This window comes from Synergistaceae bacterium DZ-S4 (assembly GCA_025943965.1).
Classification (GTDB): Bacteria; Synergistota; Synergistia; order Synergistales; family Synergistaceae; genus Caenicola; species Caenicola nitritireducens.
The window spans coordinates 57,672-115,342 of record JAPCWD010000001.1 but is presented as its reverse complement, the minus strand read 5'-3'; the positions used below and the strand labels follow the sequence as shown (position 1 = coordinate 115,342).

Here is a 57,671-nt window from a genome sequence, read left to right as displayed (position 1 = left end):
TGCGCCGTCTATGATCGCGTTAAGCACCATATTTTTTGTTACGCCTGTCTCCGCGCAGACGGTATATCCGGCAGGAGCGTCCCTCCAAAATTTTTCGAGCTTATCCATCATTTATCCCCTTTCAATTTTCAGTCTCATTAATGGATCAGAATTCGTCTGAAGCTGAAAAGACCGGTACCTCCAGCAGCTTCCTGAAACCATATCTTTTATACATTTTGGCTCCCATTTCAGTCGCAAGAAGGACCATCTCCTCAGAATAACGTGAAGCGTACTCTCTCAATGAACCCATAAACCTTGCCGCCAGGCCCTGTCTCCTTGCCTTGGGCCTTGTGGCAAAATAGTAAAGGCCGCAGCTCTTTTCCGTCGAATGGAGCAGGGCGGAGCAAAGCGGAATGCCCTCCTTTTCAAGGACGAAGAGGCTGTTGTCGGGACAGCGAAGCAAATATTGCGAAAATTCCACATAGGCCCGTGGCACCGGAAGCTCTCCTTCGAATCCCGTCCATGCCGCTTCAGCCCACTTTTCCGCCTCATTGTTGACGTAAATTTTCTTTACCAGGGGATCCCCGTCCATTTTTGCTGGAAGATTTCCGATCGACATCGCAAGATATGTCGCCCTATGAAAGATCCTTCTTCTTTCCAGTTCCAATGCCAGCTTCCCTTGGAGTTTCGGCAGCTGCAGCGCGATGAAGGGCAAGTTTCTCTCTTCATAGAAATCCAGTACCCCGCATAGTTCTTCAGCAGAAGAGGAAGGATCGAAGAGGGCGTAATTCTCACCTGCGAAGGGCAGTCCCGTTGAAAAAACACCGGCACCTGAACGCAGCTCAAGCGCACCTCCCCCGGGATTTCTCCCGAGCATCCTCAGTGCCGAATTAAAATTATCCAAAAAAACCGCGGTCTCCGACTTTGACATTCAGCGGACCTCCAAAGTATATAATCATAACAGGTGAAGCAGGATATCTTTTCCTATTTTAAGCCAAAAAAGAAGGAGCAGAAAATGTCGTCAGGAAAAAAGAATAAAAAACTTAACTCCGGAGAAGGCTTTACCCTTGGCGGCGACGAAAGCCTGAGCCTCTCGCTGGGATCCATACTCGGAAAAGAAGGAGCCGAGCGGAAAGAACATATACCCCAACCTGAAGAAGAAAAATGCCCTCAGCAAAAAATTTTGGTCAAAAACAACGGAGAGAGCGGTATTTCAGGCCTTTCAAGGGTCTCGCTCCAAAGGCAGACTGCAGGCAGGAAGGGAAAGACCGTCACTGCTGTGATCATACCAGGAAAATCCACAGTCGACAGGGAAAAACTTGCCAAAGAGATGAGAAAAGGGCTGGGCTGCGGGTCTTTTGTGGAAGAGGGCAATGTGATCCTTCAGGGAGATATATGCGACAGGGCAGCCGAATGGCTTCTAAAAAATGGTGTGAAAGATGTAGTGTCCGGCAACTGAGAGTCAGAGGCCCGTCTGCTCTTATCAGCGGGCGGGTGATATTATAATGTGGGCGCTATGGAACAGTCGGAAAGAGATAGAAAACGATGACTTTAGCTGACCTTGAGATGAAATGACTGTGGGCTTATCATTAATACCTGAAAAGGATCAGTTATTTTCTGTTAACGAGCCAGACTCCGCTGAGTATCATTGCCCCTCCTGCAAAAAGCCATGGAGTGAACCTTTCCCCGACAAGAAAATATGCTATAACGACTCCTGCCATCGGCTGAAGGAACTGGAACACGGCTACCTTGGCCACTGTAAATATCGCGAGGGCCCTGAACCAGAAGATGTATGCAAGAGCGGAGGAAAATGCCCCCAGAAAGATCAGTGCGCCCCAGGTACCGGATGTGAAAGAGGGGATCACCGAAAAATCGCTCCCTATGATGTATGTGAAGGGGATCGCTGACAGAAGGGCGAAGAGCATCTCCCAGAATATGACAAATGCCGGAGGGAGATCTTTTTTGAGGATTCGCCTCGAGAGAACGAGGAAGATTGCCCAGTTGAGAACTGACAGAAGCATTATCACATCGCCTAGGCTTCCGAAACTGCCGGAATTCGACGTGACGACCGTACCGCGTCCTATGACCAGACCCACACCGACCGCTGCAAGTATCATCCCGCATACCCCCTTTGAGGATATCCTCTCTTTCAGGAATACCCTGCCAAGTATGGCAACAAGTGCGGGCGTCGCTATCATCATCCAGTTCGCATTCGCCGCCCCCGCCGTTTTCATTGCATAGCTCTGGATGGTCTGATGGAAGAATATTCCCTGGAACCCCATCAGGAATAGTGCTGGGGCCTCTCCTTTTGTGGGGAGCCTCAGAGACCCCTCCATGAGAGAGCCTGCAAGGAGCACCGGCATGCCGATAAGGAGCCTGAGGCACATTATGACCAGGGGTTCGGCCTGTGCAAGGGCGTATTTTGTCGAGGCGAAGCTGCCGCCCCATATCGTAACTGTCGCAAGTATCATTGCGTAATGGTAAAATGATGCTTCTTTCGTCTGTATATCTTCCATTACTGTATCAGGCATTGCTACGGTTTGCTCCTCCTGTTGTTGCCGGTCGTCCTGTCATTTTCTGTTAACCAGGTATACGCCGTACATTATCGTTATCCCTCCGGCGAAAAGCCATAGAGTGAACCGTTCTCCGAGCAGAAGAAATGCGATCATCGCCCCGGCGAACGGCTGCAGGAACTGGAAAGCCACGATCCTTGAAACAGGCAGAACGGAGAGGCCGTGGAACCAGCAGAAGTAAGCAGCCGCCGAAGCGCCTGCTCCCAGGAAAGCTACAGCAGTCCAGGTCCTGTGGGTGAATGACCAGATCACGGAAATATCGCATCCGAGAAGAGGCAGCGCTAAGGTCGCATAAATGAAGGAGAAAAACATCTCCCAGAAGAGGACGAAGCTGTAGTGAAGGTCCTCCCTCAGTACTTTCCTTGAAAATACAAGAAATATGGACCAGTTTAGAGAAGAAAACAGGATCAACAGGTCACCGACGGTGCCGAAAGATCCCGATCCCTTTGGCCCCGAAGCCGTTCCAAGGCGTAAAACTACCATTACCCCTATCGCTGAGATGACCAGACCTGCAAAACCCATGAGAGATATCTTTTCCTTCAGGAACAGCCATCCCAAAAGGGCCACAAAAGCGGGAGAACAAATTATTATCCAGTTCGCGGTCGATGCACTTGCTGTCTTCATAGCGAAGTTTTGCAGGCCGAGGACCAGGAAGATGCCCTGGAAGCTCATTATCAGGAGCGGCAGGAGCTCCTGCCGTGAAGGGAGACGGAACGTATTCTGTATATACGAACCCGCGAAGAGGAAGGGGATAGAAATGCCAAGCCTCATCCAAAGCACGATCAATGGATGGGCCTGTTCCACAGCTACCTTCATTCCCGCGAAACTTGCGCTCCATATCGTAATTGCGGCGAGGATAACGATGTAATCCCGGGGCCTCGCTGTATTGACGGGGAGTTCGCTCTTTTCGGGCATCAGAATATCTCTTCTTTCTCCAGATCCTTGTTTGGGACGGACGGATCGTTGACAGATAAGTTTGAAACAAGAAGTAGTATAGTCTAAAACATAGACCATGTGTGGGGAAATTTACAGCTCAGGTGTAGTAAAATGTAAGCGGCAGTATTTATCCGTACAAAGATTGAAAGAGGTGGGTCAGCGATGGACCATCGAACAGAGAAAAGAGAGATTCTAAGGATGTTCAGTGACGGGACCATAAAAGCGGTCAATGATGACATGATAGTCGAAAAACGGATGATCCTGGAGGTAGATGGTTCACGTGAAGCAGTGGTGATCTTCACGCCTGGCGAGGAAGAGCTTTGGGCGCTTGGCAACCTTTACTGCCGACGTATGATAGAAAGCATGGAGGATATCGCATCTGTCAGAACAGAGAACGGCAGAATAGTTGTTGAAAGAGCAAGGAGGCGTGAAGGCTGGAAACTTGAAGCAAGATTTCTCCATACAGCTTCCGGAGCCTTTCTCGAAGAAAAAAGGGACGCCGGCATTCAGCCTGATCCACTTCCCGTAGAATGGCAGATATCCTTCGAAACGATCATGTCGGGGATAGACTGGATAGGAGAAGCCCCGCTCTTCAAAACAGCGGGAAGTGTGCACGTCGCTGCTCTTGTATCACCCGACGAGAAACTGCTTTTCAGAACGGAGGACGTTGGCAGGCATAACGCGGTGGACAAGGCCGTAGGATGGATCCTGAAAAAAAATATGAAAACAAGCGAGGTCGGACTCATCACATCAGGCCGCCTTCCGGAAGACATGGTCCTCAAGGGAGCGGGGGCCAAAATTCCCCTGATGGCAAGTATTTCAGCTGCGACAGCAGACGGTGCGGATGCTGCGAGGCGCTGCAACATGACGCTTATAGGCTTTGCAAGGAACGGAAGGTTCAACGTATACAGTGCTCCGGAACGGATAAAATTCAACGGTCGGGAAAGAACAGATATCGGAGGTTGAGTAGATTTGCTTGAAGATCTTTCGGCACATGTGCTTGATATAGCAGAAAACAGCGTAATGGCAGAGGGCACGGAAGTCAGGGTCGAGGTCCTTGAGGAGAAGGCGGCAGACAGGCTGTCTTTTTCGGTAGAAGATAACGGAAGGGGCATGAGCAAAGAATTTATATCAAAAGTGACCGATCCCTTCACAACAACGAGGACTACAAGAAGGGTGGGCATGGGACTGCCCTTTCTCAAACAATCCGCTGAACTGTGCGGAGGAAGACTTGATATCGTTTCGGAACCCGGGAAGGGAACAAAAACTACCGCTTCCTTCATGATGAGCAGTATAGACAGGCCCCCTCTCGGAGACATCCCCGCCACGCTGATGGCCCTTATAATGGGTTCTCCCGAGATCCACTGGGTATACCGCCACAAAACTGACCATGGGGAATTCCTTCTGGACACTGATGAGATAATCGAAGCCCTGGACGGTGACAGGGAGATGCTCCGTTCCCCTGAGGTGGGACTCTGGCTGAGAAAACATATCAAAGAAAACCTTGATGAGATAAAATGGGAAGGAGCCCCCGGAATCTCGTCTGATAAGTAGATAAATACCAATAAAAATATATTCTTAGATAAGAATAGGCCATCATACTTAAAATTCATAGTAAAAAAACATCACAAAAGAGGCTAAACAGTCTTATTTTGTAAAGCTTGTTATTTTTTGCGCAAAACTGTAAAATTAATATGGTCATATCAAAACAAAAAATACAAAGAGAGTATCTATAGGAGGATGTCAAAAAAATGAATTTAAAAGAATTGGCTGGGATCATCAACGCGGAGGTAATTTCTGACGTAGACCTGGGCGAGATAAACGTACCCTATGCATATGCCTGTGACCTCATGAGCGATGTGCTCGCCTTCTGCTCGCCAGGATCGCTCCTTCTAACGGGACTCACAAACATTCAGATAGTAAGGACAGCGCAGATGCTTGACCTGCCTGCGGTAGTCTTCGTAAGGGGCAAGATACCCCTTGAAGAGACCGTGAGCCTTGCCAGGGAGAGCGGCATACCTGTGCTTTTGACCAAATACAGCCTTTATGAGGTCTGCGGAAGACTTTACGCAGCAGGTGTAAAACCCAGTTACGTGCCACAGCCGCGGGAGGCATAGCAATATGGCTGCTCCTGTATGTATGGAATACAGGATCGAGGGTAACAATTTTATGACGGCGGGAACTGCCTCAAACAATATAAAAAATACCCTCAAGATGCTCGGCATACAGTCCGATGTATGCCGAAGAGCTGCTGTGATCGCATACGAAGCAGAGATAAACTTGGTCATCCACGCAGATGGCGGTACACTTAAAGCCGTAATTTCAGAGGACAGGCTCGAAATAACAGCCAAGGACGAGGGGCCCGGCATCCCCGACATAGAACAGGCCATGACAGAGGGATATACGACTGCCTCCAACCAGGCTCGGGAGATGGGTTTCGGTGCAGGCATGGGCCTTCCGAACATTAAGCGGAACTCCGATCTGTTTGAGATAGAGTCGGTCCCCGGAGCAGGGACCGTACTCAGATCAACGGTATTTTTCAACAAATAGAAAATTTAAGGGTCCCCTGCCCAAAGACCTGGCCTGACGCATACAAGATGCCCATCGCATCAGATCCGCGAAATGGCCATCGGCCGGACCCGGGGATCTGTGAAATGCAGCTATTGAATCCAGCCGTTACCAGATATCCAGCTAAACGCCGGCTGTTACGGAGGAGCGAACCGCATGGAACATAGTATAAAAGTATCAAAAGACGCATGTCAGGGATGCGTAAACTGCATAAGAGTCTGTCCTACGGAAGCGATACGTGTCGTAGACGGAGAGATAGACATTATCGAGGAGCTCTGCATCGACTGCGGAGAATGTCTGCGCTCATGCTGCCGTTCGGCTTTGGGCATTTACGAAGACGACTGGAACAGGATCAAGGAATCGTCAAGAGCAATGATAGTCCCTGACCCGGTCTTCTTTTCACAGTTCAGCCATTACGGAAAACCGGACGACCTTGAAGAAGTTCTTATTTCACTTGATTTTAAAACCCTGATAGATGAGGCTGAGGATGCTTTTGACCTCTCAGCCTATGCCGTCGCCCAGCTTATAAACAGATCATCAAAGACGGCACTGCCGATAATATCGGTCTACTGCCCGTCGGTCCTCAGGCTTATCCAGACAAAATTTCCGGAGCTGCTTTCAAGGGTCGTTCCCGTACTCTCTCCGCTTGAGATCGCTGCAACACTGTGGAGAATGAGGACGAACAGCGATGCGCCCCTTACTCTTCTTGCACCCTGCCCTGCCAAGATAACGATGGTAAGGGAGCCGTTCGGCAAGGGGGCTTCCCCTCTTACCAGCGCAGTAACTGTCAGGAAAGTGGCAAGAAGCATAATGGCAGAGGGAGACATAAACGTCGAGAAGGGATCTGCGCCCAGAAAAAGGAACAACAGGTGGATACAGTGGGCAAGGCGGGGAGGAGAGTCAAGGCATGTCCAGGCATTCTCTGACAGGAAACTTACGATCCTTGCGGTCTCGGGGATGAGGAACACCCTTGACACCCTTCAGGAACTTGAGCTTGGAAGACTGCGGGGTGTTGACTTTATCGAGTGCCGTGTTTGTGATACGGGATGTGTCGGGGGCGTAGGCACTGCCGATTCCCGTTTTCTGGCAAATCTTCGCATGGGAAGCATTGAGACGGACTGGAACATTTCGCCCAGGGAACTATCAAGGGCCGAGGAACTTTTCACTATGGGAATCTGGCCTGTCAAGAATGAATATCAGCCGCGTCCGAGGCTGCCGCTCTCAGACAACCTTGCAGATGCGATGGTCAAGCTTCAGCAGATGAAGGAGATCTACAACGGACTTCCCCATATCGACTGCGGTTCATGTGGAAGACCCTCATGCCAGGCCATGGCGGAAGAGATCGTAAGAGGACACGGATCCGTAACGGACTGCATATTTAAACTCAGAGAGGGTATCTCCGCACTTGCAAATCAGATAGTAAAGCTCTCGGAATCTCAGCCGCACACGCTGAAAAGAAAGGGAGGAAAGTGTTGAAGATAAAGGAAATTTGTGAAAAGCTCAATGCTGAAGTACAGGTGACGGGCGACCCGGAAAGAGAAGTAACTCAGGCTGCCGCAGGGGACCTGCTCAGTTTCATAATGGGGACCACCGCAGAGGGATCTGCCTGGGTAACGATACAGGCGCATCTCAACGTTGCCGCTGTGGCCGTACTGAAGGAAATACCGCTGATCATTCTTGCCTCGGGCAGAAAAGCGCCCCGGGACCTTGAAGAAAGGTGTGCCGCGGAAAATATCTGCGTAGCCTGCGTTGCCGAGTCGATCTTCGGGACCTGCAGGAGACTCTCTGAGCTGGGTATAGAGGGTTAACATAAAATGCTTAAGCCTTTCTGGGTCGATCTCCATATACATACGGCCCTCTCTCCATGCGGAAGCCTGGAAATGGGCGCCCCTGAGATAGTCTCGGCCGCCAGGAAGGCCGGAATTGATGTGATCGGCATTGCCGACCACAACACCTGCGACAATTGCCAGGCAGTCTATGAAGCCGCGGAGGGAGATCCTGTCGTCCTTCCCTGCATCGAGACCCAAAGCGCGGAGGATATCCACATACTCTCTGTTTTTCCGGACCTCAAAACAGCAATGGATTACAAGGAATGGCTGTGGCAGAAAATCATGCCGATAAAAAACGACGTTGATTATTTTGGTTATCAGGTGGTACTGGACCATTGCAACAACATCCTGAGAGAGGAAGAGACCCTTCTGATTCAGGGTTCGGGGTATGAAGTCGACCAGATAGTATCCAAAGTTCAGGAACTAGGCGGAATCGCAATACTTGCCCACGTCGACAGGCCCTCTTTTTCCTATCCTGTCGCCCTTGGTCCCATGCCGCAGGACTACCCTGCCGACGCCTTTGAGCTCTCGCGGAGGACAGATTCGGAACAGGCAGCAAAGTGGAGGGAAGATTACCCCGGAAGGATCTTCATAAGGTCTTCCGATTCCCACACACTTGATACCCTCTCACGGGCTAACTGCACAAAGATGATGCTTGAAACTCCGACCTTCGATGAGATCAAAAAGGCCATTAAAGGAGAAGACGGGAGAAGGATCTCCTGGCCCTGGGGCTGATGATTGTAAAAGGAAGTACTATGTATATTGAGAAAAGGGTTACACGACCTCGCCATTTGGCTAATACGCCATCATTGATCACTGCCCACACTAAGCAAAACCTATCTTAAAATCTTCTATCCACCCGCTGCAACATATCTTGTGTGCAAAGAGGGTGTTTATCATAATTGACTTGTAATCGACAGTAAAATTTTATCCCTGATTAGTGATATAATAACTCTAATATGTGATTAAAATCACCCAGGAGGACAAGTTATGGCTGTACAATACAATCGGCTTTGGAAATTACTGATTGACATGAAAATGAAAAAGACCGCATTGAAAAGTGCAGCGGGTGTAAGTGCCAATGTCATGGCTCGCCTTGGCAAGGATGAGTACATATCGCTTGAGAGCATTGAAAAAATATGCGTAGCTTTGAATTGTAGCGTCGACGATATTTTAGAGTTCATCTCTGATGACAATAAGAAAAATGCCTTAGCTGAAAAGTTCGTTCATGGGAGGTGAAAAATTGCAGCCCATCAACGATATTGATGTTCTAGAGCAGGATATTGCTAACTACAGCTATCCAATTCTGAAGATCCTCTTGCTCGACAGAACGGCCGGAAGAAATATTATCTGGGCATCCGATGACTACTCTCATTTGGGAGAATTGTATCAAGCTCGAAAACAGATAATGCCTGACTTGATAATAGGCAACAATACGCGGTTGATTCAGCCGCGCACGGCAAAGACACAGACCAGTCAAATAAACAGGACGCGGGATAAAGCAGAAGTGTTCACTCCGTCCTGGGTCTGCAATGCACAGAACAACTTAATAGACGAAGCCTGGTTTGGCAGAAAGAACGTGTTCAATGTTCCGGATGGAGTTGTATGGAGAACGACCGCCGATCCAATAGTGTTCCCGGATCAAAAGGACCGGACTTGGCAGAAATATATCGACTCTAACCGTATGGAAATATCTTGTGGTGAAGCTCCGTACTTGGTGAGCCGCTATGATGCCGCCACCGGGAGTTTGATCCCTCTGCAAGACAGAATTGGTCTGTTAGACCGCAAGCTGCGTATTGTCAATGAAAATGCTGTTGATGAAACTGAATGGTTTAAATGGACAAAGAGAGCCTTTCAAAGCATATATGCCTACGAGTTCCAAGGGGACAATCTTTTGTTGGCGCGTGAAAACATGCTTTATGCATTTATTGACAACATTAGTTTTAAGCTGCAAAGGGAGCCGACCTTGCATGAATTAAAAACAATTGCTACGATCATTTCGTGGAATCTGTGGCAAATGGACGGGATGACCTATACGATCCCCTATGGTAAAGCAAGAGAAAAGTCAAATCAGGCTAGCCTATTTGATGGCATTGATGATTTTGATGATCGACCCGAATCACAGGACAAAGCGTTTTCAAAGCTATGCCGTATAAAGGACTGGCGCTCTAAAGTGATCCTGGAATACAAATCTTTGGTTAGGGAGGCAAAGCGATGAAGGGAAAATTTGGCGCGTCTTTCTGTTATAAAGTGATCTATGTTTTTGAAATCAACGCAGAAACGCACAAAGGGCTTTTAAAAGTGGGTGATGCCTCACTCTACACTGAGAGTCCCATCGACAGCCTTCCCCCTAACAGTAAAGAGTTAAATCAGGCGGCCATGCAAAGAATCAAGCAATATACAAATACGGTTGGCCTGACTCCGAAGTTACTGCACACTGAACTTGCCGTTCGCACCATGAAGGATCCCGACAATTTATTTGAAGTTAAGCCGTTCCGCGATCATGATGTTCACCGAGTGCTTGTAAATTCAGGTGTACCAAAGAAACAGATGAAAAACTCAACCGGCAAAGAGTGGTTTGACGTTGATTTGGATACCGTAAAGAAAGCTATAGAAGCTGTGAAAAAGGGACAACATAATTTCATAAACGCGACAGGTGAGCGATTTGTCCCTATAGTATTCAGACCCGAACAGGAAGACGCGATCGCCAAAACGCTCAAACAGTTCAAGACCGGTGACCGTATGCTTTGGAACGCAAAAATGCGTTTTGGAAAAACATTGTCGGCCTTGCAGGTAGTCAAAGAGGCCGGATATTCGAAGACTGTCATCATCACGCATCGCCCTGTTGTTGACAAGGGTTGGTATGAAGATTTCGGGAAAATTTTTTATGAGAGCAACGAATATATTTTTGGTTCCAAAAGCACCGGTACAGACATCGGCTATCTGATTTCCAGCGGCAAGAAATTTGTCTATTTCGCATCCATACAGGACTTGCGAGGCTCTGCAACTATAGGGGGCAAATTTGAAAAGAACGATGCCGTGTTCTCGCTGGATTGGGATCTGGTGATCGTGGATGAGGCTCACGAGGGTACGACCACAGTATTGGGCGACGATGTCATTAAGACGATCGTAAAGGGCGGAAGCAAACGCGATGCGAGGTTACTCGCCCTGTCCGGCACACCGTTCAATATTCTCAAGGACTATGAGGACAATGTTTACACCTGGGATTACGTAATGGAACAGCGCAGCAAGCGCAATTGGGACGCTGAACATTTCGGTGATTCAAACCCTTATGACGAGCTGCCGGAACTTAGAATTTATACTTATGACTTAGGAAAGATCATCTCCGAACCCGGCTATGTAGAGCTTGAGGACAAAGCCTTCAACTTCCGCGAGTTTTTCCGCACATGGACCGGCAGCCTGCACGTTGACCGGGCTGGAATTCCCGAAGGACAGTGCGTTGGTGACTTTTATCATGAAGCAGATGTATGGAGCTTCCTGAATCTAATTACCAAAGACGATGACAACAGCAGTTACCCATATTCCAACGACGCTTACCGCAGCTTGTTTCGTCATTCTCTCTGGATGGTCCCCGGCGTCCGTGAAGCGCTGGCGCTAAGCAAACTCTTGAAAAGGCATCCTGTTTTCGGCAGCGGGGCTTTTAAAATTGTCAATGTTGCCGGAGACGGCGATGAGGAAGAAAAATCTGAAGACGCATTGAAAAAGGTTAAGGACTCCATCGCAGCCGCCGGTGATGACGGGTATACAATAACTCTCTCCTGCGGCAAACTGACAACAGGCGTGACTGTGCCGGAATGGACTGCTGTCTTTATGCTGTCCGGCTCCTTCTCGACCTCTGCTTCAAGTTATCTGCAAACGATCTTCCGTGTCCAGTCTCCATGCAAAAAGAACGGGCAGGTAAAGCAAAGCTGTTTTGTGTTCGATTTTGCGCCCGACCGCACACTCAAAATGATTGCGGAGGCAGCTGCACTTTCCACAAAAGCCGGAAAAGCTACGGAATCCGACAAGGTGATCATGGGCGAGTTCCTCAATTATTGCCCTGTTATTTCTGTCAGCGGTACTGAGATGAAGCAGTACGACACCAACAACCTTTTACAGCAGCTTAAACGTGCTTATGCCGAAAGAGTTGTCCAAAACGGTTTTGATGATGTCAACCTTTACAATGATGAACTTCTCAAACTTAACGAACTCGACCTTGAGAAATTCAAGAAACTGAAAGCTATAGTTGGATCTTCTAAGGCTGCTCCAAAAACCAACGAGATCGATATCAACCGTCAGGGCTTTACAGATGAGGAATATGAAGAAATAGAGCGCATCGAAAAGAAGAAAAAAAAGGAACGTTCCCCAGAGGAGGAGGCCCGGCTGGAGGAGCTGAAAAAAAGGAACAAGCTGAAAAACGATGCGATCTCCATTCTGCGGGCTATCTCCATACGTATGCCTCTGCTCATATACGGTGCAGATGTAAACATCACGGAGGACATTACAATTGATCAGTTGCCGTCACTTGTTGATGATAAATCATGGGTCGAGTTCATGCCCAAAGACGTGACAAAGGCTCTTTTCGAAGAATTTATCAAGTTTTATGATCCAGAGGTTTTCATCGCCGCCGGGCGAAAAATTCGAGCTGAAGCGTTTAATGCCGACTCGCTTCCCCCGCTTGAGCGGGTGAGGAAAATCACGGCATTGTTCTCCTGCTTTAAAAATCCGGATAAGGAAACCGTCCTTACACCTTGGCGTGTCGTTAATATGCACATGAGCGACTGTCTGGGCGGTTATGATTTCTTTAACGAAGCCCACAGCGAGCTTGTTGAAGCGCCACGGTTCGTTGACCGGGGAGATGTCACAGCGGAGACCTTTGGAAATCCGAATGCCGTGGTATTAGAGATAAATTCAAAGACAGGATTGTATCCCCTGTATGTGACCTACAGCATTTTCCGCGCCAAGTGCGCAGCATACTCAGAGAAAGAGCTTGACGCAGAGCTTCAAGAAAAGCTGTGGGATGATACTGTGAATAATAATGTTTTTGTCATCTGCAAAACGCCCATGGCTAAGTCAATAACGAAACGGACCTTGGTTGGCTACAGAGATGCAGCGGTCAAAGCCCATTACTTTGACGACCTGATCAATATGCTTAAAAACAAACCGGAGAACTTTAAAAAGAGTGTTCTAAAAGGCTCATACTGGAATAAGAACGGTGGTGGAAAGATGAAGTTTGACGCAGTAGTGGGAAACCCTCCCTATCAATTGACAGATGGTTCCGGCGGAACAAATGACGCGCCGATATATCAGCATTTTGTAGAATCCTCACAAAAGGTAACGTCAAAATATGTCTCTCTCATAATTCCATCCCGCTGGTTTACGACAGGACGCGAGAATCTGCTCGGCGATTTCAGAACAAAAATGTTGAACAATCCCGGAATAAGGATGCTGTTTACTTTTACAAACTCCAGGGATGTATTCCCATCAGTCGAGATCAAGGGTGGGCTTTGTTACTATCTCTATGACACAACTTACTCAGGCGATTGTCTCTACACACTTGTTCAGGATGGGCAGAGAAATGCATTAAAGAGGCGTTTGGGCGATTTCGATATTTTGATAAGAGAGCCAAAACTTGCTGCAATCGTCAAAAAGATCTCAGAACAAATCGGACCGAATGAAGAAACCGTCTCATCCCTTATTTCGACCGATACGCCATTTGGTATTCCCACAAACCCTCAATCAAGTAAAAAGAACCCTACGAAGGTGTTTCCATCGGAAGGAAAGGGTCACGACACAAAACTGCTCTACCTTGAAAAAATGGAACGAAAAATCGCTTATATTGACGGAAGCAGGATTACGAAAAATTCAGCCGATATTTATAAAGACAAAGTGTTCGTGCCAAAAGCTGGCGGCTCCGGAACTGACCCGTATGTGATCGGCAAGCCGGAGTACAGCTCCCCAAAATCAGTCTGTTCGCAGACATTCCTTTATGCCGCCTTTGACAGCCAAAGCGAGGCAAAAAACTTTATCACCTACATGAAGACGAAGTTTTTCCGTGCCCTTGTCTCCGCTTGCAAAATATCACAGGACGCGCCAAGCAAAGCCTATCGTTTTGTTCCAAAGCAGGATTTCTCAAAGCCGTGGACAGACATGGAGCTATATGCCAAGTATGATTTGACCGATGATGAGATCAGCTTTATCGAGTCGATGATAAAGCCGATGGAATAATCAAGAAATAAATCTTGAACATCGTAATCATAGCGGCGATCCGTATCATATCAAAGTTCAAAGTCAAACAAAAGCACTCTGCCCGGATATCAGGCAGAGCGCTTTTCTTCTATATAAATGCTTTTTGCGGAGAGGGGTATCTTACCAGACTTCGGTAAACGCTATGTCGGTGTAGATACCTTCGAGGCGTACCTTGTGTCCCTTTTCCATCTTCGCGAGTTCAAGGAAGGTCTCCTTCTGTTTGGCTCCTTCGCTGGCATCTGCGAATTGCTGGTACATCTCCATAGCTTCCTGTTCCTTTTTCATTGCAAGGGCGATAGCATCCTTAAATGCCATATCGGTGGAAAGTGCCTGGGGGGCTTCGACAGTCTCAGCGACTTTGTAATCCTTCTCTTCGCTGAACTTCATATCTTTCATTTCATTGCTGAGGTAACCCTCAAGAAGGACCTTGTGGCCGGATTCCTCGTCCGCAAGCTCCTGAAAGGTTTTTTTCATTGCGGGATCTTTCATTTTTGCCGCGGCATCCCGGTAGAACTCGTATGCCTCGACTTCGTTTCCAACTGCCATTTTCAATATTTCTTTGTAATTTTTCATTTTTGCTCTCCTCTCTTTTTACCCTGTCGGTACAGGGAGGACAGGGATAGTCAATACATATTAAAATTGCAGAAGGGGCAGGGATTTTCAGATCAGATGAGATGCCATTCTCCGTCCCGGTATGTTTCCATCGAGATAGGTTCGAGATGGAAGTAGAATGCGCAAAGTTCAAGCCTGCCTGCCTCCGTCGCTTCCCTGACGGTCGGGTACTCTCTTAACTTTGCAAGCTGACGAACTGCCTGTGCCTTCTCGGCTTCCTCAAGGTCAGATCCGGTATATTCTTCCTGTTCAAGCCATTTTCTCAGTCCCTCTGTGTCCAGATGTTCTTTGTCTTCCGTCGCCTTTACTGCTCCGCACTGGTTGTGGGCAAGAACGGCGATCCTTTCTACCTTGAGGTGTTTTACAGCGTAATCAATGCATGCCCGTACGGAAGATTCCTCTGTTCTGGCAAGGTTTCCGACGTTCCTGAGGACGAAGATCTCACCTGGTTTTGCATCGAATATATGTTCCGGAATTATCCTGCTGTCGCTGCAGGAGATCATCATGGTATGCGGATGCTGTCCTGCAATGAGGCTGCTGTAAAATTTTGAGTCTGCTTTTGCCGCGAAACGCCTGAAACCGTCTGCAAGTTCTTTCATTGTTATCTCACTTCCTGGCTGAGTATCATTTTTTCCACATCGTGCGGTGTGTTGAGGTTGAAAAATGAGCTTCCGTCATCTCCAAACTCTTTCAGTTTATTTTCGTTTATCACGGTAAGCCTTATGTCTCTGTAAAAGTGCTTGATCTTTCTGTCTCCTCGGCTTATTGCATCAGAGACCGGTCCGATACAGCTTTTGCGGTAGAATGCGTGCAGGGGCTCCAGGAATCCAAGCCTCTCTGCAACGACAGCGTCATTGTTTATGCTGCAGAAGCAGCTCATTCCAATTATTACCTCCGGATCCGGGGTGGGCATATCACATCCCAGAAGGAACCCCCACTCCTCTTTCATCCCTGAAAGGCCGTTATAAAGGCCTTCCAGCGGCCCCCTTGAGGGTACCCTGTCCTCAACTACGGAAATTTCCCATCTTTTGATAAGGGGTGAAAGTGCCTCGTTTACCACCGATGATTCTCCCGGAGCAACTAGCATGATGACCTCTCTGAAGAGGGGTGCAACTATCTCGAGGGTTCCCTCTATAAGGAGGGAACCCTCGAGCTCAAGGTAAAGCTTATTTCTGCCACCCATTCTTGAGCCCCGTCCGCCGGCCAGCAGAAGCAGCGAAGCGTGGAGGCGCTCCTTGTGTGCTGTGCTGCCGGCCGGGGTAAATTCCGGGGTCTTGTTATGAAGGAGTGGTTTCATGATCAGCTGCTCTATGCTTTGGGTTCGTCAAGAGCTCCTGAGAACACCATGTAGTAAAGAACTGCCACAAACAGGATGCCGCCGACCATATTTCCTATGGTCACAGGGATGATGTTCCCCCAGTAGCCGCCCATTGTGAGGGCCGCAAGCTTGTCCGGCGCGACCGCTGCAAGTTCGACTGTTGCGGCATCCCCGCCCTTTATGAACATGCCAAGTGCTATGAAGTACATGTTTGCAACGCTGTGTTCAAATCCCATCGTAACGAATCCTGAGATCGGGATGAGGCAGCAGATGTATTTGCTTATTACATCCATTGCTGAGAAGGACATCCAGACAGCCATGACGACCAGCCAGTTGCAGAGGACTCCCCTGAACAACATCTGGCTCATTGGAAGATTTACCTTCGCAACAGCGATCTTGAGAGCGTTGGCACCCGTTGCTCCTGTGGCAAGTCCTGTGTTGTAGATCATCCACGCAAGGAAGATAGATCCGAGGAGGTTTGCGATGTAGACTACGGTCCAGTTTTTAAGCACACCCTGGAAAGATGCGCATCCGTTCAGCATACCAAGCGGCATAAGACAGTTTCCCGTAAAGAGTTCTGCTCCGCCAACGATGACGAGCATAAGTCCAAGGGCAAACACCATCCCACCCAGCATCTTTGAGATCCCTACGCCGGCATACTGGGCTACGTCCTGAGTAACAGTCGTCATCAAAAAGCCGCCGAAAGCTATATAAGCTCCGGCAAGGAAGCCCATTACCAGCATCGCTTTTACTGACATGCTTGTCTTAGCTTTAGCTACTGTACAGGCAGTCTTTGCTATTTCTACAGGTGGTTTGAAATTCATTTCTTAAAACGCCTCCGTTATTATTGTTATGGGGCGGAATATATTACCCGCCCCTATGTTTTATTGCTAAGGCTTTTTATGCCTTTGATACTTTTACTGCACTGACCTTAAATGCGGGGGTCTCAGAAGTGGGATCCCATACCGATGCTGTCAGCAGGTTGGCTGAAGCTTCTCCGAAGTGGAAGGGAAGGAATACCATCTTCTCCGGTACTCTGTCGGTTATTTTCGCTGCTCCTGTTACTTCACCGCGGCGCGATGCCACTGTCACTTTTTCACCCTCGCTTACACCCATTGCAGCCGCATCAACTGGATTGACCTCGATGTAGAGTTCTTTGACATATTTGCCCGATGCCCCTCTGCGGCTCATTGAGCCTGAATGGTAGTGGAAGAGGTTGCGCCCCGTTGTTGCGATGAAGGGATATTCCTCATCCGGCCATTCGTGCGGTGCCGCCCACTCGCAGGGAGAGAATGTCGCCATTCCGTTGGGTCTTGCGAATTTAGCCGTGTGAAGGTTGGGCGTTCCGGGATGCTCCGGTGTCGGGCAGGGCCACTGCAGATATCCCTTGTCAAGACGCTCGTGGCTCATGCCTGCGTAAGCCGGGTTGAACTTCGCAATGTCGTCAAAGACGTCAGATGCTGTTTCGAAGCCCCATTCGTGTCCGAAGCGCTTTGCAAGTTCCACGAATACAGTCCAGTCTTCCCTTGCCTCGCCCGGTGCTTCCACCGCTTTGCGGAGAAGCTGTACCGCGCGGGTCGTATTGGTGCATGTGCCGGGTTTTTCGGGCCAGCAGGCTGCAGGGAGAACTACATCCGCCTTCTGAGCGGTCTCCGTAAGGAATATATCCTGTACTACGAGGAAATCCAGCTTGTCAAGGGCGTGAGAGACGTGGTTCGTGTCCGCGTCAGTTACCATTGGGTTTTCACCCATGATGTATAGTGCCTTAAGTTCGCCCTTCGATGCAGCTTCCATCATTGTTGCGACAGAGAGTCCGACTTTTCCCTCTTCAGGTATCTTGCATCCCCAGAGAGCTTCGATCTTTTCCGCAGCGGCGGGCAGACCCACCTTCAGGTAGCCCGGGAGCGTCGCGGGGAGGCATCCCATGTCGCATGCGCCCTGGACGTTGTTCTGTCCGCGGAGCGGGTTCACTCCTGTCCCGGGACGGCCCAGCATTCCGCAGAGAAGCGCCAGGTTACAGCAGCTGCGGACGTTGTTGGTGCCGGTCGTATGCTGTGTGATGCCCATAGTGTAGTAAAGCGCTGAGTTTGGTCCCGAAGCATAGAGGCGGGCGGCTTCACGGATCGTCCCTGCAGGGACGCCTGTAATGCCCTCTACATACTCAGGTGTATACTTCTGGACCATGGCCTTAAGTTCCTCAAATTTCTCCACTCTCTCTTCGATAAACTTGGGGTCGTGGAGGTTTTCGGCAAGGATGACGTTCATCATGCCGTTGAGGAGCGCTACGTCAGATCCGCTTCTCTGCTGGATCTTGACTGCAGCGAGATCGTGAAGTTCGATCCTGCGCGGGTCACAGACGATGAGCTTTGCGCCCTTTCGGACCTGCTCTTTTAGCATCATGCCAACGACAGGGTGCGCTTCAGTCGTGTTGGAACCGATCACCATTATGGTATCGGCATGTTTGATGGATTCAAAATCGTTTGTCATTGCTCCGCTTCCGAAGGTCTCACCGAGACCTGCAACTGTTGCGGAGTGTCAGAGATGGGCACAGTGGTCTACGTTATTGGTGCCCATCACCTCCCTTGCGAATCTCTGCATGAGATAGTTGTCTTCATTGGTGCAGCGGGCTGAGGAGAAGAATCCGGTCTTGCCCATGTTTGCCTTGAGACCTTCGGCTATCTTGTCGAGAGCCTCATCCCAGGTTGCCTTGCGGAACTCTCCGTTTTCTTTGATGAGAGGTGTTGTAAGCCTGTCAGGATGGTTAACGAACTCCCACGAGAAGCGGCCCTTTACACAGGTACGGCCCTTGTTGAGGGAATCCATATCGGTATGGTCTGACGTAACGTTAGCGATCTTGCCTGTCCTTTCGTTTACCTGGACGAGAAGCTCACATCCGACGCCGCAGTATGTGCAGATCGTCTTGGTGGTCTTGAGCTCCCAGGGGCGTCCCTTGCCGACGGCAGGTTTTTCATAAAGGGCTCCGACCGGGCAAACGGCGACGCACTGGCCGCAGAAGGTGCAGTCGGATTCTTCCAGACCCCTGCCGACAGGCGGCTGAACAGCAGTCTTGATACCGCGGTTCTGGAAGTCTATCGCATGATACTGGGAGTGCTTGTCACAGACCCTGATGCAGCGTCCGCAAAGGATGCACTTGTTAAGGTCCCGGATGTAGAAGGGATTGCTGTCGTCGAGCTTATGGTCCTTGCAGGTGTCGCCCTCATCCCAGAAGGGTGATCTCTCTATTCCGAGATCATATGCTATCGCCTGGAGCTCACACTTTCCGTTGCTGCTGCAGCTGAAGCAGTCCAGGGGGTGACGGATGAGCAGAAGCTCAATTACTGCCTTGCGGGCGGCACGGACTTTTTCGGTATTGGAATCTATAACCATTCCGTCCATTATTGGAGTCGAGCATGCCGTCTGAAGCTTCGGGTTGTTTTCGACCTCCACCAGACAGACTCTGCATGCACCCGCTATTTCAAGAGCGGGATGCTCGCAGAGGACCGGAATGTAAATATTCGCCGCCCTGGCAGCCTGAAGGATGGTCATGCCGGGCTGGAACTCTACTTTTTTCCCATTTATTATTGCGTTGGCCATATTATCTCACCTCATTCCTATTTCTTGTCTATAGCCTTGAAGGGGCAGACTTCGACGCATGCTCCGCACTTGATGCACTTGTCCTGGTCGATGACATGCGGCTGCTTCACGGTCCCTGCTATCGCGTTTACCGGGCAGGCCTTTGTGCACTTTGTGCAGCCGACGCACTTGGCAGGATCGATCTTAATGGTAATAAGCGCCTTGCATGCTCCTGCAGGGCATCTCTTCTCCCTTATGTGCGCCTCATATTCGTGCCTGAAGTAGCGCAGGGTCGTAAGCACCGGGTTGGGAGCTGTCTGGCCAAGGCCGCAGAGGGAAGCAGTCTTGATCTGCGTCCCAAGGTAAATGAGGTTTTCGATGTCTTCTTCGCGTCCCTTGCCTTCGGTGATTCGGATGAGGATGTCGAGCATCTTTTTGGTGCCTTCGCGGCAGGGGATGCATTTTCCGCAGGATTCGCGCTGTGTGAATTCAAGGAAGAACCTGGCCATGTCGACCATGCATGTATCTTCGTCGACAACGACCAGTCCGCCCGAACCCATGATCGCTCCCGCAGCTGTAAGTGATTCATAGCTGATCGGGAGGTCGAGGTGCTGTTCTGTGAGGCATCCGCCGGAAGGTCCGCCAATCTGTACCGCCTTAAACTTCTTGCCTCCGATTATGCCGCCGCCTATGTCGAAGACGACTTCACGGATCGTGGTTCCCATAGGGACTTCCACAAGTCCGGTGTTGTTGACCTTGCCTGTAAGGGCGAAGACCTTTGTGCCGCGGGATTTATCGTAACCGTAGTTTGCGTACCATTCCGGGCCGTGGAACATTATCTGTGCCACGTTTGCCCAGGTTTCAACGTTATTTATATTGGAGGGCTTTTCCCAGAGACCCTTTATTGCCGGGAATGGGGGGCGTGGACGCGGCATGCCGCGTTTGCCTTCGATGGAGTTCATCAGAGCGGTTTCTTCTCCGCATACGAATGCTCCCGCGCCTTCCTTTACGTGGAGGGTGAAGTTGAAGCCTGTGCCGAGGATGTTTTCACCAAGGAGTCCGGCCTCTTCGGCATCGGTTATCGACTTTAGGAGCCTCTTTATCGCGAGCGGGTACTCGGCGCGGCAGTAAATGTAGCCTTCGTCAGCGCCCATTGCGTAAGCTCCGATCGCCATACCCTCAAGGATCGCGTGGGGGTCGCCCTCAAGGAGGGAACGGTCCATGAATGCACCGGGGTCGCCTTCGTCGGCGTTGCATATTACATATTTTTTGGGTCCGGGTGATTTGGCGCAGAACATCCACTTCATCCCTGTGGAAAATCCGCCGCCGCCGCGCCCGCGAAGGCCGGAAGCCTTCATGTCTTCGACTACCTGTTCAGGCGTTTTTTCGGTAAGCACCTTCGCAAGGGCCTGGTATCCGTCGCGTGCCACATATTCTTCAAGTGAATCGGGATCGATGTATCCGCAGTTGCGCAGCGTCAGCCTTACCTGCTTGCTGTAGAACGGGAGTTCTTTGTAATGGGGGACTGCCTCTGAGTGCATAGCTTCCTTATAGAGCAGGCGTTCAACGACCCTTCCCTTGAGGAGGTGTTCAGCTACAATCTCTTTCGCATCCTGTGGCTTTATGTGGGTGTAGAAAGTTCCTTCCGGGTATACGATCACGATGGGGCCGGCCTCGCACATCCCATGACAGCCCGTCTGTACGACAGTGATCTCCTTGTCGAGTCCGTTGGCCTTGATCCCTTCGCGAAGGGTCTCAAGGACCTTGTCGGATCCTCCTGAGGTGCATCCTGTTCCTCCGCAGACGAGCACGTGGCTTCTGAAAGTTGCCATATCCTTACGCCTCCTATTCAGGTCTTCCGATGACTTTTTCCTCGACTACGTTTCCGTTTACGAGGTGGTCAGCGATTATGCGGGGAACATCTTCGGGTTTCAGGTTGCCGTACGTGACTCTCGGTTCGCCCGGACGGACTATATCCATAAGCGGCTCATTCTGGCACATGCCGATGCAGCCGGTCGTTTCAACAGAAACATCTTTGAGGCCGCGCTTTGCGATCTCTTCCATGGCGGCTTCCATTATCTTTCTTCCGCCTGCGGCGATCCCGCACGTCCCAAGCCCTATTATCACCCTGAATCTGCCTTCCTTTCGGGCGGCAGTTTCAGCGATAGATTTATCTCTAAGTTTTTTTAGTTCTTCCAGATTGCTGATCTTAGGCATATTCTGTCACCTCCCGCCCTATTCGTATTTTGAAAGCATGTCGGGTACCTTGTCCTTGGTAAGACGGCCGTGAGTTTCATCGTCCACCATTACGCAAGGCGCAAGTCCGCATGCTCCTATGCATGCAACAGGCTCTATCGTGAACCTGAGGTCGGGAGTCGTTACCTCGCCTTCGTGGAGCTTCAGCTCGGAAATTACCCTTTCGAGGATCCCGAGGCTTCCTCTTACATGGCATGCCGTTCCGCGGCAGACCCTGATGATGTGCCGTCCGCGCGGTTTAAGGTGGAACTGCGCGTAAAACGTTGCTACTCCGTACAGCTCTGCAAGAGCGACTTTGGTTTCCTCGGAAATGGTAACCATTGCTTCATCAGGCAGGTAGCCGAATTCATGCTGCACCTTCTGAAGGATAGGAATGATCCCGCCCCTCTTACCCTTCCATGGAGCGACGATATCTTTCGTCACCTGTGCAACATCTTTTGTTGCTGTGGACATCTCGTTTCCCCCTTTAAACGTATACTGTAAGCGCATAGATCATAAAAGTCTTTCCTGAAAGATAAGATACGATCCTATGCGCGCACAAACATCCCTGCGGACAAATCCACAGGGAGAAAAACCAGAAAATGAATTTAAGTTCCGGAATCAGCGAGCCTGCCCATGTTCCCCAAAAACAATTATCGGACAAGTTTGCGAAATGAAACACAATCTATGCGGAGAAGTTTATCAGTAATTAATGCAAATTACAAGCCGAACAGAAGAGCTATAAGATACGGAAAACCGGGAAACAGCCAAGAAAAGAGACTTGCTCTTAACAAACTAAAGCTTTCAAAAAAAATAATGATTAGAAATAGGCAAAAATGAGCATTTATACGTAAAATCAAGGATTTGTAAAGTGAACTATAATCAAGGATAAATATTAGAAAATATTTTCAGGAAGTTTATCGGATGGATATTGTTCGGTTTAGTTTTGTTTAGGCTGTGATTTAATGCAAGTAAAATTACTTAAATTAAACCAAAATATACTTTGCGTATCGATAGAACTTGCCATATTTTCCCGGCGGAGTATATAATTATTATGCTTTGTGTTTTTTTTCTCAAAGTGTTTCTCACAAGATATCCAAATGACAAAGCAGTTACAACGCTGCTGTGTGATTTGTCTTGCGCTCAGATCCCCGAAAGGTTTCGGGGGTAAATATAAAGGAGAAACAGACTTCCTGGGCTGGAGGGCCCAGAAAGATCATAAGGAGGGTGCGTTTATGGTAGAGAAAACGTCAGAGAAGTCCTGGGAGCAGCTGGACCAGCTTCTGAACAGGTACCGGGGCACTAAGGGCAGCGTTATACCAGTGCTGCAGCAGGCTCAGGAGATTTTCGGGTACCTCCCGAAAGATGTCCTGATCAAGATCAGCAAGGAGATCAACGTTCCCATCAGCCAGATATTTGGCGTAGTGACATTCTACGCCCAGTTCCACCTGGAGCCCCGAGGAAAGAACATAATCAGGTCCTGTCAGGGAACGGCATGCCACGTCCGAGGAGCAAAGGCAGTCCTCAATGCGATCAGGGAAAAGCTCGGCCTTAATGACGGCCAGGTAACTACCCCCGACCTTGAATTCACGCTTGAGACTGTCGCATGCATCGGGGCATGCGGGCTTGCGCCGTGCCTCATGATCAATGACGACACGCACGGACGGCTGACCGCCGAAGCGGTAGGGCCGATGATCGATAAGTACCACAATAAGTAAGGAAGGCAGGGAATATCGATGTCAATAAAAAGCCTTGAAGATCTCAGGAAAATAAAAGCGGAATCACAGCTTCAGACAAAAGCCCGCAAAAGCAACGACACCCAGGTCATCATAGGGATGGGGACCTGCGGCATTGCCGCGGGCGCGCGCGAAGTTATGACCGCGGTCCTTGAAGAACTTGCGAAGCGCAATCTTAACAATGTCTCTGTCCTTCAGACCGGATGCATCGGGATGTGCCAGAAGGAACCCCTGATGGATATAGTCCGGCCCGGTGAAGACAGAGTCACATACGGGCCCGTATATCCTACAGACGTTCCCCGCATCATCGCTGAGCACCTTGTAAACGGAAATATCGTTGAGGATCTTGTCGTGGCTAAGATCCCTAATAAAGAATAGGATCTGGGGGAGGAGTTTACGATGGCTCTTGTCAGAGCTCATATATTGATCTGTACCGGTACAGGCTGCACCGCATCCGGAGCTAAGGATGTGCTTGCCAAATTTGATGAAGAACTTAAGGCAAAAAAACTGCGCGAAGAAGTAAGTCTCGTTGAAACAGGGTGTCACGGATTCTGTGAGGGCGGTCCCCTTGTGATCATTTATCCGGAAGGCACCTTCTATACAAGAGTAAAGCCCGAAGATGTTGCCGAGATAGTTGAAGAACACATTCTCAAGGGAAGGATCGTCTCGCGTCTCCTCTTCAAGGAACCGCTCACGGCTGAGAAGGTCCCGAGCTACGACGAAATCGCATTCTACAAAAAACAGCACCGTCTCGTCCTCAGAAACTGCGGACACATCAACCCCGATTCGATCGAAGAATACATCGGAGCCGACGGATATGAAGGCCTTGCAAAAGCGATCCTCACCATGACACCGGAACAGGTCGTCGAAGAGATGAAAAAGACCGGCCTTCGCGGACGCGGCGGCGGCGGATTCCCCACAGGAATGAAGTGGATGTTCTGCTCAAAGTCTCCGGGTCCCAAAAAGTATGTCATATGCAACGCCGACGAAGGCGACCCCGGCGCATTCATGGACCGTTCCCTTCTGGAGGGCGACCCCCACGCGATCCTTGAGGGTATGGCGATCTGCGCCTATGCGATAGGGGCTGACGAGGGCTACATCTATTGCCGCGCGGAGTACCCGCTTGCGATCAAACGCCTGAAGAAGGCCATCGCACAGGCTGAAGAGGCGGGACTCCTCGGCGAAAAGATACTCGGCACCGATTTCAGCTTCACGCTGCATATCAAGGAAGGAGCAGGAGCATTTGTCTGCGGTGAAGAGACAGCTCTCATGGCTTCGATCGAGGGCAGACGCGGAATGCCGCGCCCCCGTCCTCCCTTCCCTGCTGTAAAGGGACTCTGGGAGAAGCCTTCAAACATCAACAACGTAGAGACATTTGCAAATGTTCCCTACATCTTCAGGGTCGGAGCCGAGGAGTACGCGAAGCTTGGGACCGAGAAATCAAAGGGAACGAAGGTATTCGCCCTTACAGGAAAGATCAACAACACAGGACTTGCCGAAGTGCCGATGGGTATCACGATGCGCGAGATCATCTTTGAAATCGGCGGCGGCATCATGGGCGGCAAGAAATTCAAGGCCGTACAGATAGGCGGCCCCTCCGGCGGATGCATACCGGAGAAACTGCTTGACACGCCGATCGACTATGACTCACTGATCGCTGCAGGAGCGATGATGGGCTCCGGCGGACTCGTCGTTATGGACGAGGACACCTGCATGGTGGACGTCGCCAAGTTCTTCCTCAACTTCACACAGTCCGAATCCTGCGGCAAATGCACCCCCTGCCGCGAAGGCACCAAACGCATGCTCGAAATGCTTACCGCCATTACAGAAGGTAAGGGAAAAGACGGCGACATAGAGAAGCTGGAGAGACTTGCCAAATCTATCAAGGCAGGAGCCCTCTGCGCCCTCGGACAGACCGCGCCGAACCCGATCCTTTCGACGCTGCGCTACTTCAGGGACGAGTACGAGGCCCACATTTACGATAAGAAATGTCCGGCGGGAGTCTGCACAGCCCTTATCGGATACAAGATCACCGATAAGTGTGTCGGCTGCGGCCTTTGCAAAAAGGTATGCCCCGTAGACGCGATATCCGGAGAACCCAAAGGCAAGCACACGATCGATCCTGATAAGTGCATCAAGTGCGGAGCCTGTATGGAAAAATGCCCGTTCAAGGCGATCATCCGCGGTTGATTCTGGTTGAGAGGAGAGAGAACAGATGGAACTGGTAAAGGTAACTATAGATAATAAGACGGTATCCGTACCGAGCAGCTATACAGTGATCGAGGCTGCCCAGGTCGCCGGCATACACATCCCGCAGCTCTGCTACCACTCGGAACTGACTAAGGAAGGCGCATGCAGGGTCTGTATTGTAGAAATAGAAGGGGCCCGCGGTCTTGGAGCGGCATGCGTATACCCTGTCTCTGACGGCATGGTCGTGCATACGAACACGCCTTTGGTAAGAGAGACGAGGAAGACTGTTGTAGAACTGCTTCTGGCAAATCACCCCCAGGAATGCCTTATCTGCCAAAAGAACAACAACTGCGAGCTCCAGACGATAGCGGCAGACCTCGGCATCCGCGAAATACCCTATACAGGCGAAAAGCGCGATGCGGTGAAGGACGAGTCCAACCCCAGTATAGTACGCGAACCTAACAAGTGCATACTTTGCGGCAGATGCATCAGGGCATGCCATGAGCATCAGGGGCTGGATGTCTACGCATTTGTCAACCGCGGATTCAAGACTCTTGTCGAGCCCGCATTCAGCTACGGCCTTGACCAGGTCACATGCACATACTGCGGCCAGTGTGTCGCGGTGTGCCCGACAGCCGCGATCTGCGAAAAGGATGATACGGAGAAGGTCTTTGACGCCCTTGGGGATCCCGGCAAATATGTCATCGTACAGACTGCTCCCGCAACGCGCGTTGCCCTCGGAGAGGCGCTTGGCCTCCCTGCGGGGGAGATAGTCACCGGCAAGATGGTAGCCGCGCTCCGCAGGCTGGGCTTCAACAAAATATTCGACACGGACTTCAGTGCAGACCTCACGATAATGGAAGAAGGACATGAGTTCCTTGACAGAGTGGTCAACGGCGGTACGCTCCCGATGATCACGTCCTGCTCCCCGGGTTGGATCAACTTCATTGAGATGAAGTATCCCGATCTCCTTCCGCACCTTTCCTCAGCCAAATCGCCCCAGGGAATGTTCGGGGCACTTACAAAGACATACTGGCCGGAAACACAGGGCATCCCTGTCGAAAAGATATTCAGCGTATCGGTAATGCCCTGTACAGCTAAAAAGGCAGAGCGCGTCAGGCCGCAGCTACAGAGCAACCCCGGGATCCCGGATGTTGACGCGGTCCTCACGACCAGGGAACTTGCAAGGATGATCAAGAATGCGGGGATCGATTTCAAGAACCTTCCTGAAGAAGAGTATGACAGCCCTCTTGGCATGTCGACCGGAGCAGCTGTTATCTTCGGAGTCACGGGCGGCGTCATGGAAGCGGCTCTGCGCACGGTCTACGCTGTTCTGAACGATGGCAAGGACCTTCCGGGAGTCAGCTTTATGCCTGTGCGCGGGATGGAAGGCATCAAGGAAGCCACTGTCGATGTTCCCGTAAACGGCCAGAACGTAACAGTCAAGCTTGCGGTCGCTCACACCCTTAAAAATGCAAGGATCCTCATGGACAAGGTTCGTGCCGGAGAAGCCGACTACCACTTCATTGAAGTCATGGCGTGCCCAGGCGGCTGCATAGGCGGAGGCGGACAGCCCCAGCCTGTAAACGCCGATGTAAGGGCGGCGAGGACTGCGGCAGTCTACAAGGTCGACGAAGTGATGACCATCCGCCAGTCGCACAAAAACCCCGATATCGTCGCACTATACGAGAACTGGCTCGGCAAGCCCCTCGGAGAGAAGTCGCACCACCTTCTCCACACACACTACAAGGCACAGCCAAGAGAAGTATAGTTTTTCGGACAAGGACAAAAGCAGCAAAGGGGGAGCCTTCCGGCTCCCCCTTTTTTGGGGCGGCGTCAGGGAGAGACAGATCGATCAGATTTTGTGGAACGATATTGTTTTCGTGCAATAATATGATAAATTATATGTATTACTAAAGCGTTCCGGAACTACCGGCAAACAAATTACTACATACGGGAGGAATCTTTAATGGCTAGGAAAAACACTTTTTTTAAGAGTCTCGGCTTTATTGCAGCAGCTGCCGCCTTTTCCCTTATCGGTACGTTGTCGGCCGAAGCGGCCTACAGACCTGGTGAAAGGGCTATGAAAATATGGCATGATGATCTGAACCCTTCAAAGCATGCGATATTCCTTAAATTCAAAGCGTCAGTCGAGACCGGCGACGGGCGTGAGGAGAATACTACCACCATGGCTGTCAAAGGCCACTTTATGTACGTAGATGTATTGAGCGACATGAGTCACATGAGCACCATCACGGACAACGCGGCAAAGACCACCACGATCCTGATGCATGAAGAGAAGATGTACATGAAAATGCCTCATCAGTCATTTGATGGCCCTACGCTGAATGACGACAAGGACCTGTCTGAAGCTGAAAAAACCAAGCTGGTCGTATCCTCCGGAAAAGACAAGATCGCTGGCAGGACATACGATTATGACAAGATCAAAGTCAGCGAAGGAGAAGAGCAGATATACTATTTTGATGAGGGGACCAACAAGTGGAGATATTGGAAAACTTCAGAGGCGCTTATGGAGATAATCGAGTACGGAAGCAAGGTTGACGAGAATCTCTTCAAGATCCCCAAGGGATATACGAAAATGGAAATTTAACCGTCATGTACAGCAAGACACCTCAAAAGGCAGGGCCCGAGCGGCTCTGCCTTTTGATTTCCCGGGCTGTGCCAAGGTGCAGACCCAAAATTACGGCATAAAAATCCGAATTCTCTGTATAATGTAACATACAAAACTTTCTCCATGTTTTTATAAAGAAGGCCGCCATTCATCGCAAGAGGTACATAAGAAATCAACATAATGCCTGATACGAAAACGAGGAACTAAAAAGTTCACGGTGAAAATATAAACAGAATGTAAGTTCGGCGACATATATAAGGGGGGATACGAATGGATGGTACCTTCATTTTAAAAGACGCGGACACCGCAGAACACTTCACTGCCGGTGACCTATGTTCCCTTGCGGAGATATTCCATCCGGGAAATGAAAGGCTGCCATTCTGCGGTTTTTCCCTCTCCCATGCGGTGGTCCTTCCGAAGGGACGTACGGTTCCCCACCGTTTGGTCAAGTCTTCAGAAGTTTACTGGATAATAGCAGGGAGAGGGATTCTTTTTATTGACGAAAGACCGATAGAGCTGAAAAAGGGGAGAGCCGTCCTTGTTCCGCCCTCTGCAGTACAGTATGTGGTGAACGAATGTGATCACAAGCTGGAGTTCCTTTGCATCGTCTCTCCGCCATGGGAAAGTTCCGACGAAGAGACCATCTGAGCCTGGGTTTATGCCGAGGCAGGGTCAAGACTATGCGGATAAAATAAAAATATAATGTAAGTCTTTGACAGTTTCACCATTTTACCTTGATCATTTATGTCAGGAGCTGCAGCCATTTGAATAACGGAGAAAAGCAGAAAATATATCTGATCCGCCATGCCAAGCCTGATCTTCCCCACGGAGGGAAACTATATTACGGATCCACCGACTATCCTCTTTCCGAGGAGGGTGTAATGATGGCAAAGAGGCTGGCCGAAGTGCTGAGGGGCGTTGAGGCGAACATGGTCTTCTCAAGTGACCTAAGGAGAGCGAGGGAGACTGCGGAGATAGCCCTTGCCGGCCGGACATGCGAGATACGCCCCGTGAGAGGGCTCCGTGAGATACATCTGGGAGACTGGGAGGGCAGGAGTTTCGACGAGGTAAGATTGACCTGGAACGAGATATACGAAAAGAGGGGCGTCTCTTTTGATTCGGTGGGGCCTCCCGGAGGGGAGAGCTTTAAGGATCTTCAGAAACGTACCGTTCCTGTATTTGATGAAATACTCAGGGATAATCCGTGCGGGAACATAATGCTTTTTGCCCATGGAGGAGTCATATGGACGCTGATGTGTAATTATTTCGGATTTAAGCTGAACGACATTTTTTTCTATCCGATGGATTTTTGCGGCATACATCTGATCGAACGGTCCGACGGCCTGATGAAACTGATAAAATATAACTGGAGCAGGAATCTCTCCTGAGAACGTTCATGGCAGCGGCATGGTCCTGCTGCGAACCGGTGCGGAATATATCTGGATCGATTGGAGGAATATGATATGAGTAGACAAAGAGGAGGTTTATTTTCCGGTTTCGTTGTTATGCTGGTCATAATACTGCTTTTTGCCACGGCACTCCTTGCCGTTGCGGCAATGAGGGAGAGGAATATAACAAAGGCGGAGTCCCTTCTGCGTTCCGGTGATCACTACGGGGCTTCAGAGCTCTTCATGAAGGCCGAAAAATTCAGTCTCAGGCCTGAATCCAGGGTCGTAAAGGGCATTGCGGAAAGCAGCCTTGGGATGGAGGATTACGAGACGGCTGCACTCTATTATGAAAAGCTCGTCAAGCTGGAGCCGGACAATGTGGAGGCAAGATACAAGCTGGGTCTTCTCTACATCAGGGCAAAGGATTACGGGGCCGCTGAGAAAGAAGTCGAAGCATTGAGAGAGATAGGCAGCGAAAGCGCCATACAGGGAGCTGAAGCACTTGCCGAAAATCTCTCTTCAGGCAAGGTCAAGGGGTTTTTCAGGGATCTGCTGAAAAAGGTCGCCCCTGGTCTGCCGGAGATCCCGGGCATCACCGAGGACGGACCGATCATGCCCGATACCGGAGAGCAGGAGGGCGAGCCTCTTTCCGGGGATGAAGACGGATCAGCGGAGATCTTCCGTGGTCTGCCGGATTCGGGCGATGCTGTAACTGAGTGATGAAGCTTCTTCTAAAAAATGCGAAGCTCCTGCCCGTCCTTTTGCTTTTCTTCTTTATCGCGGGCAATGCCGCTGCCGACGGTCCCAAAGAAATCAATACGGAAAAGAGTCCCCTGCACAAATCTGTATTTGCCATGCCGGTCTATGTTATTTTGCCTGAAGGCTGCACTTTTGTAGAATCACAGGCAGGATGTGTGGACAAAACAAAAAAAGTTTCACTGGAGTCATCTGTCATACGCCTTCCATACGCTGCCCTTTTGGAAGAGTTCACCGAGGATAATCTGAAAAAGGCAAATATGGAACTTAAGATGAAAAATGAGTTTGTCTGGAATGGCTCATCTGCGATGCTGATGAAGATATTTCAGAAAAAAGGATCCGGCATGGTCGGCAAATGGACTCTGGTCGTCGACAGGGGCAAAGAGTGCTGGATGATAAACGGCCTTTACCCTGCAAAAGACCAGCTGCGTGGAGAGGCTGTACTTAAAACGATCAGGAGCGCATACTGGGAAAGTGTAAAAAGTTCTCCCCCTGCAGAGATCCCGCAGGGCAATATCGATGTGCACGGGACGCCCCTTAAACTTGCCGGCCTGCTTGACGGTGCGGTCGTATATACAAAGGATGGTTTCCTCCCCACAAAAAAAGAGGACGGTTCTTTATTTGTCGTATCACGCATCTCAAACACCTTTGTAACTCCGGATAAACAGCCGGGTTTTGCAAAGGAAAAACTGCAGATGATAGAAAAGGGAGAAAAGGTCGACATCATATCTGAAAAAGAGGTAATGATCGACGGACTGAACGGGATAGAGATAGTTGGATATACTTCAGGTGAAGAAAAGAAGCTTATATACCAGACGATGCTTTTTGACGGCAAAAACAGCCATGTTATGGTCGGCATAGCAAGATCCGCTATCCCCGAAAACCTCGATTTGTTCCATAATACAGCGGAAACGTTCAAAACAGCGAGATAAGACAAAAGAGATCGGGAGGAAAAGATGCAGATGAAAAAATACGTCAGGTCCACAGCTTTTTTTCTGATTTTATTGATCGCCCCTGTCCGAACTGCATTTGCCTATTCGGAACATCACAGTTACAGCTCGAGCCATACCGAGGTCTGGGTGGACGCGACTGGTCTGGCAGTCCTCCTGGGCACTCTCGCTGCGGGAAACACCAACAACCAGGCGGAGGCAGCCAAACAGCAGGCCGCATACGAGCAGAAGGTCAGGGAAATAAGGGAGCACGCGAAGGAAAGTTCGAGAAAAGAGATGGAACACGCGGCAGATCTTATTTTTGAAAGAGGGGTCCCCGGCACAGTTGAGCTGCTGGTAAAGTCATGGGAGGGAGAGGGCAAAAAGACGTTCCTCGATGACAGAAGCGGGGTCACCGTCATTAAGGTCAGCGGTTTCGAAGAGAATATAAGGCTTGAATACACGATCCGGCAGGAGAGCAAAAAGATATCTGTAAGGGTGACCGCTCCCGACTATTCGGTCTCCGAGGAGTCAGGAGCATACTATAAGGAACCCCAGCCCCTCCCCCCTTCCAAAAGTTATCTCGGTCTTGAGCTTGAGGAGCTTTTCAGGGATCCAGGCGGCAGGCTTCTCATTAAAGATGTTGTAAAAGGTACCGCGGCATTCTATGCCGGGATCCTGCCGGGAGATTCTCTGGTCATGATCGATACATACGACACCAAAAATTTTGACATTGCCCGCGTTGATTCTTACCTTGAAAGCAGGGCTGCCGCAAAGGCGAAAGTAAGGGTGACGGTTTCCCAAAAAGGGGAGCAGAAAAGCATAGATATCCAGCTTTGAGAATAGAGTTCAAAGATGCCTTACTGCTTTGCATCGGAATGTCTCTTAAACGCAAAAGGAGGAAAGAGCTGTGCCTATCAAAGATTTTAAAGTTGAAAAATGGCTGAATCCCCGTGACGCTCAATGCAGGTACAACCTTGGGGCAAGCTGCGTAAAGGCTATCTCCCTGGATGAACTCGCGGAACTGAGCGGAGAGAACAAGGATGAACTTACAAAATTCTTCTTCGAGACCCACCTACATTACGGAGCCTTCTTTGGCCTGCCCCGCTTTCTTGATGCGGCCGCTTCGACCTATAAAATGGCGGAGCCGGGTATGGTGCTTACCTTCCATGGAGGTACCGGGGCAAACTCGGCCGTGCTTACCGGGATGCTTGAAAAGGGAGATAATGTGGTAGCGGTGATGCCCAACTACCAGCAGCACTACTCCATCCCTGAAGCCCTAGGGATAGAAGTCCGTCCCCTTCGCCTGAAAAAGGAGGAGGGCTATAAGGTCGATCCAAAAAAAATGGACTCGCTTACAGACAGCAGAACGAAAATGATAACACTGACCAACCCCAATAACCCTACCGGTGCCTATATGGATGCCGATGAACTGGGAGAAATTATTACAGTTGCCGAAAAGAACGGATCATACATCCTCTGTGATGAAATATACAGAGGACTTGCGGACGCATACATGCCATCGATAGTTGATCTTTACGAGAAGGGGATCGCCACAAGCAGCATGTCCAAGATCTACTCGATGGCAGGGACAAGGGTCGGCTGGGCTGTCACACGCGACAAAAAGGCCTATGACATCCTTGAGAACAGACGGTCATACGATTCGATCTGCAACGGGGTCTTCGATGAGCTGATATCCGCCATAGCCCTTGAGAACAGCGATAAAATGCTTGAAAGGGCCCGTGCCATAGTCAGGCCCAACAAAAAGATCGCGGAGGACTGGATCATGAACCAGCCCCGCCTCTCAGTTTATGGTGAGAGTTTCACTACGACTATGCTTGTCCACTACGACTATGATATCGATGAAGTGGAGCTTTGTACGGACATATACGAAAAGACCGGGGTCCTTCTCTGCCACGGAGACTGTTTCGAAGAGAAAAAGTGCTTCAGGCTTGGTTATGGATTCGGTGACACGAAGCTTTTGCAGGACGGGCTCCACGAGCTAGGCGGATATCTCAGCTCCCTGAGTTTGTAGATCAGGGACCGATTTTTCATTGATCTCGGGATCATCTTAGGATCATTTGAGCGAAAAAGCTGAATTCGCTCTGTTTTTGTCTCTGAGATAGTTGCATTAACCTGATGTTCCATGATAGACTACCTTTTGCGGTGCGGACTCGTAGCTCAGTAGGATAGAGCGACGGCCTCCTAAGCCGTAGGTCGCCGGTTCGACTCCGGCCGAGCCCGCCATTAATTTGGTCATCCCAACGGATCACAGGCCCCTGAGGTTGCTCAGGGGCCTGTCTCGTTGTCCGGACCTCTCACTAACGCAGGGTCATTGAAGCCTGCAAGCGGACCGTGATTTGTCGGACCTGTCAAAATAATTCATCAGATAAGAAAGAATTAATATTATTGATTTATACATATGACTATGTGATATTATTGTTTGGTATCTAGTAAGTATAAATAATTAAGGTATTTAAAACTCCTTAATTATTGCAGATAATGTTTTCTCCCTCCTTTTTTAAGCCATGTTGCAAGCAGGAGAATGAAGAACGGCAAAGCGGACAGATATGGTCTTTTGTTCACCGGATCAAAATATCAGAAAAAAAGAAAGCGACTTAAACAAAAACATATCCATATGTGTTTTGTACTGATGCAAAGAATTTGATGATTTGTTAATTTTAGTTGGTATGGCAGTTATATGATGGTACGTTATTCCTTTTCCATAATGACAGAAAGGTGTGATGACGGTTGAAAAAGCTGTTAAAAAACAACGTTTCATGGGTAGGCAAGGTCGACTGGGAGCTCCTCAAATTCCATGGGGACGATTATTCCACACATAAGGGTTCGACTTACAATTCCTATCTAATAGAGGAAGAGAAGACGGTACTTATTGATACCGTCTGGATGCCCTTCGCGGAAGAATTTGTCGCGAACCTGCAGAAGGAGATCGACCTGAACAAGATCGACTATATCGTTGTGAACCATGGTGAAGTAGACCACAGTGGATCGCTTCCCGCACTTATGAAGCTGATCCCCGGCAAACCGATATACTGCACAGCAAATGCGGTCAAGTCACTTAAGGGGCAATACCATCAGGACTGGGACTTCCATGTGGTCAAGACGGGCGATAAACTGGATGTCGGAAACGGCAAGGAGCTTATCTTCGTCGAGATGTCGATGCTCCACTGGCCGGACAGCATGGCTGCATACCTTACCAAGGACAATATACTTTTCAGCAACGACGCATTCGGCCAGCACTACGCGACAGAGAAGCTTTTCAACGACCTGGTGGACCAGTGCGAGCTATTCAACGAATGCATAAAATACTACGCCAACATAATCACGCCGTTCAGCGCGATACTGAGAAAGAAGCTTGCCGAGGTGCTCTCCCTCAATCTTCAGATCGATATTATCGCAACGAGCCACGGAGTGATCTGGCGTGATAACCCGATGCAGATAGTCGAAAAATATGCCAAATGGGCGGACGACTATCAGGAGAACCAGATATCGGTCATCTACGACACTATGTGGAACGGGACAAAAGAGCTCGCCGAGAGGATCGCAGAGGGGATCGGACTGGCAGACAAGGATGTCACCGTCAAACTGTTTAACCTTGCTAAGAACGACGACAACGATGTGATCACGGAAGTCTTCAAGTCAAAAACAGTAGTTGTCGGGTCACCCACAGTAGGAAACAGCGTCCTTCATTCAGTTGCCGGCTTCATGCACCTGATGAAGGGACTTAAGTTCAAAAACAAAAAGGCTGCGGCATTCGGGTGTTACGGATGGAGCGGAGAGGGCACCAAAGTCATCCTGGACTCGATGAAGAACGCGGGCTTTGAGTTGATAGACGAAGAGGGACTCCGCAATCAGTGGAACCCTTCGGAAAGCATCAAAGAAGAAGCCGTCAGATTCGGGATGAAGATAGCAAAGGCATAATGACCTCGGCAGGAATAAATAACAAAAGGGGGAAGGATATATGAGCATGTTCTGTTTTCAGTGTCAGGAAACTGCAATGAACAAAGGATGTACGGTTAAGGGAGTATGCGGCAAGGAAGAACACGTCGCAAAACTCCAGGATCTTCTTATTTACACAGTCAAAGGCATCTCCGATGTTGTCGTAAAGGGCAAAATTGACGCAGCAGGCATTCCCGAAGTGAACCACGAAGTGCTGAGAAGCCTCTTCATGACGATCACGAACGCAAATTTCGATGCCGATGCCATCCAGAAGCAGATCACGAAGATGATCTCCGTCAGGGAGGGCCTCAAAGCCAAAATCCAGGCAGCCGGACTTCACGATGCGGCCCTTTTCAATGCCGATGGCAGGGATGCGATGCTTGAAAAAGCAGCTTCAGTCGGAGTTCTTGCTACAGAAAACGAGGATGTCCGCTCCCTCAGGGAAATGATAACTTATGGTCTGAAAGGCATGGCTGCTTATGCGGAACATGCGCTCAACCTTGGGAAGGAAGATACTGACATTTACAAGTTCATCTATGAAGCACTGGCCGCACTCCTGGACAACAGCCTCGGGGCTGATGACCTTGTAGCCCTTACTCTCAGAACCGGAGAGAACGGGGTCACGGCAATGGCGCTTCTTGATACAGGCAATACATCCAAGTACGGCGACCCTGAGATAACGATGGTGAATATCGGAGTAAGAAAAAATCCTGCTATCCTCATTTCGGGACATGACCTTACCGATCTTGAGCAGTTGCTTGAACAGACTAAGGGAACGGGAGTCGATGTCTATACTCACGGTGAAATGCTCCCTGCCCATTATTACCCCGCATTCAAGAAGTATGACAACTTTGCAGGCAACTATGGCGGTTCGTGGTGGAAACAGGCCGGCGAGTTCGAGACCTTCAAAGGCCCCATTCTCTTTACTACAAACTGCATTGTCCCGCCGAAGAGCGAAGAAGTCAGACAGCGCATATTCACTACCGGTTCAGCCGGATTCCCGGGGTGTGCCCACATTGTGCCTGACACAGCAGGTAAGAAGGATTTCTCCGCAGTCATCGAAATGGCGAAGAAACTTCCGGCGCCGGAAGAGATAGAAACGGGATCGATAGTGGGAGGTTTTGCCCATAACCAGGTCCTTGCCCTTGCCGACAAGGTTGTCGATGCAGTCAAATCCGGAGCAGTCAGAAAATTCTTTGTAATGGCCGGCTGTGACGGACGCATGAAGTCAAGAGAATACTACACCGAGTTTGCCAATAAACTTCCTAAGGACACGATCATCCTTACAGCGGGATGCGCTAAGTACCGCTACAATAAACTCGATCTGGGAGACATCGGAGGAATACCAAGAGTCCTTGACGCAGGCCAGTGCAACGATTCTTATTCGCTTGCGGTCATAGCCCTCAAGCTCAAGGAAGTTTTTGGTCTTGACGATGTCAACAAGCTCCCTATCGCCTACAATATCGCATGGTATGAGCAAAAAGCAGTCATCGTTCTCCTTGCCTTGCTCTATCTTGGAGTCAAGAACATCCACCTTGGCCCGACACTGCCAGGTTTCCTTTCACCAAACGTGGCCAAGGTCCTTGTGGAGAAGTTCGGTATCGCAGGAGTAGGCAATGTCGATGATGACATAGCCATGTTTATGGCATAAGCAAAAGAAAATATTTATATAAAAAACGTGTGGTACGTCGTTCGTACCACACGTTTTTTATATGCGCCATTGTTCAGATATCAGGAATTATCAGAAAAACCTTATATATTCGCAAAATTCTGCAATTTGGCTGCAGTTGTACGCTGCTTGAATAAACATGTATAATAATTCACGAGTTTATGTAAAATGCAGGCGACAAGCCTGTGACAATACATCCCAGGGAGGTCATTTCTCAAATGGAACAGATCCGTACACTAGGTGCGCTGCTTGAGTATGCAAAGGAAGTAGGCCCCAAGAAGATAAGCGTTGCATGTGCAGAAGACGAAGAGGTAATGGAAGCGGTAGAGAACGCGCGCAAAGCCGGCGTTGCTGAAGCATTCCTGGTAGGCAACGCGGACAAGATCAAAGAAGTTGCAGATAAGCTCGGCATTGACCTTGCCAACTACGAAGTAATCGACGAAAAGGGCGGCGAAGCTGCCGCGGCACTCAAAGCCGTTGAACTTGTATCGGGCGGACAAGCCCAGATAGTCATGAAGGGGATGGTGGCGACAGCCAACTTCCTTAGAGGCATACTAAACAAGGAAAAGGGCCTCCGTACAGGCAAGACTCTCTCTCACGTATACATCCACGAAATAATGGGATATGACAGGATCTTCTTTATCTCAGACCCCGCATTCAACATGTATCCGGATCTCAAGATCAAGATCGATATAATTAAGAACGTCGTAGAACTTGCACATGCGTTCGGTGTAAGCTGCCCCAAGGTAGCCGCCCTCGCAGCCGTTGAAGTGGTGAATCCCGATATGCCTCCTACGATGGATGCGGCCCTTCTTACGCAGATGAGCCGCCGCGGCCAGATCAAAGGATGCATCATTGACGGGCCCCTCGCCCTCGACAATGCAGTATCCCCGGAATCTGCACATCACAAGGGCATCAAGAGCGACGTTGCCGGATATGCAGATATCCTTCACGTTCCCAACATTGAGTCGGGAAATATGCTTGCAAAGGCGATAGTCTACTTCTCAGAGAACAAGACGGCAGGTATAGTGCTGGGAGCGGCCGCACCGGTAGTTTTGACAAGCCGCGCGGACTCAGCTGAAACAAAGCTCCTCTCCATAGCTTCAGCTGTTGCCCTTGCAGCTCATCAGGGAAAGTAAGGCTCTGTACCGGAAAACAAACATAACAGAGAGGGCGGGATCCCGCCCTCTTTTTAGTTTATGTCGGGTATGAAAAAAATGAAAATGATCCGCGAGCATTCAAATATCCGTGAGTACGTGGTCCCGGGGACCTTTGGGGATAATGAGGTAAGGGTGACATCGTTCCCCCCCAAAGAACCGAACGAGGTCCAGGTGGTCCTGCTCCACGGAGTCCACAGCAGCGCCAACATGGGCGAAAACAACAAGTTTCGTTTTCTTTCAGAGCTTCTCTCCGGACGGGGGTATGCTCCATGGCTGGTGGAGACGAGCAGAAAAGTCAGGAACCGGAATGATTTCTCAAATGATGTGCCTCTGTGGATAAGGGAAGCCTTTTCCGGAAAAACCTTCGCACAGGAGCAGCAGGACGTCTTTAACGCAATATCCGAAATCAGCGGGGAGATGCCTGACAGACCCATCTGGATATGGGGCTTTTCACTTGGAGGGATCATTGCCCTTTCAGCGGCAGCTGACAATATAAAACGTAATGCAGGCGAAGGATCTCCGCTCCCCGAAAGGATCATCCTTAGCGGGACCGGACTTGTGGCCTACAAGGAAGTGGAGGAACGGATGATGTCTCTTCCGGTCCTTTCCACCCTTCGTTCAGAAATAGACACCGACATGCTCGCACATGTAAAAGCCAAAGGGCTGATATCCTTCAGAGGGAGCTGCGATGAGATCTTTTCTGAAGAGAGCTGCCTTGGAGTACTGCGAGAAGCAAGCATTCCGGAGAGCGAAAAACACTATTTCGTGATCGAGGGTGCGGACCACTCTTTCCGCAGCAGATACGGGAAAGCTGATCCAGGGGTAATGGAGGAGATGGTCGGACTTTTGGCAAGAACCTGGTCATAGCTCTGTGGTAAAATTATCTGACCGTTCCTCCAACAACGGGGAGGTCTCTGATGGGTCGCATCACCAAGGTTAATGAAAGCTGTTCAGGTAACAGTTTGATTATATACAGCCCCATAAAAAACTTTTTTGGTCTTTGGGCCGGGAGAGTTTATCTTTTTTGTCTGATGCTTCTTTTGACTCTTTTTACTCCTGATCACCTTCACGCAAAGGAAATAGATTATCAGTCCCTTCAGGAAGATCCGCTCGAAACGGCGTACAGAAAACTGGCCTCTCCCGGCGACATCGAATGGGACGAGGAAGAGATGGTCAGCGGAGGCGCTCCCCTTATCATCAGCGACATGAAGTGGCCCCTAAACTCCGGGGAGCTCTCAAGCCTATTCAGCAGAACGGCTTCAAAGGGGAGGAGGAAACACTTCGGCATAGATATCGTAGCTCCTAAGGGGACCCCAATATATGCTGCACTTGACGGTATAGTCGAGGTGGCCTCGAACGGAGGAAAAGGTTTCAGAGGCTACGGCAGGGTCATCATAATCAACCACTCCGATCAGTTGTGGACACTCTATTCCCACTGCGCGACGATGAACGTAAGGGTCGGCCAGAAGGTGAGACGGGGAGATCTGATCGCAACGGTAGGCAGGACAGGAAGGGCGACTACTAACCACCTCCACTTTGAGGTCCGAAACGCCAAAGGAACAGCCCTTGATCCAATGAAATACCTTCCCGAGAACGGCGCTCTGCCGATGAATCTTTTCAGAAGATAGGTGTATCATCTCTTCCCCGGGTAATTTAGTCATAAGGTTCGCAATAAGTGATCAATTATATCGTGCAGGCACGATATTGATATGAAATACCGGCATATATACACATAATAAAAATTTTTGTTATCCGGAGGCTGCAGGCAGAAAGATATGAGCATCAAAGCAGGCGCGTCAAGGCCAATATTATATCTAGCCGCTGCTGCTGTGACAGTTTTGCTGATGATAATGCTGTACGCAGCAATGGGAGGCCTCGGATGGGGGGCTCCGAAAAAAGTCTCCGGCGAATCATACCGACTTGGCACGATAGTCAGGATCACCGTCTACGGGGATGACACCGAAAAACTCAACAATGCCCTTGATCTGTCGATGAAAGAGATAGAAAGGCTGGAAAATCTTCTTTCAGTAAATATCCCCTCTTCAGACATCTCGCTCGTCAACAGAGCATCGGGAGAATACCCTGTAAAAGTTTCGGAAGAGACTGCCGTCCTTTTGGAAAGGGCGCTTGAATGGTCAGAACGGACAGGAGGGGCATTTGACCCTACTGTAGGAAAAGTCGTCAAACTCTGGGGGATAGGAACTGAGGGTGCAGCCATCCCTGACCCTGAGCGGCTTAAAGAGGCCGTTAAGTTGACAGATTTCAAAAAGACCTCTGTCGCGCATGAAGGGAACGGGACCTTCGTTCGGACAGCCAAAGGACAGAGGATAGATCTTGGGGGAATAGCAAAGGGATATGTCACAGATAAAGTAAGGGCCCTGCTTATACAAGAGGGCATCCGATCAGGCCTTATCGATCTCGGAGGGAACATCGCGGTCTTTGGGAACTCTCCCAGGCCCGGAAAGTGGAAGATAGGGCTTCAGCATCCGTTCATGCGTAGAGGAGAATATTTCGGCATAGTTGAAGTATCTGATGTTTCTGTCGTTACATCAGGACCTTATGAGAGATATTTTGAATCAGGGGGGGCGAAATATCATCACATTTTTGACACCTTGACCGGATACCCTGCCCAGTCAGACCTGGCCTCAGTTACAATAATAAGTGAAGATTCTACGGATGCGGATGCGCTCAGTACAGCGATTTTTGTAATGGGTTTTGAAAAAGGCATTTCCCTGTTGCATGAATTGAAAAACATTGAGGCTGTCCTCGTGGCAAAAAAAACTGGGGGTACAATTGTATATGTGACGAAGGGACTTAGTGAAAAATTTATATTGAAAGCGCCAGATATGAAAAAAGAGCCGGCGGTCCAGTGATGGGAATGAAGCGAGGAGACAGGGCAATGCTGAAGATCCTCATAGTGATACTCATGGCTTCATGTGTTGTCTGGGGCATCAGGTTTCTGACAAAAGCCCCTGATGTGTTAAATGCAGAAATAATACAGGACGGTAAGCTTTTGCGGAGGGTATTGCTGAAAAAGGGAGACCCCGCCGGGGAATTTGCAGTCGAATACAAAGGCGGCCGAAACGTACTGAAAACAGAGGACGGCAAAATCGCGGTTATTGCATCGGATTGTCCGGACAAGGACTGTGTGAAGCGCGGGTGGCTCCAGAGGCCGGGAGATTCTGCCGTATGCCTGCCTAACAGGCTTGTTATCAGGATCTCAGGCAAAACAGAAGTAGACGGGGTGACCTGGTGATGAAGCTCAAAAATTTGATCATTACCGGTTCACTTGCTGCCTTTGCACTGGTTTTCAACATCTTCGAAGGAAACCTCCCTATGCCTCTCCCTGGAATAAAGCTTGGCGCTGCAAACGTATTCTCCCTTGTCGCACTCGTTCTTCTCGGCGTGAAGGAGGCTTTTGCGGTAACGCTGATCAGGGTCTTCCTGGCCTGGGTAATGACAGGAAACTGGTTTGCGCTTCTTTGCAGCCTGGCCGGAGGGCTCATGTCGGCATCTGTAATGTCCTTTATATATATTAAATACAGGGATGACTTCAGCCTGCCGTGGATAAGCGTCGCGGGGGCATGGGCCTTCAACGCGGCACAAGTATCGGTAGCAGCTGCAATGGTGAATGACATCAGGGTACTCCTATACATAGTGCCGCTTTTGGCTGCAGGAACAGCGGCAGGGTGGGCGGTCGGATGGCTAGCCCTGGTCCTTTGCAGGAGAGTAGGATCACTAAATGATGCAGATCACAGATAACCAAAGGAGGAAGATTCCTTATGAAACTGATGATAGAAAGAGAAATTTTCGAGCTTTTCCCGGGTGCAAAGATCGGTTGGCTCCTTGCCCAGGTCCGTGTGGCCCCGTCTGATGAATATGTCGAAAAGATGAAGAGGGGGCTTGTCGGAAGGCTGAATGATATAGGGATATCCCAGGATACGATGATGCTGCATCCTGATGTGGCAGGATGGCGTGATGTCTATTCGAAGATGGGGGTAAAGCCCAGTAAGTACAGATCTTCGCTGGAAGCGCTTCTCAGGAGGACTTTCAAGGGAGACATATGGAGCGTATCAAACGTTGTAGACTGCTACGACTGCGTATCGGCGCTAAGCCTCCTTCCCATGGGAGCTCATGATACCGCAAAGCTCAGAGGCGACCTGGTGCTTCGTTATGGCCTCGAGGGCGAAAAATTCTACCCGCTTGGTGCGGGCGACAGCGTTATCGATGTATCTCCGAAAAACATTCTTTATGCGGACCAAGAAAAGGTCTGCTGCTGGCTCTGGAACCACCGTGACACAAGAGATGCTTCCCTCTCCGAAAGCACGGAAAGCGCCCTCTTCCTTGTTGACCAGGCCTTCGATACGGAGTGGAAAAGCGTAGCCGAAGGCCTTGATGCTCTTTCGTACGAGCTTGAAAAGATCGGGTGCAGAGTGCTTAAAAGCGGAGTGGTCAATTCAGCTTATCCGTCTTCAGAGATATCTTGATGGAGATATTAGGCTGCTGCGGCATGGACTGCGGCTCATGCGAGGCGCGCGGGGCAACCGAGAGGAACGATATGGTAACACTCTCAAAAATAGCTGCCGCCGAGGAGATCCGCGGAGGCAGATCTTTCATCCTGCCGTCAAGGATGAGGTGTACGGGATGTACCGAACCGGGGGCCAAGAGCGTGGCATGCACCGGATGCAGGGTCAGGATTTGCGCGCTTCAGAACGGCATACCCCACTGCGGCTTCTGTGAAGAGTTTCCATGTGACCTGGGCGATACGATATGGGAGGCCCTCCCGGAATACAAGAAGAACCTGGAAAGGATAAGGAGCAGATAAGGGAACTATTGAGGCCGCCTTCCGTTTCCGGTGCAGATCATACAAAGAGAGGGCCCCTTTGCGGAAAGGGAGCCCTCTTACTTAATCATTCTCTTCTTATTGGGAGATCCGGGGTTTTAGGGCGAGGAAGCGCAGTCTCACGTAGTCAGCGACCCAGCCGTTCTCTTCGGTGTAGAGCATCGGCCTGCAGTAATCCTCGACCTCTTTGTAGAAAAGTTCCTTTTCTTCATTTGAGAATCCCTCGGTGTGACGGTTCGCAAATACCTCAAGCCAGCACCTCAGTCCGTTTTTAAGCGGGGTTGGCCTGTCTACCCTTGCAATGTAGGAGACTTTGAAGCCCTGGTTGTCCAGTATTTTCGAGAACTCCCCCAGTTCGAGGAATTTCCACGGATTTCTGGCCTTGTAGTCGATGCCCCGTTTGATCAGTGCGATCTTCATGCCCTCGCGGATAACCCTTATGCAGCCTTCTCCCCCGCATTCCGCAGCGAAGCGTCCGCCGGGTTTCAGAGATTTCCATACGCCTCGCACCACTGCGTATTGGTCGTTCATCCAGTGGATCGCCGCATTGCTCATCACGGCGTCAAACTCCTCTCTGAAATGCAGGTGCTCTCCGTCCATAACTTCGGCTTTCAGGCCGAGGGACCTTGCTGCCTCGACCATCTCCGGGCTTGTATCAATGCCCGTCACCGCACATCCCATGTCAGCAAGCTCTTTGGTCAGGGTGCCGTTTCCGCATCCGAGGTCAAGGATCTTTTCTTCTTTTTTTGGATCAAGCAGTTCGATGACCGGCCTGCCAAACAGAGGGACAAAATCTGCCCCTTTTTTGTAAATCTCCGGACCCCAGCATTGATTTGACATCGGAAAGCCTCCTTATATTCTTGTTTCCCTATTATATTTGAGAGAGTCAGAAAATGCACTCCCGAGCAACTTAAACGATAGGATTTTAATAAACCTTTTAAATTTTCTCCCTTTCTTGACGGAATCGCTCTTCTTGATGTAGTCTAGTACCGTTGATGTTTTGTACGTCCCCGAGTCGGATTGCCTAAAGGAACTTTTCCAACGGCATAAGACCAATGGGTGTTTTCGGAAACGAAGGCGCCTCCCGCACTTGGAAAGGGGGAACAGCAAACTTTGGGGTATCTGTACCAAGGTACCCTCCTGTTCTGTCCTCTCCCAGGTGCCTGACAAGCGGATAATAAACAGCTTAATGTGCTGCCCGTGAATTCCTTAATAAGAGGAGGAACATGATTTGCGAATTTTAAGAGTCCTGATAGCTGAAGCAGATCCGCTGCTGCAGAAGTTGTATTCAGATCTTATCGCTACCGAATCTGCTTTTACCGTACTAAAATGTGTTTCAAGCGGTACGCAGATGTTCGAGTCTTTGAGATGTGTCGAGGCAGATCTGGTCCTTTTGGATCTTTACCTGAAAGATTTTAACGCACTGGAGGGACTTGACGAACTTCGCAAGGAATTTCCGAGGACTGACTTTATAGTCGCATCGTCGGGAGAGGATCCCAACCTTGTAAGGAAGGCTCTTTGCCAGGGAGTATTTGAGTATCTCATCAAACCCTTCTCCTTTGAAAGGCTCAGGCTTGCACTGCGCAACTATCACATTTACCACCAGAGCCTGACGGGAAGGACGAGGCCGTGGCAGCAGGAAGACCTCGATACCCTTGTCTCCCTGAGGGCGAGAGACCCTTCCTGGGCAAACAACAGAGCCATACCAAAGGGGCTTCAGCTCAAATGTTTGAATGAAGTGGAGAATTTATTGAGGGACAACAACGACACATTCTCTGCACAGGAAGTAGGGGACGCGCTTGGAATATCAAGGTCGACAGCGAGAAGATACCTCGAGTTCCTGACAATGAATGAGAGGGTAATTGTTGAGTATGCCTACCGTAAGGTCGGAAGACCGGAAAAGAGATACAGGATGGCTTTGATATAGGATCAAAGAGTTCAGATACAAAAAAGGGGCTGTGTGGGATCTTGGGATTTCACGCAGCCCCTTTTGTTTTTTGATCCTGTCCTTAAATCCCAATAAAATGTCCGGTGATGTAAGTTGCAAGTATCCCTCCGACCAGTACGACCAGGATCCCCCTGCCGAACCAGCCGAGTATTATTGCAACAATGGCTCCGGCCGCAGAGCTGTATATGCTGTCTGTCGCGGTAAGTACGTCAGGGAATATCAGCGCCCCGAGGACAGCATAGGGGATGTAGTGGAGCAGCGACTCTGCAAAGGGCGGAAGTTTCCTTTCCCCGAGGAAGAAGACGGGAAGGATCCTTGAGGGGGCTGTAACGCACATCATCAGGACAGACAGGATCATTATCCTTGTCATCGGGCTGACCTTCTTTTATCCAGGGGGAAGAGCAGCGCTCCGATAAGGGCGGCAATTCCTGTAGCGGTCATAATGGCGATCCCCCGGTTCAGGCCGGCAAAATATGGAGTCCACTTTATCAGTGCGCTGAGAGCCATGCCTGCCGCCGCAACGACAAATGCCGGCCTGCTTTTCCTTACCGAGGGCAGGAGCAGGCCCAAGAATAAGGCGTAAAGGGCGATCCCCATACTGTCCTGGACGTTCTGCGGCATAACAGAAGTGCCGTAGAAACCAAGGAGCGTCCCCGAGACCCAGCTTATGTGCCCCACTATGTTGAGGCCGAACATGAACTCAGGTGCTAAACGAGGTTCCTTCTGCATCGAGGCGATGCTGAAGCTTTCGTCTGTCAACTCAAAGCATATCCATGATTTCTTGAGCGCTCCTATCCCAGGAACAAGCCTTCTGGCAAGAGAGGAAGACATCATGATATGTCTCATATTAAGGACTGCCGTTGCAAGAACTATTTCAGGAAAGGATGAACCGATCATAATGAGATTTAGCGCGACGAACTGGCTTGCCCCTGCGAATACGACGAGCGACATGAAAAGGCTTTCGAATGCGGTAAGCCCGGCAGTCTTGCACAGAATGCCGCATGCGACGGCACTTGGAATATAACCGACCGCAATCGGAGTGCCTGTCCTGAGTCCGTATCCGAAACCCATGGCGACCTGAACATTGTTGCTGTCTGCCGTTTCCTTCACTGCGTCCATTAAACTGTCCCCATTCCATAAATAACAAAGCCAGATTCTATTATAAAAAATAAGCCGATGTCAAATCTGAAAAACGTTAAGAACTTTATTGACAAAATATAAACCAAAATAAACCAAAAGGTTCCTTATCCGCACTTAAAGTTGTCGCGCAATTCAGATGAATGTATCCTGACATCATAACAATATATACCATATGTATGCAACTTAGTTGCATTTATTCCCCGAGTCTGTGCTCCTAAAGATATCCTCCATGGACGCAGACCAGCGGATTTGCTGTACAGAACAGCGATCCCGAGGGCCGCATGGGAAACCGGGCGGCCTCCCACGGACGACAGTCCTTTTTGGAAAGGGGTGCATCAAAACGGATAGAAGCCTGCCTGTCGGTCTTTTCTTGACTATCCTTTCTCCCCCTTTTCAAAAAATCGTCTCTTGTTTTCATGCGGCGTCATGAAAAGATACCGCTTTTGGTGTTTATGCCTGTTTTAAATAAGTTCCGGCAACGGAGAGAGGAGATGTAACAAGTGACAGAAGCAAACTACCACGTAAAGAACATAACCATCAACGGTGTGCCGAGGAGGATCATCGGTAAACCGGAGGTCTCCCTGCTGACAGTCATCCGGGACCAGCTCAAGATGACCGGCACCAAGAGGGGCTGCGACCACGGACAGTGCGGGGTCTGCAACGTAATAATGGACGGCAAGGTCGTTCGTTCCTGCATCACGAAGTGGAAGAACGTTCCCGAGTACGCGCAGATAACGACCATCGAGGGCATCGGAACTCCTGAAAACCTCCACGCCCTCCAGTGGGCATTCATAGTCTGCGGAGCCATACAGTGCGGATTCTGCACCCCCGGATTCATTACAGCCGGCAAAGCCCTTCTTGACAGCAACCCCGCCCCGACAAGGGAAGAGGTCCGCGATTGGTACAGCAAAAACTGGATGGCCTGCCGCTGCACAGGTTACGTTCAGGTCGTCGACGCCGTCATGAAGGCGGCCGCGATACTCAGGGGAGAAGAGAAGATAGAGGACCTGGCGAAGATGTACAAACCCGGCGACTCCATCTGGAATTCAAAATATCCCCGCCCGAGCGCTGTCTACAAAGCGACCGGACTCTGGGACTTCGGCGACGATGACAGGCTCAAGCTTCCGGAAGAGTTCCTCTTTGCATATCCCTTTGCGCTTGAAGGAGTCCGCCACGCCAAGGTCAACAAGATCGATATATCCGAAGCGGAAAAGATGCCAGGAGTATACAAGGTCGTCACCTACAAGGATGTCAGGGCGAACAAGGGCACCAACAGGATCAGGGGCCAGGTCGGATGTCCCTCTGTGACGACAGACGGATGGGAACGCCGCATAATGGTCGAAGAGGGCGACAAGATCCGCCAGTGGGGCGAGTGCGTCGCCATAGTCTGCGCAGACACCGAGACAAATGCCCGCGCTGCGGCCGACAAGATCAAAGTAGACTATGAGCCTCTTCCTGAACTCATCGACATATACCAGGCGAAAGCAGCGGACGCAGTAAAGGTCTACGATGAGATCGACGGCATAGACGGCATGCCCAACGCCTTCAACAAGCGCATGTTCACGAAGGGCGCGGATCCCAAAGAAGACCTCGACAATGCTCCTTACGTCGTTGAGGACGAATTCTACAGCTCACGCCAGCCCCACATGGTCCTTGAGACCGACTGCGGCTACGCCTACTATGACGAGGAAGGGCGCGTCACCCTCGCCACCAAATCAATATGCGTATACAGGCACCAGATGATGATAGCGCGCGGCGTAGGGGTTGCTCCGTCGAAGATCAGGGTCATCCAGAACAACATGGGAGCCTCCTTCGGATACAAGGTAGCTCCGACCAACGAACCCTACCTTGCGATAGCCCTCGTTGCGTGCCAGCGTCCTGTCTACATGCGCATCAACATGAAGGAACACAACATCCGCACTCCCAAGAGATCACCCTTCCTTATGCATATCCGGGTCGGTGCCGACAAGAGCGGTAAGCTTCTTGGAGCAGAACAGACATGGTGGGTCGATCACGGTCCATACAGCGAATCATCCAACGACCTCACCAACAAGGGCGGCCAGTTCTTCTTCTCGCCATACGCCTACGCCAACATGAGGGCTACCGGCTACACCTGCTTCAGCAACCACCGCTGGAGCGCGGCATTCCGCGCCTACGGGGCGCCCCAGACCTACTGGGGATGTGAGACTGCGATGGACATGCTTGCTGAAAAATGCGGGATAGACCCCTTCGATTTCAGAGAGATGAACCTCATGCAGTGGGAAAAGGGCACGACTGACCCACTCGGCATAATGCCCTCAGGCTATGCTCCCGAAGTCTTCCCGCTTCCCGAGATGATGAAAAAGGCCCGCCCCTACTATGAAGAGATGAAAAAAGAGGCGGCCGCCAAGAGCAGCGGTAAGGTCAAGTTCGGAGTCGGAGTCTCCATAGGCATATACAACTCCAACGACGACGGAGCTGACGATGCTGCCAGCAACATCGAGCTCACGAAAGACGGAGTCATCGTCTACAACACATGGGAAGACCACGGTCAGGGAGCTGACATCGGATGCCTCGGCACCGCACATGAAGCACTTAAGCCTCTGGACCTCAGGCCGGAGCAGATCAAGATGGTCCTCAGCGACACCGCAAAGGCCCCCAACAGCGGAGCGGCCGCTGCAAGCCGTTCCCAGGTAATGGTAGGAAACGCAATAGTTGACAGCTGTAAAAAGCTTCTCGATGCCATGCGCAAAGCCGACGGCACATACAGGACATATGATGAAATGATCGCAGAGAACATCCCCGTCTTCTACGAAGGCTACACACAGGCACAGGTCATCAACGAAAAGGGCGAGCTTGAAGTCTGCTCGGGCAACGACAAAGACACCGGCATAGGCAAGCCCTTCGGCTTCCACATGTTCGGAGTCAACCTGGCGATGGTATCCGTAGACACAGAGACAGGCAAGGCCCGCTGCGAAAAGTTCGTTCTCGTGGGTGATGTAGGAGTCATCAACAACTACCTCGTAGTCGACGGACAGCAGTACGGAGGCATAGCCCAGGGCATAGGGCTCGCTCTTACGGAGGACTTCCTTGACGAGAGCAAGTACAACAACTTTGTGACTATGGGTCTTCCCTACATCAAGGATGTTCCCGACGACATCAGGCTGGTACACGTTGAGACACCGCGTCCCCTTGGTCCCTTCGGAGCTTCCGGAACAGGCGAGATGCCCCTTGCGGCGCCGCACGTCGCGGTATGCAACGCGATAAAGAGCGCCTGCGGAGTCAGGATCAAGGCCATACCGGCTACACCCGACAAGATACTGGCAGGCCTTAAGAAATAGCGCGCATCCTTCCATAAATCAATTAAAATATCGTGAGGGGCTGACCATTCGCCCCTCACTACATTATGAAAGGAGGAATGACCCTATGTCCGGACAGGAAAAGAACTTTGGAAGCATATACGACCTTCCTCTGCAGAACGCCTCAGCGCTGGCGCCGGAGATCGAGAAGAGGACAGTGTACGGTCCCGGAGACAGATTCTGGAAAGGCTGGGTGATGCGCCACTTCATACTCCCGGCCCATAAAAGCATCCCCGAACACTCCCATGACTGGGACCACCTTATGTACACCGTAAGCGGGGACGGCTATGTCGAAGTCGAGGGCGAACGGTATGACATGAAGACGGGATACTGGACCCGCATACCGGGCGGAAAGAAGCACGTCTACCATAACGACGCGGAAATCCCGCTGGAATTTTTCTGTATAGTCCCTACACACGGCGACCCCCATGCAAAGAAGACAAGCATGCGGTCCGAACGCGCGGCGAAAAAAGCCGAAGGCCAGTGAATTGAAAAGATTCCTTTCGGTGAAGTGCAGGGATATCAGGCCCTCTCTGATGATGAAAATGGCAGCTATGGCAGAGGGGATCGAAGGCTGCATAGACCTGACCCTGGGTGAGCCGGATATCTCCACTCCCGAAACTATATGCCTTGCCCTTTATGATGCTGCAAAAAGGGGCGAGACTCACTACGTCCCCGGCATGGGTATCCCCGGACTCCGCATTGCCATATCGGGTTACTGGAAGAGAAGATACGGCATGGACTATTCCCCCGAAGAGATATTGGTTACGACCGGCGGAAGCCAGGCTTCACATCTTGCAATGCAGGCATGCCTTGATCCCGGCGATGAAGTGATCATCCTCGAACCCTTCTTCACCTTTTATGAACAGCAGGTCCTTCAGGCAGGAGGAGTGCCCGTATACTGCATGAGCGGGGTCGAAAACGCCTTTCTTCCAGACCCCGAAAAGATAGAGGCCGGCATAAGCAAAAAGACGAAAGCGATCATAATAAACTCTCCCTGCAACCCGACGGGAGCGGTCTTCCCAGTTGAACTGCTGGATGATATTGCAGGTATAGCCTCAAGGCATGACCTGCTTGTGATATCCGACGAACTTTACGAGGCATTCGTATATGGCGTCCCTCATGTCCCCTTCGCATCGCTTCCAAGAATGAAGGAGAGGACGATCACAATAGGCGGCATGTCGAAGAGCTATGCCATGACAGGTTGGCGCATAGGCTATGCGATGGGATCACCGGCCATACTTAAGGCGATGCAGGTGACCGGGGTGCCTCAGACCATAAGCGTGAACACGATGGTCCAGAAGGCATCGGAATTTGCCCTCAACAACTGTGATGACGCGGTAGGTGAAATAACATCGCTTTTCAAAAAACGGGTGAAATTCGCATATGAAAAGTTCAAGGACTTGCCCGGAATAAATACTGCGGAGCCCAAAGGGAGCTTCTATCTCTTCCTTGACGTTTCAGGAGCGGGCATGGACGGAGAAGAGTTTGCCGACAGGGCACTTAGGGAAGCAAAAGTTGTCACTATACCCGGGGCCTCTTTCGGACCCGGCTGCGGGAATTACGTCAGGATAGCATGTACAGTGTCTGAAGAGATGCTTGAAGAGGCATCACAAAGGATACTAAAAATACTTTTAAAGTAAGATATACAGGGGAAAAAGAAAGGTTTTGGATCTTTGGGGGACTGTGCCCCACGGCACCGGTTCAGAGGTTTGATGCTCATTAAAGAGGCTGTATCCTTCTGAACCTGTGCTGAAAAAACTTCTTTCAAATGCGTTTGTCAAAAAACTCAGATGACGTGGTGCGTTTCCTGGAACTATGCTGACCTTCTCATGATCATGGCCCGCTCAACAGGCAGTCCGTTTTCTATTTTGACTGCTTCAAAGCGTCCTTCCGGTGTCATCCAGTACGGCATGCCGGAAATGTATACCAATTTGTCGCTCATTATCCCACCTCCTTTTACAAAAAGTAAACAACCTGTTGATTATACAGGTTGTTTCTCATCTGTCAAATCCATTATAAGCGGCGCAAGAGGGAAAGAGCTCTTACATGTCTATGATGGGCGGTATAAATGCAGCGGATGTCTCCGTATCCCAAGGGAAGAGCACCCATGTATCCTGGCTGACTTCCGTGATGAACGTATCTACGAGAGGCCTTCCCTCAGGCTTGGCATAGACCGTTGCAAAATGGGCCCCTATGAACATGTCCCTTACTATCTTTGCAGTTTTGCCGGTGTCAACAAGGTCGTCGATCAGGAGCCAGGTCTCGTTTACCCCGGCAAGGTCCGGGCGTTTCAGTATATTTGCCGCGCCCTGCTCCTTTATTGTGTAACTTGATATGCATATCGTATCAACAAGGTGTATGTCGAGCTCCCTGGCTATTATGGCAGCGGGAACAAGACCCCCCCTTGCTACGGTTATTATCCTGCTCCAGTCCTTCCTCTTGTCGAGCAGTTTCCAGGAGAGGGCTCTGCAGTCCCTGTGCAGCTGCTCCCACGATACCGGGTAATTTTTATTGTAACGGTCGGAAGTTTTCATCTTATTACTCTCCCTGTAATAGAATTATTTGCCGGAGATTGTACATTCATAACACCCGGCTGTCTACGGCCCGTTAAGGCCTCCAGGGTCAATAGAGTTCCGGTCTTCTCATGTCGAAGACCCGCAGGAAATCCCTTGCCTTTTTCACCTTTGAAGTGTCGATCTCAACGAAGACGAATTCTTCAGTCATGCCCCCCTGATAAAGTACCTCGCCCCATGGGTCCACAACCATGGAATGTCCTCCGAAGAGGGTCCCGTTTGTTGTTCCCACCCTGTTGCATGCCGCGACGAACATCATGTTTTCGACAGCCCTCGCCTGAATGAGCGTGCACCAGTGGTCGATACGTGATGCCGGCCACTCTGCGGAGAAAAGCTGGAGTTCGGCGCCCTCTGTTGCATAGAGCCTTGTCAGCTCGGGGAAACGTAGGTCATAACATATCGCAAGGGAAGCGGGAATGTCCCCGATATCGAACCTGACCTTCTTCTCTCCCGGAAGCAGGTACTTCTCCTCGTCCATCAGCGGTATCAGGTGGATCTTGTCATAATATGTCCTGTAATTGCCCGAAGGGTCTATGACCATTGCCCTGTTTGCAGCTCCCTTTTCTGTAAGGGCAAGCACCGAACCGCCCGTAAACCAACATTCGTGCCTGACGGCAAGTTTTCCGAGGAACTCAGCGGCCTGTGATGCATCCCTGTCCCCAAATTTATCTGAATCTTCGATCACATAACCGACGTCCCAGATCTCAGGCAGGATCACTGCGGTGGGGATGTCAGATCCGATCCATTTTGAGTCCAGCGTCTTTTCCACCTTTTCATAGTTGGCCCTTCTGTCTCCAGGTACGATTTCCATCTGTACAATGGCTATACGGAGTGATGACATTACAGTGACCCTCCTTCAGTCGTCGTTATTTGGCGCTGAGTATATACTTGACCTAAACTTTAATCAAAAGATCAAAAGAATTCAATACCTCGTGATCTCATTTGGCGCATCAGCCCGTTTTCCAAGTTTTTTGAGAAGCCCGGCCACCGATCTCCCGGAAGATCTCCTGAGCCTTTCCGATCTTTGCAGAGTCATGATCAGCAGGTCCCCCTCGGACGTTCCTTTTGGCAGAATACCGAGCGGCAGGGTCACATAGACCCTCTTTCTTCCGACCAGGAGTGCGCATATATCACCGTCGACCGCATCTACGAAGATCCTTGATCTCTTAACTGCCATTTTTCCCTGCCTCCCTCTCCCGGGGCCACGTTATTCTTTCTCCGTCAGAGACTATCCTGAAGGTGCCGCCCTTTGTGTCCAGCCTTTTTATCCCCAAAGCCGAAACCGCGCTTACTACCTCCCTGTGGGGGTAACCGTATGAATTGTTCCTTCCGTAACTGAGTATTATTAAACGGGGACTGACCTCTTTGAGAAGGTTCATGTCAGTTCCGTTGCTGCTGCCGTGGTGAGATGCTTTCAACACTGCTGCCCTGGGAAGAGGCCTTACAGTTGAGCGCTGTTCCCTCTCCATGTCGGCCAACATCAGAAAACCTGTGCTGCCGTATTTAATATTCAGCACCAGACAGTTGTTGTTTGCGTCCCGCTTGGTTCCTCTGATAAGCCGGGTAGGGGCCAGTACCTCTATCAGAACGTTGCCCATCTTTTCGGAATGGCCTCTTTTTGGTCTCCCGAAGGGGATGTTCTTTTTTTGTATCGTGCTGTAAAAATTTTTCTGGAGAGGTGATCCGTGGATGAATCCCGAATCCCATACCTTGCCTATGCGAAAATTGGAGAGCACCTTCCTCATTCCGCCTATATGGTCTGAGTGAGGATGGGTGGCGACCAGGAGATCTATCTTTTTTACATTCAGTCTTTTTAACTCCCGGACCAGTTTTTTCCCCGACTCTTCGGGTCCCGCGTCGATAAGTATAGTTTCACCGTCCGGAAGGATGAAGAGGAAAGAATCGCCCTGTCCTACATCGAACGCGTATAAGCGCATACCGCCGACAGTTCTTTCTGTCTCGGGCCTGCCGACCCACGATGCCAAGACAGGCAGGACCACGGCGAGAATAAAGAGCAGGATAAATATTTTTTTGTGTTTTTTCATTAAAATGCCTAAGTTCAAATCGTCTCTCCCAACAGATTTTATTTGAAGCTCTCATAATTTTACCAAAGGGTGCGATGAGGTTATAATCGTCTGGACGCTCTTTCAGTGAAAGGATGCAGGCAATGTTTGGTTTTGTCCTGGTTTTGCCCCTTATGCTCATAATTATAACCGGTAATTTTCTGAGATCGCGGGGATTTTATAACGAAAACGACATCAAGACCCTTACAAAGACCCTTTACTGGGTGATACTCCCTCCGCTCCTGATCAGGACCACGTTCACATCAGGCAGTGAGGTCTTTGCTCAGCTGGATCTTTTGATAGGCCTTACCCTGGCATACATCATTACCATAGCGGCAGCGGCTGCGGGAGCCGTCTTTTTATATCACAGGAACAACCGGGAGCGCATTGCGGTATCGGTTTTTTCTTCGATAAGGGCAAACAACATATATCTGGGTTTTCCGGTAATAATGCTGGCCATGGGAGAGGCCGGCCTCAGGGATGCATCGATATACATAGCCGTCAGCACCGTGACCTTTCAGATATTGTCGATAATGTCGGGAGAAATGGCGCTTTACGGCAAACCGGACATGTCCGGCATCCGTGAAATGCTTAAAAGGCTTGTCATAAACCCCCTGATAATATCCTGCGTACTTGGGATCGGCCTCGCAGTGGCAGGACTGAGCTCACTCCCGCTGGTAATTGACGAAACTATGAAGCTCATGGGGAGCGCTGCGACTGCCATAGCCCTGCTCGCACTGGGAGGGACTCTCGATCTCTCCAGAATAAGCAGCATTTTTAAAATGATAAGGAGAACATGGCAGGACTGCCTGATAAAGCTTGTTGTCCATCCCCTTATACTTTGGGGGCTGCTTCTTGCCCTTTCCGTTCCGGGACCCCTTCTTAAGGTGACGGTGATGCTTTCTTCTATGCCATCCGCAGTCAACTGCTTCATAATGGCCAAGGAAATGAACATGGACTCCGATTACGCAGCCGATCTGGTGGCCTCTACGACTGTACTTGGGATCATTACCATTCCTATTTGGGCGAACCTGCTGCAGATAATATAAAAAGCAGGGGGCCGCTGGCGGCCCCCTGCAAAATTATGCCTTCTCTATTTTTTGGTGAGCATTCCCAGTATCCCCCGTATGAACTGCCGTCCTACCTCGCGTCCCACGGTGTTCATCGCCGTGTCTGCCAGGTGCTCGATCGGGGTCTTGTACTTGCTTTTTGTGGTCGTTCCGTAGAAGGTCTTCCTTACTGCCTGCTCCTGCTTTATCCTTTCCTTCTCGGTCCGCTCGAATTCCTTCTGCTGCCTGATGCGTTCCTTCTCTTCGAGGGCCTGAAGTTCCCTCTCTTCCTTAGCGTGTTCCTTATCTTCCTTTATCTGCCTGATGCGGGCTTCTTCCTCTTCCCTTTCCGCCTGTTCCCTCTTAACTTTCATCGAAAGGTATTCATATGCTGATTCCCTGTCAACAAGGACATCATATTTCGGTCCGATCTCACTCAGCGCGAGCACTTCTTTCCTTATCCCGTCGTCTATTATGCCCATCTGGCTTTGCGGAGGAAGTATGAAGGCCCTTTCAACGACGCTCGGGCTTCCGTCCTCGGCGAGAAATGAGACAAGTGCCTCTCCTGTCCCAAGCTGGGTAATAGCCTCACCTGTGTCAAATGCGGGATTCGGACGGAAAGTATCTGCCGCAGCCCTTACGACCTTCTGTTCCGCGGGTGAGTATGCGCGGAGGGCATGCTGTACTCTGTTGCCAAGCTGTGAAAGTATGGTGTCGGGAATGTCCTTTGGACTCTGGGTAATGAAGTAGACTCCAACGCCCTTAGATCTTATCAGCCTCACGACCTGCTCTATCTTCTGCAGTAGGACCTTCGGAGCTTCGTTGAAAAGAAGGTGGGCTTCGTCGAAGAAGAAGACCATCCGCGGTTTTTTCAGGTCGCCCATTTCAGGCAGTGTCTCAAAGAGTTCTGAAAGCAGCCATAATAAGAAAGTGGAATAAAGGGCGGGCGAGTGGAAAAGATCCACGCAGTGGAGGATATTTATGTATCCTCTTCCGTCGTGTCCGGTCCTCATCCAGTCTGTTATTTCAAGTTCCGGCTCTCCGAAGAACTGGTCTCCCCCCTGATCCTCAAGTGAGAGGATAGCCCTCTGTATTGCGCCCACGCTTGCGGCGGCGATATTGCCGTAATCTATGGTAAAGCTCTTTGCGTTGTTTGCCACATAACTGAGCATCGCCTTAAGGTCTTTTAGGTCGAGCAGGAGAAGGCCCCTGTCGTCCGCGACCCGGAAGACGATATTCAGGACCCCCGACTGTGTATCGTTGAGGCCCAGCAGCCGGGCAAGAAGAAGCGGTCCCATCTCTGAGACGGTGGTCCGGACCGGGTGCCCGTTTTTTCCAAAGACGTCCCAGAAACGCGTAGGGTAGTCCTTGTATGTGAAGTTCGCTTCGGCGAGTCCGAATCTCTGTATGCGCTTCTGCATCCCTTCGCTGTCGATCCCGGGGCGGCACATTCCCGCCAGGTCCCCCTTTATGTCCGCGAGGAAGACCGGGACTCCGAGGTCGCTGAAGGATTCTGCCATGACCTTCAGGGTGATCGTCTTTCCCGTACCTGTTGCCCCTGAAATGAGGCCGTGGCGGTTCGCCATTTTCGGAAGAAGATAAATGGGATCCTCTGCCTTTGCTATCCACAGTTTTTCGTTGGCGTACATATCATTTCCTCCCCGGAAGGTATTCTTTTTAGGATCTTATTCCATATCATTATTAAATCACAATAACGGCTTATTTGTAGTAAATATATTTATAGGATAAGGATACTAAAAATTAAAAAATTGAGAGAGCCCGTCGGAGGATCAAGAAACGGATCTTCCCGGTAATTTTTTTGTCATTTTAAAAAGAAGGGGAAAAAGCAGGCAGCCGACAGCCTGCGCCTTCCCGTAAAGTAGAACAGCAGACCCTAAGTTAAGTTTCTCAGGATCTGCCGTTATTTTTGAACTGAAGGAGCAAATGACGTACTCTTTTGCTTATGCCATCGTTATGACAGTTCCCTCTTTGCCATCGAGTGCTTCTACTGCTTTGTAGAGCGAGGTGATGATCGCTTTCTTGCCCGGGAACCTTCTCGCAAACTTGATCGCTGCCATTACTTTCGGAAGCATGCTTCCGGGAGCAAAATGACCCTCTTCGATGTATTTGATCGCCTCTGCGACAGTTACATGCGACAAATCCCGCTGGTTTGGTTTTTTGAAGTTGAGGCTTATCTTGTCAACTTCCGTAAGAATGAGAAGGATATCTGTCTCCATATCTTCGGCGAGTCTCTCGGCAGCAAGGTCCTTGTCTATCACTGCCGGAACCCCGGTCAGAGATCCGTCCATATTCTCGATAACGGGTATACCGCCGCCTCCGGCTGTTATTACTATTGTTGAATCCCAGAGGCGTTTGACGGAATCTATCTCGGCTATCCTCTTTGGAGTCGGCGATGCCACTA

Annotated in this window: 59 protein-coding genes, 1 tRNA gene and 2 riboswitches (2 of these 62 cut by a window edge); of the genes, 38 read left to right on the top strand and 22 right to left on the bottom strand. The window is 50.2% G+C overall.

Annotated elements, in window-relative coordinates:
• Positions 1-108: the 5' end (the start) of a hypothetical protein gene (locus OLM33_00575; GenBank protein ID MCW1712167.1), read on the bottom strand. 222 nt of this gene lie to the left of the window's left edge; 108 of the gene's 330 nt are visible here — the first part of the coding sequence; it begins with the start codon at positions 106-108; the stop codon falls past the left edge of the window.
• Positions 109-145: 37 nt separating this feature from the next.
• Positions 146-910, bottom strand: a complete 765-nt coding sequence (locus OLM33_00570) for a GNAT family N-acetyltransferase (protein MCW1712166.1) — start codon at positions 908-910, stop codon at positions 146-148.
• A gap of 84 nt (positions 911-994) precedes the next feature.
• On the opposite strand from OLM33_00570, the gene OLM33_00565 reads away from it, so the two are divergent.
• Positions 995-1,438, top strand: coding sequence for a translation initiation factor (locus OLM33_00565; protein ID MCW1712165.1), 444 nt, complete (start codon positions 995-997; stop codon positions 1,436-1,438).
• A 151-nt stretch (positions 1,439-1,589) separates the two neighbouring features.
• Here the strand turns inward: OLM33_00565 and OLM33_00560 are convergent, their stop codons facing one another.
• Together OLM33_00560 and OLM33_00555 are read right to left on the bottom strand one after the other, a co-directional pair.
• Positions 1,590-2,510, bottom strand: coding sequence for an EamA family transporter (locus OLM33_00560; GenBank protein MCW1712164.1), 921 nt, complete (start codon positions 2,508-2,510; stop codon positions 1,590-1,592).
• A gap of 39 nt (positions 2,511-2,549) precedes the next feature.
• Positions 2,550-3,467, bottom strand: coding sequence for a DMT family transporter (locus OLM33_00555; protein MCW1712163.1), 918 nt, complete (start codon positions 3,465-3,467; stop codon positions 2,550-2,552).
• 183 nt (positions 3,468-3,650) lie between these two features.
• Between OLM33_00555 and fdhD the strand changes: the two genes are divergently transcribed.
• The 10 genes from fdhD (at position 3,651) to OLM33_00505 (ending at position 14,113) form a co-directional block, all read left to right on the top strand.
• Positions 3,651-4,454, top strand: coding sequence for a formate dehydrogenase accessory sulfurtransferase FdhD (fdhD, locus tag OLM33_00550; protein MCW1712162.1), 804 nt, complete (start codon positions 3,651-3,653; stop codon positions 4,452-4,454).
• A 6-nt stretch (positions 4,455-4,460) separates the two neighbouring features.
• The gene (locus OLM33_00545; GenBank protein ID MCW1712161.1) at positions 4,461-5,042 is read left to right on the top strand and encodes an ATP-binding protein; all 582 of its coding nucleotides are present in this window, start codon (positions 4,461-4,463) and stop codon (positions 5,040-5,042) included.
• 197 nt (positions 5,043-5,239) lie between these two features.
• Positions 5,240-5,605, top strand: a complete 366-nt coding sequence (locus tag OLM33_00540; protein MCW1712160.1) for a transcriptional regulator — start codon at positions 5,240-5,242, stop codon at positions 5,603-5,605.
• Between the two features lie 4 nt (positions 5,606-5,609).
• Complete coding sequence (locus OLM33_00535; GenBank protein MCW1712159.1) at positions 5,610-6,038, top strand: ATP-binding protein; 429 nt, start codon at positions 5,610-5,612, stop codon at positions 6,036-6,038.
• Positions 6,039-6,212: 174 nt separating this feature from the next.
• A complete protein-coding gene (locus tag OLM33_00530) occupies positions 6,213-7,532 on the top strand; it encodes a Fe-S cluster protein (GenBank protein ID MCW1712158.1) in 1,320 nt (439 codons plus the stop codon).
• A complete protein-coding gene (locus tag OLM33_00525; protein ID MCW1712157.1) occupies positions 7,529-7,864 on the top strand; it encodes a serine kinase in 336 nt (111 codons plus the stop codon). The genes OLM33_00530 and OLM33_00525 overlap by 4 nt, the downstream gene beginning before the upstream one ends.
• A 6-nt stretch (positions 7,865-7,870) precedes the next feature.
• Positions 7,871-8,620, top strand: coding sequence for a PHP domain-containing protein (locus tag OLM33_00520; protein MCW1712156.1), 750 nt, complete (start codon positions 7,871-7,873; stop codon positions 8,618-8,620).
• Positions 8,621-8,875: 255 nt separating this feature from the next.
• Entirely contained in the window at positions 8,876-9,124 is a 249-nt protein-coding gene (locus tag OLM33_00515) for a helix-turn-helix transcriptional regulator (protein ID MCW1712155.1), read from the top strand.
• The gene (locus OLM33_00510; protein ID MCW1712154.1) at positions 9,114-10,103 is read left to right on the top strand and encodes a hypothetical protein; all 990 of its coding nucleotides are present in this window, start codon (positions 9,114-9,116) and stop codon (positions 10,101-10,103) included. Before OLM33_00515 ends, OLM33_00510 begins: the two co-directional genes overlap by 11 nt.
• Positions 10,100-14,113, top strand: coding sequence for an Eco57I restriction-modification methylase domain-containing protein (locus tag OLM33_00505; protein ID MCW1712153.1), 4,014 nt, complete (start codon positions 10,100-10,102; stop codon positions 14,111-14,113). Before OLM33_00510 ends, OLM33_00505 begins: the two co-directional genes overlap by 4 nt.
• 141 nt (positions 14,114-14,254) lie before the next feature.
• On the opposite strand, the gene OLM33_00500 is transcribed toward OLM33_00505, so the two are convergent.
• The 8 genes from OLM33_00500 to nuoE (OLM33_00465) form a co-directional block, all read right to left on the bottom strand.
• A complete protein-coding gene (locus OLM33_00500) occupies positions 14,255-14,707 on the bottom strand; it encodes a ferritin family protein (GenBank protein MCW1712152.1) in 453 nt (150 codons plus the stop codon).
• Positions 14,708-14,799: 92 nt separating this feature from the next.
• A complete protein-coding gene (locus tag OLM33_00495; protein ID MCW1712151.1) occupies positions 14,800-15,345 on the bottom strand; it encodes a hypothetical protein in 546 nt (181 codons plus the stop codon).
• A gap of 2 nt (positions 15,346-15,347) precedes the next feature.
• The gene (locus OLM33_00490) at positions 15,348-16,043 is read right to left on the bottom strand and encodes a molybdenum cofactor guanylyltransferase (protein ID MCW1712150.1); all 696 of its coding nucleotides are present in this window, start codon (positions 16,041-16,043) and stop codon (positions 15,348-15,350) included.
• 11 nt (positions 16,044-16,054) lie between these two features.
• Positions 16,055-16,888 (bottom strand): formate/nitrite transporter family protein, encoded by an 834-nt coding sequence (locus tag OLM33_00485; GenBank protein ID MCW1712149.1) that lies wholly within the window; start codon positions 16,886-16,888, stop codon positions 16,055-16,057.
• A 76-nt stretch (positions 16,889-16,964) separates the two neighbouring features.
• Positions 16,965-19,658, bottom strand: a complete 2,694-nt coding sequence (gene fdhF / locus OLM33_00480) for a formate dehydrogenase subunit alpha (protein MCW1712148.1) — start codon at positions 19,656-19,658, stop codon at positions 16,965-16,967.
• 17 nt (positions 19,659-19,675) lie between these two features.
• Entirely contained in the window at positions 19,676-21,469 is a 1,794-nt protein-coding gene (gene nuoF / locus OLM33_00475) for an NADH-quinone oxidoreductase subunit NuoF (protein ID MCW1712147.1), read from the bottom strand.
• 13 nt (positions 21,470-21,482) lie between these two features.
• Positions 21,483-21,854, bottom strand: a complete 372-nt coding sequence (locus tag OLM33_00470; protein MCW1712146.1) for a (2Fe-2S) ferredoxin domain-containing protein — start codon at positions 21,852-21,854, stop codon at positions 21,483-21,485.
• A gap of 18 nt (positions 21,855-21,872) precedes the next feature.
• Positions 21,873-22,346 (bottom strand): NADH-quinone oxidoreductase subunit NuoE, encoded by a 474-nt coding sequence (gene nuoE, locus OLM33_00465; protein ID MCW1712145.1) that lies wholly within the window; start codon positions 22,344-22,346, stop codon positions 21,873-21,875.
• A gap of 761 nt (positions 22,347-23,107) precedes the next feature.
• On the opposite strand from nuoE (OLM33_00465), the gene nuoE (OLM33_00460) reads away from it, so the two are divergent.
• From nuoE (OLM33_00460) to OLM33_00355, 22 genes are all read left to right on the top strand, one after another.
• A complete protein-coding gene (gene nuoE, locus OLM33_00460) occupies positions 23,108-23,590 on the top strand; it encodes an NADH-quinone oxidoreductase subunit NuoE (protein ID MCW1712144.1) in 483 nt (160 codons plus the stop codon).
• Between the two features lie 18 nt (positions 23,591-23,608).
• A complete protein-coding gene (locus OLM33_00455; GenBank protein ID MCW1712143.1) occupies positions 23,609-23,986 on the top strand; it encodes a (2Fe-2S) ferredoxin domain-containing protein in 378 nt (125 codons plus the stop codon).
• A 21-nt stretch (positions 23,987-24,007) separates the two neighbouring features.
• Positions 24,008-25,798, top strand: coding sequence for an NADH-quinone oxidoreductase subunit NuoF (gene nuoF / locus OLM33_00450; GenBank protein ID MCW1712142.1), 1,791 nt, complete (start codon positions 24,008-24,010; stop codon positions 25,796-25,798).
• A 25-nt stretch (positions 25,799-25,823) separates the two neighbouring features.
• Positions 25,824-27,569, top strand: a complete 1,746-nt coding sequence (locus OLM33_00445) for an NADH-dependent [FeFe] hydrogenase, group A6 (GenBank protein MCW1712141.1) — start codon at positions 25,824-25,826, stop codon at positions 27,567-27,569.
• Positions 27,570-27,767: 198 nt separating this feature from the next.
• Complete coding sequence (locus tag OLM33_00440; GenBank protein ID MCW1712140.1) at positions 27,768-28,409, top strand: DUF4412 domain-containing protein; 642 nt, start codon at positions 27,768-27,770, stop codon at positions 28,407-28,409.
• Positions 28,410-28,700: 291 nt separating this feature from the next.
• Positions 28,701-29,078, top strand: a complete 378-nt coding sequence (locus OLM33_00435; protein MCW1712139.1) for a cupin domain-containing protein — start codon at positions 28,701-28,703, stop codon at positions 29,076-29,078.
• Positions 29,079-29,194: 116 nt separating this feature from the next.
• Positions 29,195-29,818, top strand: a complete 624-nt coding sequence (locus OLM33_00430; GenBank protein MCW1712138.1) for a histidine phosphatase family protein — start codon at positions 29,195-29,197, stop codon at positions 29,816-29,818.
• 75 nt (positions 29,819-29,893) lie between these two features.
• Positions 29,894-30,538, top strand: coding sequence for a tetratricopeptide repeat protein (locus tag OLM33_00425; protein MCW1712137.1), 645 nt, complete (start codon positions 29,894-29,896; stop codon positions 30,536-30,538).
• Positions 30,535-31,506, top strand: coding sequence for a hypothetical protein (locus OLM33_00420; protein ID MCW1712136.1), 972 nt, complete (start codon positions 30,535-30,537; stop codon positions 31,504-31,506). The genes OLM33_00425 and OLM33_00420 overlap by 4 nt, the downstream gene beginning before the upstream one ends.
• A 30-nt stretch (positions 31,507-31,536) precedes the next feature.
• The gene (locus tag OLM33_00415; protein ID MCW1712135.1) at positions 31,537-32,343 is read left to right on the top strand and encodes a PDZ domain-containing protein; all 807 of its coding nucleotides are present in this window, start codon (positions 31,537-31,539) and stop codon (positions 32,341-32,343) included.
• Positions 32,344-32,413: 70 nt separating this feature from the next.
• Positions 32,414-33,538: an aminotransferase class I/II-fold pyridoxal phosphate-dependent enzyme gene (locus OLM33_00410; GenBank protein MCW1712134.1), complete on the top strand. Its 1,125-nt coding sequence runs from the start codon at positions 32,414-32,416 to the stop codon at positions 33,536-33,538.
• Positions 33,539-33,673: 135 nt separating this feature from the next.
• Positions 33,674-33,750 (top strand) — tRNA-Arg (locus OLM33_00405).
• A 504-nt stretch (positions 33,751-34,254) separates the two neighbouring features.
• Positions 34,255-35,445: an anaerobic nitric oxide reductase flavorubredoxin gene (locus tag OLM33_00400; GenBank protein MCW1712133.1), complete on the top strand. Its 1,191-nt coding sequence runs from the start codon at positions 34,255-34,257 to the stop codon at positions 35,443-35,445.
• A gap of 40 nt (positions 35,446-35,485) precedes the next feature.
• Positions 35,486-37,114, top strand: coding sequence for a hydroxylamine reductase (hcp, locus tag OLM33_00395; GenBank protein ID MCW1712132.1), 1,629 nt, complete (start codon positions 35,486-35,488; stop codon positions 37,112-37,114).
• Between the two features lie 236 nt (positions 37,115-37,350).
• The gene (locus OLM33_00390; protein MCW1712131.1) at positions 37,351-38,271 is read left to right on the top strand and encodes a phosphate butyryltransferase; all 921 of its coding nucleotides are present in this window, start codon (positions 37,351-37,353) and stop codon (positions 38,269-38,271) included.
• 84 nt (positions 38,272-38,355) lie between these two features.
• Positions 38,356-39,159, top strand: a complete 804-nt coding sequence (locus tag OLM33_00385; GenBank protein ID MCW1712130.1) for a hypothetical protein — start codon at positions 38,356-38,358, stop codon at positions 39,157-39,159.
• Positions 39,160-39,323: 164 nt separating this feature from the next.
• Positions 39,324-39,920, top strand: a complete 597-nt coding sequence (locus tag OLM33_00380) for a M23 family metallopeptidase (protein MCW1712129.1) — start codon at positions 39,324-39,326, stop codon at positions 39,918-39,920.
• A gap of 147 nt (positions 39,921-40,067) precedes the next feature.
• Positions 40,068-41,165: an FAD:protein FMN transferase gene (locus tag OLM33_00375; GenBank protein ID MCW1712128.1), complete on the top strand. Its 1,098-nt coding sequence runs from the start codon at positions 40,068-40,070 to the stop codon at positions 41,163-41,165.
• Positions 41,165-41,548, top strand: coding sequence for a NusG domain II-containing protein (locus OLM33_00370; GenBank protein ID MCW1712127.1), 384 nt, complete (start codon positions 41,165-41,167; stop codon positions 41,546-41,548). The genes OLM33_00375 and OLM33_00370 overlap by 1 nt, the downstream gene beginning before the upstream one ends.
• On the top strand, positions 41,548-42,054 hold the full coding sequence (locus tag OLM33_00365; protein ID MCW1712126.1) for a Gx transporter family protein: 507 nt from the start codon (positions 41,548-41,550) through the stop codon (positions 42,052-42,054). Before OLM33_00370 ends, OLM33_00365 begins: the two co-directional genes overlap by 1 nt.
• A gap of 20 nt (positions 42,055-42,074) precedes the next feature.
• Positions 42,075-42,779 carry a phenylalanine--tRNA ligase beta subunit-related protein gene (locus tag OLM33_00360; protein MCW1712125.1) on the top strand — a complete coding sequence of 235 codons (705 nt, stop codon included), beginning with the start codon at positions 42,075-42,077 and terminating at the stop codon, positions 42,777-42,779.
• Positions 42,779-43,117: a DUF3795 domain-containing protein gene (locus OLM33_00355; protein MCW1712124.1), complete on the top strand. Its 339-nt coding sequence runs from the start codon at positions 42,779-42,781 to the stop codon at positions 43,115-43,117. The genes OLM33_00360 and OLM33_00355 overlap by 1 nt, the downstream gene beginning before the upstream one ends.
• A 96-nt stretch (positions 43,118-43,213) precedes the next feature.
• On the opposite strand, the gene OLM33_00350 is transcribed toward OLM33_00355, so the two are convergent.
• Positions 43,214-43,975, bottom strand: a complete 762-nt coding sequence (locus tag OLM33_00350) for a class I SAM-dependent methyltransferase (GenBank protein MCW1712123.1) — start codon at positions 43,973-43,975, stop codon at positions 43,214-43,216.
• 156 nt (positions 43,976-44,131) lie between these two features.
• A riboswitch (molybdenum cofactor riboswitch) is annotated at positions 44,132-44,252 on the top strand.
• 114 nt (positions 44,253-44,366) lie between these two features.
• On the opposite strand from OLM33_00350, the gene OLM33_00345 reads away from it, so the two are divergent.
• Positions 44,367-45,062, top strand: coding sequence for a response regulator (locus OLM33_00345; GenBank protein ID MCW1712122.1), 696 nt, complete (start codon positions 44,367-44,369; stop codon positions 45,060-45,062).
• 82 nt (positions 45,063-45,144) lie between these two features.
• On the opposite strand, the gene OLM33_00340 is transcribed toward OLM33_00345, so the two are convergent.
• Positions 45,145-45,453, bottom strand: coding sequence for an AzlD domain-containing protein (locus OLM33_00340; protein ID MCW1712121.1), 309 nt, complete (start codon positions 45,451-45,453; stop codon positions 45,145-45,147).
• Positions 45,450-46,202, bottom strand: a complete 753-nt coding sequence (locus OLM33_00335; GenBank protein MCW1712120.1) for an AzlC family ABC transporter permease — start codon at positions 46,200-46,202, stop codon at positions 45,450-45,452. The genes OLM33_00340 and OLM33_00335 overlap by 4 nt, the downstream gene beginning before the upstream one ends.
• A gap of 207 nt (positions 46,203-46,409) precedes the next feature.
• Positions 46,410-46,570: riboswitch (molybdenum cofactor riboswitch) on the top strand.
• 153 nt (positions 46,571-46,723) lie between these two features.
• Here OLM33_00335 and OLM33_00330 point away from each other — a divergent pair.
• The 3 genes from OLM33_00330 to OLM33_00320 all read left to right on the top strand — a co-directional run bounded on the left by OLM33_00330 (position 46,724) and on the right by OLM33_00320 (position 51,204).
• A complete protein-coding gene (locus OLM33_00330) occupies positions 46,724-49,543 on the top strand; it encodes a molybdopterin-dependent oxidoreductase (protein MCW1712119.1) in 2,820 nt (939 codons plus the stop codon).
• 85 nt (positions 49,544-49,628) lie between these two features.
• Complete coding sequence (locus OLM33_00325; protein ID MCW1712118.1) at positions 49,629-50,048, top strand: cupin domain-containing protein; 420 nt, start codon at positions 49,629-49,631, stop codon at positions 50,046-50,048.
• A gap of 1 nt (position 50,049) precedes the next feature.
• Positions 50,050-51,204 carry a pyridoxal phosphate-dependent aminotransferase gene (locus tag OLM33_00320; GenBank protein ID MCW1712117.1) on the top strand — a complete coding sequence of 385 codons (1,155 nt, stop codon included), beginning with the start codon at positions 50,050-50,052 and terminating at the stop codon, positions 51,202-51,204.
• Between the two features lie 173 nt (positions 51,205-51,377).
• Here the strand turns inward: OLM33_00320 and OLM33_00315 are convergent, their stop codons facing one another.
• The 5 genes from OLM33_00315 to OLM33_00295 form a co-directional block, all read right to left on the bottom strand.
• Entirely contained in the window at positions 51,378-51,506 is a 129-nt protein-coding gene (locus OLM33_00315; protein ID MCW1712116.1) for a hypothetical protein, read from the bottom strand.
• 100 nt (positions 51,507-51,606) lie between these two features.
• Positions 51,607-52,098, bottom strand: a complete 492-nt coding sequence (gene gpt, locus OLM33_00310) for a xanthine phosphoribosyltransferase (protein MCW1712115.1) — start codon at positions 52,096-52,098, stop codon at positions 51,607-51,609.
• 88 nt (positions 52,099-52,186) lie between these two features.
• Positions 52,187-52,978: a carbon-nitrogen family hydrolase gene (locus OLM33_00305; protein ID MCW1712114.1), complete on the bottom strand. Its 792-nt coding sequence runs from the start codon at positions 52,976-52,978 to the stop codon at positions 52,187-52,189.
• Positions 52,979-53,059: 81 nt separating this feature from the next.
• A complete protein-coding gene (locus OLM33_00300; GenBank protein MCW1712113.1) occupies positions 53,060-53,314 on the bottom strand; it encodes a hypothetical protein in 255 nt (84 codons plus the stop codon).
• A complete protein-coding gene (locus OLM33_00295; protein ID MCW1712112.1) occupies positions 53,304-54,182 on the bottom strand; it encodes an MBL fold metallo-hydrolase in 879 nt (292 codons plus the stop codon). The genes OLM33_00300 and OLM33_00295 overlap by 11 nt, the downstream gene beginning before the upstream one ends.
• Before the next feature lie 122 nt (positions 54,183-54,304).
• Between OLM33_00295 and OLM33_00290 the strand changes: the two genes are divergently transcribed.
• Positions 54,305-55,249 (top strand): AEC family transporter, encoded by a 945-nt coding sequence (locus OLM33_00290; GenBank protein MCW1712111.1) that lies wholly within the window; start codon positions 54,305-54,307, stop codon positions 55,247-55,249.
• Between the two features lie 44 nt (positions 55,250-55,293).
• Here OLM33_00290 and OLM33_00285 read toward each other — a convergent pair whose 3' ends face one another.
• Together OLM33_00285 and arcC are read right to left on the bottom strand one after the other, a co-directional pair.
• A complete protein-coding gene (locus OLM33_00285) occupies positions 55,294-56,898 on the bottom strand; it encodes a DUF853 domain-containing protein (GenBank protein ID MCW1712110.1) in 1,605 nt (534 codons plus the stop codon).
• A gap of 312 nt (positions 56,899-57,210) precedes the next feature.
• Positions 57,211-57,671, bottom strand: partial view of a carbamate kinase gene (gene arcC / locus OLM33_00280; protein MCW1712109.1) — the end only. It continues 502 nt past the right edge of the window; only the last 461 of its 963 coding nucleotides appear in the window; its start codon lies off the right edge, out of view; its stop codon occupies positions 57,211-57,213.

Bases quoted from the DNA above. Each gene is read 5' to 3' on its own strand.
- OLM33_00570 (MCW1712166.1), bottom strand. From the start codon at position 910: ATGTCAAAGTCGGAGACCGCGGTTTTTTTGGATAATTTTAATTCGGCA.
- gpt (MCW1712115.1), bottom strand. From the start codon at position 52,098: ATGAAAACTTCCGACCGTTACAATAAAAATTACCCGGTATCGTGGGAG.
- OLM33_00560 (MCW1712164.1), bottom strand. From the start codon at position 2,510: ATGCCTGATACAGTAATGGAAGATATACAGACGAAAGAAGCATCATTT.
- nuoE (MCW1712145.1), bottom strand. From the start codon at position 22,346: ATGTCCACAGCAACAAAAGATGTTGCACAGGTGACGAAAGATATCGTC.
- fdhD (MCW1712162.1), top strand. From the start codon at position 3,651: ATGGACCATCGAACAGAGAAAAGAGAGATTCTAAGGATGTTCAGTGAC.
- OLM33_00370 (MCW1712127.1), top strand. From the start codon at position 41,165: ATGGGAATGAAGCGAGGAGACAGGGCAATGCTGAAGATCCTCATAGTG.
- OLM33_00535 (MCW1712159.1), top strand. From the start codon at position 5,610: ATGGCTGCTCCTGTATGTATGGAATACAGGATCGAGGGTAACAATTTT.
- OLM33_00500 (MCW1712152.1), bottom strand. From the start codon at position 14,707: ATGAAAAATTACAAAGAAATATTGAAAATGGCAGTTGGAAACGAAGTC.
- OLM33_00455 (MCW1712143.1), top strand. From the start codon at position 23,609: ATGTCAATAAAAAGCCTTGAAGATCTCAGGAAAATAAAAGCGGAATCA.
- OLM33_00470 (MCW1712146.1), bottom strand. From the start codon at position 21,854: ATGCCTAAGATCAGCAATCTGGAAGAACTAAAAAAACTTAGAGATAAA.
- nuoF (MCW1712142.1), top strand. From the start codon at position 24,008: ATGGCTCTTGTCAGAGCTCATATATTGATCTGTACCGGTACAGGCTGC.
- OLM33_00325 (MCW1712118.1), top strand. From the start codon at position 49,629: ATGTCCGGACAGGAAAAGAACTTTGGAAGCATATACGACCTTCCTCTG.
- OLM33_00505 (MCW1712153.1), top strand. From the start codon at position 10,100: ATGAAGGGAAAATTTGGCGCGTCTTTCTGTTATAAAGTGATCTATGTT.
- OLM33_00380 (MCW1712129.1), top strand. From the start codon at position 39,324: ATGCTTCTTTTGACTCTTTTTACTCCTGATCACCTTCACGCAAAGGAA.
- OLM33_00415 (MCW1712135.1), top strand. From the start codon at position 31,537: ATGAAAAAATACGTCAGGTCCACAGCTTTTTTTCTGATTTTATTGATC.
- hcp (MCW1712132.1), top strand. From the start codon at position 35,486: ATGAGCATGTTCTGTTTTCAGTGTCAGGAAACTGCAATGAACAAAGGA.
- OLM33_00440 (MCW1712140.1), top strand. From the start codon at position 27,768: ATGGCTAGGAAAAACACTTTTTTTAAGAGTCTCGGCTTTATTGCAGCA.
- OLM33_00285 (MCW1712110.1), bottom strand. From the start codon at position 56,898: ATGTACGCCAACGAAAAACTGTGGATAGCAAAGGCAGAGGATCCCATT.
- OLM33_00340 (MCW1712121.1), bottom strand. From the start codon at position 45,453: ATGACAAGGATAATGATCCTGTCTGTCCTGATGATGTGCGTTACAGCC.
- OLM33_00375 (MCW1712128.1), top strand. From the start codon at position 40,068: ATGAGCATCAAAGCAGGCGCGTCAAGGCCAATATTATATCTAGCCGCT.
- OLM33_00360 (MCW1712125.1), top strand. From the start codon at position 42,075: ATGAAACTGATGATAGAAAGAGAAATTTTCGAGCTTTTCCCGGGTGCA.
- OLM33_00495 (MCW1712151.1), bottom strand. From the start codon at position 15,345: ATGAAAGAACTTGCAGACGGTTTCAGGCGTTTCGCGGCAAAAGCAGAC.
- OLM33_00290 (MCW1712111.1), top strand. From the start codon at position 54,305: ATGTTTGGTTTTGTCCTGGTTTTGCCCCTTATGCTCATAATTATAACC.
- OLM33_00350 (MCW1712123.1), bottom strand. From the start codon at position 43,975: ATGTCAAATCAATGCTGGGGTCCGGAGATTTACAAAAAAGGGGCAGAT.
- OLM33_00555 (MCW1712163.1), bottom strand. From the start codon at position 3,467: ATGCCCGAAAAGAGCGAACTCCCCGTCAATACAGCGAGGCCCCGGGAT.
- OLM33_00435 (MCW1712139.1), top strand. From the start codon at position 28,701: ATGGATGGTACCTTCATTTTAAAAGACGCGGACACCGCAGAACACTTC.
- OLM33_00335 (MCW1712120.1), bottom strand. From the start codon at position 46,202: ATGGACGCAGTGAAGGAAACGGCAGACAGCAACAATGTTCAGGTCGCC.
- OLM33_00530 (MCW1712158.1), top strand. From the start codon at position 6,213: ATGGAACATAGTATAAAAGTATCAAAAGACGCATGTCAGGGATGCGTA.
- OLM33_00390 (MCW1712131.1), top strand. From the start codon at position 37,351: ATGGAACAGATCCGTACACTAGGTGCGCTGCTTGAGTATGCAAAGGAA.
- OLM33_00520 (MCW1712156.1), top strand. From the start codon at position 7,871: ATGCTTAAGCCTTTCTGGGTCGATCTCCATATACATACGGCCCTCTCT.
- OLM33_00510 (MCW1712154.1), top strand. From the start codon at position 9,114: ATGGGAGGTGAAAAATTGCAGCCCATCAACGATATTGATGTTCTAGAG.
- nuoE (MCW1712144.1), top strand. From the start codon at position 23,108: ATGGTAGAGAAAACGTCAGAGAAGTCCTGGGAGCAGCTGGACCAGCTT.
- OLM33_00365 (MCW1712126.1), top strand. From the start codon at position 41,548: ATGAAGCTCAAAAATTTGATCATTACCGGTTCACTTGCTGCCTTTGCA.
- OLM33_00315 (MCW1712116.1), bottom strand. From the start codon at position 51,506: ATGAGCGACAAATTGGTATACATTTCCGGCATGCCGTACTGGATGACA.
- OLM33_00515 (MCW1712155.1), top strand. From the start codon at position 8,876: ATGGCTGTACAATACAATCGGCTTTGGAAATTACTGATTGACATGAAA.
- OLM33_00355 (MCW1712124.1), top strand. From the start codon at position 42,779: ATGGAGATATTAGGCTGCTGCGGCATGGACTGCGGCTCATGCGAGGCG.
- OLM33_00490 (MCW1712150.1), bottom strand. From the start codon at position 16,043: ATGAAACCACTCCTTCATAACAAGACCCCGGAATTTACCCCGGCCGGC.
- OLM33_00445 (MCW1712141.1), top strand. From the start codon at position 25,824: ATGGAACTGGTAAAGGTAACTATAGATAATAAGACGGTATCCGTACCG.
- OLM33_00425 (MCW1712137.1), top strand. From the start codon at position 29,894: ATGAGTAGACAAAGAGGAGGTTTATTTTCCGGTTTCGTTGTTATGCTG.
- nuoF (MCW1712147.1), bottom strand. From the start codon at position 21,469: ATGGCAACTTTCAGAAGCCACGTGCTCGTCTGCGGAGGAACAGGATGC.
- OLM33_00295 (MCW1712112.1), bottom strand. From the start codon at position 54,182: ATGAAAAAACACAAAAAAATATTTATCCTGCTCTTTATTCTCGCCGTG.
- OLM33_00305 (MCW1712114.1), bottom strand. From the start codon at position 52,978: ATGTCATCACTCCGTATAGCCATTGTACAGATGGAAATCGTACCTGGA.
- OLM33_00385 (MCW1712130.1), top strand. From the start codon at position 38,356: ATGATCCGCGAGCATTCAAATATCCGTGAGTACGTGGTCCCGGGGACC.
- OLM33_00300 (MCW1712113.1), bottom strand. From the start codon at position 53,314: ATGGCAGTTAAGAGATCAAGGATCTTCGTAGATGCGGTCGACGGTGAT.
- OLM33_00540 (MCW1712160.1), top strand. From the start codon at position 5,240: ATGAATTTAAAAGAATTGGCTGGGATCATCAACGCGGAGGTAATTTCT.
- OLM33_00565 (MCW1712165.1), top strand. From the start codon at position 995: ATGTCGTCAGGAAAAAAGAATAAAAAACTTAACTCCGGAGAAGGCTTT.
- OLM33_00485 (MCW1712149.1), bottom strand. From the start codon at position 16,888: ATGAATTTCAAACCACCTGTAGAAATAGCAAAGACTGCCTGTACAGTA.